We start from the raw sequence: 57,671 nt of genomic DNA, 5'->3' as shown, positions 1-57,671 counted from the left end.
CTCCAGATACAGCTGACCGTTTATTTTTACTTTTATGCTATGCTTCACAGAAGGCACCCCCATTCATTTCAGATAAGGCTTTTTTGATTAGCACAGCTACCATTTTCTTTTTGTATTCGGGCTCGGCTCTCAGGCTTCCCTTTCTCGGGTTTACGTCCTTTAATATTTCATTTATTGCTTCTTCAAGGAGCTCATCGGTCAACTTCTTGCCGGCTAATATCGCTTCTCCCTTTCTTCCTCTTGCAACTGTAGGCATCACCGCACCCAGAGCTATCCTTATATCGCTTTTGCCTTCTATGCCCGGGCTTTCGGTATATACTGCCACGCTTACTCCCGAAAGGTCCATACCTTTTACCCTTGTTCTTCTGAAGTATTTGCTCTTAGAGCCTTCCTTCGCTTTAGGAAGGATTACTCCCTTCAATATCTCGCCTTTTTTCAGATCCACCTTGCCCGGTCCCAAAAGGATGGATTCCAGGCTTGCTGTTCTTTCACCGGTCTTAGAGGCTATTATTACCTTAGCATCATAGAGCAGAAGTCCGGGCACCGAATCCGCACTGGGCGAGCCGTTGCAGATGTTGCCTCCTATTGTTGCCCTGTAGCGGATTTCCAGGCAGCCTATAGAGCCTCCTCCCTCTACCAATGCTGTATAAGGAGCTATCAGGGGATGCTCTACTGCTTTTTGAACAGGCTCCAAGGCACCGATCCAGATACCTTCAGGAATCTCCCTTATGCCCTTTAATTCTTTAAGACCTTTAAGATCCACCAGAAGCTGAGGGTGGAGCTTTTCCTCTCTGAGGTTTACAACCACATCCGTACCTCCGGCTAAGGCTACCGTTCCTTCCTTTCCCAACAGTGGGAAGGCTTCTTCCAAGGTTTTCGGTTTTATATATTCAACATTAGGTATCATATTATTCTCCCCCTTCCAATGCCTTGAGGATTTTTTCCGCAGTTACGGGAAGCTCATAGAAGTCCTTGCCTGTAGCATCATATACGGCATTTAAAATCGCCGGTGCTACCGATACAGTGCCATGTTCTCCGAGTCCCTTTGCTCCGTACGGGCCTGATTCCTCCGGGGTCTGAACAAAGTCTATCAATATTTCATCAGGCATATCTTCTATTCCCATTATCTTATAGTCTACCAGATTGTTATTTCTTATTTTCCCCTTGTCTTCGGAGAATACCAGACCTTCCGTCAGGCTTGAGCCCAATACCATGGTCATTGCACCCAGAACCTGATCTCGAGCCATTTGGGGATTGATTATTGTGCCTGCATCTATGGTATTCAGAAGCCTGTATAGATGGACCTCTCCCGTGGTTTTATCTATGCCCAGCTCAACTCCTACAGAGCCGAAGGTCCAGTCGGCGGCTGCATTTCCTTGTCCTGTCTCAGGATCCGGATTCTGTACGCCTTTTGCCACGAAGTGGCCCTCACCCATTACAGGGGTTGTAAGTGCAGAGCCGTCCGGATTCTTATAGCCCAGGGCTAAATCGCTCCATTTCAGGATCTTACCATTGTAAATAAGCTTATCTTCATCCAATGTGATGTTCTCAGCTTTTGTACCAAACACTGTTGCCGCCGATTCTTTCAGCTTTCTTTTTAGATCTTCTGCGGCAAGAAGTATGGCATTGCCTGTGCCCCAGGTGCCGTGGCTGGCAACTGTTTGCCATTCGTAGGGCGATATCAGAGTATCAACCTTATTTGTCACATTAACTTTTTCAAAAGGTATATTTAAAGCTTCAGCAGTGATTTGCGCTAAAGTAGTATAAGTTCCCTGTCCCATTTCTATTGCGCCTGTAGCAAGAGTTACAGTCCCGTCGGAATTGAGCTTTATGAGAACACTGGATTGCACGTTGCTTGGCATGCAGGGAGTTTTCATATAGGCTGTGAAGCCTCTTCCCACCAGTATATTCTCACCCTTATCCGGCTTAGGATTTTTATATAGCTCCTCAGCCACCTTTTGTGCGCAAAGAACAACATTGCCGTTGTGATGCTTCATCACCTGGCCTATTCCATTGACCTTGCCTTCTCCCAAAAGATTCTTGAGCCTGAATTCTACAGGATCCATACCTATCTTTTGAGCTGCCTTTTCAAGCAGTCTTTCTACAGCCAGATGCACTTCCGGATGTCCATAACCTCTTGAAGCTCCGATAGGAGGAACATTGGTATATACACCATATACATCCAGCTTGAGGTTCGGCACCTCGTAAGGCCCTGTTCCCGCAAGTCCCATGCCGGTGACCACGTTTACGGCATATTCTGCGTTTCCGCCGCTGCCGAGATAGCTTTCGCCTGTCATGCCCAGTATTTTTCCCTCTTTGGAAACTGCCACCTTATATTTGCAGTAGCCTCCTCTTCCCAGGTTAGTTCCTATAAACATTTCCTCTCTGGTGAGCAGCAATCTTACGAATCTCCCTGGCACAGCCTTTGCCAAACAAGAGACAAGAGCCTCAATGGTTATGTCTGATTTGCCTCCAAAGCCTCCGCCTATATAAGGAGCTATTACCTGGATCTTGCTCAGGGGAAGCTCATGAAGTTCTCTGATGCAGTTTTGAACTACGAAAGGAGCCTGGGTAGTCGAATACATTGTCATGGAGCCGTCTAAATTATACTGAGCTACTGCGCAGTGGGGCTCCAGCTGAACATGGTGGATATATGGAAACCATGTTTCTCCTTCTACTACTGCATCCGCATTTTTAAAGGCTTCTTCCACTTCTCCTTTTCTGATCTTAAAATGCTGGTATATGTTTTTGCCAACCGGGTTTACATAAGGTGCAACTCGATATTCCATGAGCTTTTCATGAATGATAGGCGCCCCTTCTGCTATCGCATCCTTGGGATATATCGCGAAGGGCAGGGGCTCATAATCGACTTTTACAAGCTTCAAGGCTTCATGGGCAACTCTCTCGCTGACAGCTACCGCCACAGCTACCGGTTCCCCGGCGAACCTAACCTTGCCTTTTGCAATGGGATATTGATCGGCGATAGCGCCTCCAAAAGGACCCGGTACATCCTCTCCTGTCAATACAGCAAATACCCCCGGTTGTTTTAATGCCTCACTTATGTCTATACCCTTGATGTTCGCGTGGGCATAAGGTGAACGAAGCACCTTGGCATGAAGCATCCCGGGGAATTTCATGTCTGCTACAAATATGGCCCTTCCTGTAGTTTTTTCTACTCCGTCGTTTCTGGTGCAATTTTTGCCTATAGACCTAAATGTCATTTCTTCACCTCCAAAATTTGTACAAAAGCACATCGCTTCAAATAAAATATGGGGACGGAAAACACTGATTAAATCCGTGTTTTCCGTTCCATTACTTTCATTTATCGCATTCTTTTTATATAGTTAATTCCCTTTTGTATTCATTTTTAGCTATAACTTTTCCGCCTTTGATCACATATAATCTTGACGGTTGAAGTCTTATTGCATCATTTATTGTCAGAGCATCAAGTATGACTATGTCTGCATCTTTGCCTTCTTCCAGGCCGTAGTTTTCCAGCCTCAATATCTTGGCTGCATCACAGGTTATCATGTCAAACACCTTCTCGATTTCATGAGGCAGAGTCATTTGGGCTGCGTGCGCCGTTACCAATGCAACCTGAAGCATGTCTGCGCTTCCGAAAGGATAGAAGGTATCCTTGACGCAATCCTGCCCAAAGCTTACTGTCACGCCTGCTGCCAGAAGTTCTTTCACTCTGGTGATACCGCGCCTTATGGGCTGCTTATCGTTCCTGCCCTGGAGAACCAAGTTTGTTACCGGGTTTGTGATCATGTTGATGCCTGCTTTTTTGACCTTTTCTATAACATAGCCGGCATAGTGATCGTCATAGGCTGCAAGAGCACAGGTATGGCCTGCTGTAACCCTTCCCTGCCAGCCTCTTTTTATCGTCTCATCTGCAAGGATTTCCAAAGTTCTGTAGAATGGATCATCGGTTTCATCAACGTGCATATCAACATCTGCATTGTATTTCTCTGCTATATCAAAGCATATCTCTACGTGTTTTCTGCTGTCGTCCGGCGTATTTTCATTGGCAGGCATACCGCCTACAATGTCCGCTCCCATCCCCATAGCTTCCCACATAAGCTTTTCGCAGCCCGGATCCTTGATTATTCCCTCCTGGGGGAAAGCTATAGTTTCGATATCCATTATGTCTTTAAACTTATTCTTGGCAGCTATTACGCCTTCTAATGGCTTTAGTCCGCCTATCGTGTCCACATCCACGTGGGTCCTCATCCTTGTGGTACCGTTTAAAACGCCTCTTCTAATAACATCTCCGGCTCTTTCCACAATATCCTCTATGGTGTATCTGGCTTTTTTGTCCCAGATGATCTCTATGGCTTCCTTCAAGGTGCCTGTAACATTAGGTCTTACTACCTCAACAATATTGACCTTATCCAGATGTATATGCGGATCAATAAATGATGGCACCGTAAGTTTTCCGTTTGCGTCTATTTCCTCTGCAGCCTTTGCTTCCAAATGGTTGGCTATGGCTTTGATCTTTCCTTTTTCTACACCTATATCCCATAAGCCTTCTTTATTTCTGAGCTTTGCATTTCGGATAATTAGATCCAATTTTTTAACCTCCATTTCATTATATGAAATTTATATATTACATCGCGAAATATTATTTTTTATATTCTATACCGATTAAAAAAAATCCTGCTTTAATCTATAAATATTTTATTAAAAAATCCCTTATCGGCAAAACCAATAAGGGATTTTTAACACTGAACTAACCCGCCCTAAGTCCCCCGCCTCTATAGGCGGCGGGTGCCAAAGGGCGGCTAAGTCCAGTATGGACTCGACTAACATTCAGTGGGGGTTGAATCCCCCACTGAATGAAGTCTCGTTCAATATCGCTTAGGAATACCCTAGCATTCCTGAGTTCTGAGTTCTGAATCCTGAGCCCTAATAGAATACTCCTTCCATTATTTCCGTAATTCTATTAGAAGCATTGATCAATGCTTTTGATATGAGATCAATTTTTTCTTTATCTATTCTCACACTGGGTGCAATTGTAGACAAGGCACATATGACTCTTCCGTTATGATCAATTACAGGGACTCCTATAGCAGTGATCATATCTTCAAATTCCTCAATCTCCAAAGTATAGCCTCTTACCCTTGAGTCTTCCAGTTCCTTTGAAAGCCTCTCCAGGTCCTTTGAGGTATTAGGAAGATATTTTTTAAGATCTTCGGGCCTCAAATTTACTAAAAAAGCTTTACCTGCAGCAGTGCTGGTAAGAGGAATCCTTCTTCCTATCTTAAGAAATGCCCTGAGAGTATATTTGGATTCACAACCCGTTATGCATACTGCTTCATTATCATCTCTGATAAACAGATTCGTCGTTTCCCCCGTTTCCTGCACACACTCCTCAAGTATAGGAGTCACCCTGGAGAAATAATTTTCCGGTTTTCTTCCTCCCAGCCATGCAAAAAATATCTCCGGACCGATATCGTATTTTCTGGTGATCTTATTTTGGCTTACAAAGCCTTCTTCCATCAAAGTCTTCAACAAATGATGAACGGTGCTTACATTATAGCCCAATGCTTTTTCTATGTCTGAAAGATTTACCTCATCATCTGCATCTATTATATATTTAAGTATCTTCAAGCTTTTTTGCACAGATTTTATCAACCCGCTGCCTCCGTTGCCAGCTTTGTTTGTCATCGATTTTTCTCCTCTCATCAACAATATTAAACGAAACTTCATTCGTTGTGCCGGCACATTTCTATTGCTAAAACTGCATAGCCCTCTGCAATGCAAATCAGCATAAGCGGTCACAACAAGCTTATCTGCACCATGCGTACCGATCTATCTGAGCGGTTGAATTCTTAGTCACGAATTACCATTTCACAGACTGAAAAGAATTACATCATTACTATACTATCATAAATATTCAATAAAAGTTAATCAATATATGCAGTAAAATATTATAAAAATTTTTCACAAAAAAAGAGGAAATTTTACGAAAATATAGAATATATAAATTAATTTCATATCCCACAAATATACTTTCATATTATGAAAACGAGGAGGTTTAATGATGGGTGAAAACAAAAATCAGAATCAAAACCATGATAAGGATTATCCATTAGATCATGTGCCTCAAAGCGCTAGAGTCGGCCTTCTTTCTCTCTCAGCCGTTTTGTTAGGACTAACCTTCTTCAGCCCTACAATGGTTGCAGGCGGGCAAGTAGCTGCCTCATTCGGTCTGAACAAATTCATGACTGCCATGATTCTGGGAAACTTGGTCCTTGGTCTCTATGTTGCAATTATGTCTGTTATCGGTACTAAAACAGGTTTGACTTCAGTTCTATTATCTCGTTATACTCTTGGAACTGGCGGTTCCAAATGGGCCAGCTTCTTGCTGGGCGGCACGCAGCTGGGCTGGTACGCCGTTTCTGCCGCATATGTTGCAGAAATTTTTGTAAAGGCTCTCAACATGCCCAACTCATATATATTCTGGGCCATATTCTGGTGCGTAGTAATGGGAATTACCGCTGTATACGGCTTCAAAGCTATGGAGATAGTATCTTATATAGCTATACCGCTGATACTGATACTTACCGTTTGGGTACCGGTATTAGGTGTCCAAAAAGCAGGTTCTTGGGCAGCTTTAGCTGCAATAGCACCTTCAGGAGAGCCAATGGCTATGACCACAGCTCTTACAATCATAGTGGGCACTTTTGCATCGGCAGGTACACAGGTCACCAACTGGTCCAGATTTGCCAAGAATGCAAAAGTCAGCTTCATAGCAGCTTTGCTGGCCTTCTTCTTCGGCAACGGCCTTATGGTATTTGCCGGCGGCATGGGAGCGATAGCTTTTCAGCAGCCCGACATGGTTGAAGTATTCATGCAGATGGGTATCGTTTTCTTTGCCATGATAATATTGACGATCAATATCTGGACTACCAACGATGCGGCGGCATACGCCTTCGGTGTGGCAGGCTCAGAATTTTTCAACAAGAGCGACAAGAAGCCTTTTATAATAGGGGGTGTTGCCATAGCAACAGTCCTTGCAATAACAGGAGCATATAACTTCCTTATACCCTTTTTGGTCGCACTCGGAATATTCATCCCTCCACTTGGCGGTACCATCATAGGCGATTATATCTTCACATGGAAGAGGAATATACCGAACATGAAAGATGTGGAGTTTAAAAGTGTCAGAATTTCCAACATAGTTGCTTATTTATTAGGAACTCTCGCCGCTTATTTAGGAAACAAATTCGGCATAGGCGTTCCTCCTCTCCAGGGCATCATTGTAGCAGCACTTATGGTCCCTGTTATGAATGCAGTAATAAAGAATGACAACCACAAGGTTAAGGGTAATAGCACGATTCAAGCATAATCAAGTTTCGATAAGCAATGGCAAATCAAACTGCCATTGCTTTTTTATTGCTCGTTGATCGAGGCTTCATAAGCAATAGCATCCATGTATAGTCACGTATAGTATATACATGGATGCTATTTTACTATAGCGGAATATATAAATGGTATGCATATCCGTGTACAGATATGCATACCATTCTACTTATAGCTGCTGTATCGGCAAATGCGGCTTCCATTAGAAGCCTTCCCAGAAACTTGAAAGTTTATCACTGAACTAACATTCAGTGGGGGTTGAATCCCCCTCTGAATGAAGTCTCGTTCAAATTGCAAGGCAAATTTATATTTTTTATGGGTTAAAAAAATGATAAAAATTTATGTTGGAAAAAAGGATATTTTAAAAAAATATAGAATATATATATCAATTTCATATTAATAAATCATAGTTTCATATGACGAAATTTAGGAGGTTTAATGATGGGACAAAACAAAAACCAAAACCAGGATCAAAACATCGACAAGGATTATCCATTAGACCACGTGCCTCAAAGCGCTAGAGTCGGCCTTCTTCCTCTCTCAGCCGTTTTGTTAGGACTAACCTTCTTTAGCCCTACAATGGTTGCAGGCGGGCAAGTAGCTGCCTCATTCGGTCTGAACAAATTCTTGCAGGCTATGGTTATAGGGAATCTGATTCTTGGTCTCTATGTAGCAATTATGTCTGTTATCGGTACAAAATCAGGTTTGACTTCGGTTCTTCTCTCTCGTTATACCCTTGGAACAGCAGGTTCTAAATGGGCCAGCTTTTTATTGGGAGGAACCCAGCTGGGCTGGTACGCTGTTTCTGCCGCATATGTTGCAGAGATATTTGTTAAAGCTCTCAATATGCCTAATTCCTTTATATTTTGGACATTGTTCTGGTGTATAGTCATGGGCATAACTGCAGTATACGGGTTTAAAGCTATGGAAATAGTATCCTATATTGCAATACCTCTCATACTCATACTTACTATATGGACACCCATCCTCGGTATTCAAAAAGCAGGTTCCTGGGCAGCCCTAGCTGCAATAGCACCCTCAGGAGAGCCAATGGCTATGACCACAGCCCTTACAATCATAGTGGGCACCTTTGCATCAGCCGGTACACAGGTAGCTAACTGGTCCAGATTTGCGAAGAGTGCAAAAGTCAGCTTCATAGCAGCATTGCTGGCCTTTTTCTTCGGCAACGGCCTTATGATATTTGCCGGCGGTATCGGTGCTATAGCTTTCCAGCTTCCTGATATAGTAGAAGTATTTATGCAGATGGGCATCGTTTTCTTTGCTTTAGTAATATTGACAATCAATATCTGGACTACCAACGATGCAGCAGCATATGCCTTTGGTGTGGCAGGATCAGAATTTTTCAACAAGAGCGACAAGAAGCCTTTTATAATAGGGGGTGTTGCCATAGCAACAGTCCTTGCAGTAACAGGAGTATACAACTTCTTCATACCCTTTTTGGTTGCGCTTGGAATATTTATTCCTCCGCTCGGCGGTACCATCATAGGCGATTACCTTTTCGTTTGGAAGGGAAATATTCCAAATATAAATAAGGTCGAGTTCAAGTCCGTTCGAGTGGCTAACCTTGCTGCTTACCTCATCGGAACACTTGTTGCTTATTTGACCAACAAGTTCGGTATAGGCATTCCTCCTCTCCAGGGCATTATTGCGGCAGCTCTTATGGTTCCGGTTATGAATGCAGTAATGAAGAATGATAATCACAAGGTTAATGCATAGATAAAAAAATTCAGTGGTCCTGCCACTGAATTTTTTTATTGCCTCTGGTTTTTGGCTATTAACTATTTGCCCATTTGCCCATAATACCTTATTATGCCTCTCTCAATAGCCCTTGCTGCTTTTCTCCTCATATCCGGGTCAGCAAGCTTCTTTTCATCCTCCGGATTTGTGATATACAGTATATTCAGCTGGAGGGTGCTGCATTTGACCTCTTTGAGGATATAAAGATCTGCCGTCCTCAAGCCCCTGTTTCTGCATTTCATCTCCGGGCTGATTTCTTCCAGGATCATACTGCCCAGCTTAGCAGCCTCTTTATCTTCTCTATAATGGTAAGCTTCAGTGCCTGAGGCACTTCCGTTGGGAAAAACGCTTTGACAGATAGATATGAAAAAGTCAGGCTTCATCCCGTTTGCAATCTCAGCCCGTTCTGAGAGATTAATATGCTTCTTCCCTGTTCTGGTGAGAAAAACCTTGGCTCCAGCCTCTTTCAGCAGCATTTCTAACTCCAGCACTATTTTCAGGTTTGCCTCACCCTCCCTGAGACCTCCGGGGCCTTTGCCTTCATAGCTGTCATCCTCTCCGGAAGCCGCATCCAATGCAATTGTCTTGCCCTTCAAGGGCTTATCTTCTTCCGGCATCTCCATCTCTTCAAGCTTTATGCCTGTATAATAATAGTACAAAATGTCTTCATAGCTCATTCCTCTTCTGGCCATTTCTTCGGCTCCGGTGATGCAAAGGCCCAGACCATGGCCGATCCCTATGCAGCTTATGAGGAATCGTACAGGCATATAGTTGAATCTGGTGGAGTTCAGGCCTAATCTTTCTACTATCTCAGTGCCTTTAAAAAACTTGCCTCCTATGTTCAAAGACTTTATTCTGCCTTGTTCATCTATATCCAGGTTCTCAAAAATACCCTTTATATCATAGTAGACATCTTTAGGCTTTTCGATCTTGATATTTAAAAGCCTCTCCAGCTCCTCAAGGGAGAAAAACTTATCCTTCCCTTCATCATCAACCGTGCGGCAGTATTCGCAGAAAACCTTCCTAAGGTAAGTGATACGGTTTCCTATCACATTTTCCGAATTTTCCGTAGCCCCGCCGCATCTGTAGTGGCAGTATGGCTTTATAGGCTTTCCGTCAAAGGTTATGATCAGGTTTCCTGTGTCCCTTACCGCCGCCCTTACCCTTTCACTGATGTTGATCTTAGGCAGACCCAATTCAAGGCAGTGGCCGGGCTCGGTGCAAAGCTCGCAGCCTTTGTGCTTTTCACAGCCGGACCCGCCATATATATGAAGCTTTCTCGCCAGCTCCGTCCTGGCAATGATCGCAAAGCATTTTGCAGCTTCCTGATGAGAGGTTTCCTTGATATTGAAAGCAGCCATCCTGCCTATCAATTCCCACATGGGGACGGAATACTCTGTAGAGCTTTCCCAATCAAATATATTACATTGCATTTCCGTCTCCCCCCTGCTTATATTTATAGCGGGGTTTTGGAGCACCGTCTCTATATTTGCCTCTGGTCTGAAGCCCTCCTATTCCGTTTATTCCCGATACGGTGATTTGGGAAATCTCCTCGGAGGATACTATCTTGTCTATAGGAGCTAAAGCCACCTTTGAACATGCTTTAACAGGATCCAATGCGTGTATCAATATCCTATCGGGAGAGCTGGCAAAGTTTGCTCCAGCCTCAAGGATCGCCTCATAATGAGATTGGCAGGCGCCGGCAATGATCACAAGCTCATCCAAAGAAGGCTGAAACATCCTAGCTTCCTTTACAGATTGTATAAAGCTGCTTGAATTTCTGTAGCTGTTAATATCCGATAAGTCCTTGCTATCCTTGAGTAAGCCGTCATGTCCCGTTACAACTAAAATATCCGGCTTCACTTCTTTTAACAGCTCTTTAATATGCTTCGGCTGTTCTTCTTCTCTCAACTCATATCCAAAGGCCTCTATGCCCATATTTTCATATTCATTCAAACAAAGCTTCAGATATTCACCATCACCATCCAAATGAAGAACCCGGCCAGGCTTCTTAAACACATTGGCTTCTTGTCTCTCTTGACTTCCCCTTTTTTTGTTTGTCTTGCTTTTGCCGGATTCACTGATCTTCCTTGCAAAAACTTCTCTATCTCTGTCTACATCTTCTTCGGACATGGGTATCAAATCTGCTTCCGGCGAATCTGCCAGGAGCCTTACGTTCACGCCCTTCAGTAGAACAGTTTTACCCTTATCCCTGTTTTCTACTATATTGCACACTTTGAAAACTACATCGCAGCCATAGGATTTTCTTCCCACAATATCACCAGGCTTAATCACCACTGCGCCATCACCCCTAAACTATTGGAAGTTATACTATATACTATGTAGTCCCTATATATGGGGTGACAGGAGTTTTTTTGACTCATGTTATTATATTTCTAAAATCATTTACAAAATCCATCATGAATGCTTTATCATCCACCGTCTCATAATATTTTTTGATGAACTTTTTCTTGGACCACTCTCTTTTCCCACTGTAGTACCTCTCCGTGATCCGCCAAAACCTCTGAGGGAATTCCGACAGGGATAATATCAACAGTAGTTCGTCATCAGTGATAGGCTTTACCATGTCATAATCTGTCAGCATATCCATGGCTATATCTATATCAAAGGAGAACCTGCGCATCACCCTCTGCATGACCGCAGCCACATCATAGCAGGACAGCTCGTGGCAGCTGTAGTCAAAGTCTATTATGTCCACTCTGCCCTGCTTCCCTATTATAATGTTGTGGTATGTATAATCATGATGGCATATGGGCTTTAACGCCTCCGCCGCTTTGCACAGCTCTTTGTATCTAGAGCTTTTCAATGTATCATAGGCTCTCCAGGCCATCTCTACGAAGAAATCAACATCTTCTAAAAACATTTTATCGAATTCATCCTTGTCCTTCTTTTGAATCACAGCTTTTTTCGAATCCAGCATATTGTTTATTCTCTTTGTATAGTTGTTCTCCCACTTTCCTATATCGTTTCTCTCTGCTGCACCTACCGGGGTTATGTATCCCTGCCCGTATATATGCAATTGAGCAAGGGTTCTCATGGCCGCAGAACGGTCATAAGGATTTGAGAAGCTGCATTCTCTTCCCGATATAAAATCCTCCATGATGAATATTCTTCCTTCATCAGCGACAAAAGGCAGCCCTTGATTGGAAATCAAAAATCTGTCCAGATTATGAAAGCCCCTCCTATATATATATTCTTTCATACCATGTATATATAGAAGCTTCTCTGGATCTTTTTTTGATTCTTTGATAATCTTGATCCCCTTGTCCGTATAAGCCATGTATACTCCTCTTAAGGGCTTTATCCCTTTAACCTTTATGTTAAATCTTGATGCAATAGCTTCAATATCCATATAAACCTCCTTAGAATAGAGCTCAGAATTCAGAGCTCAGGGTGAATGTATTCCTTTCAGGTCTTTTAAATAAAGTTTTGCATTAGAATCATCCTTTAATAATATGACTATATGCCCTCCATTATTAACAAATTACCTATAATTTCTAACAAGTTATGCACAGGCTATCCACATATTGTGAATAAGCCAAAAGCCCTAGAAGGAAATTCTTATGTATTGAGGCTCAATAGTTTGTCTTTGTTAACAAGCTGTGGATAATTTAAGCCAAATTTTTAAAATCATAGCAATAAAATCTAAAATATTCATATGATAAAGTAGTTATTCATTCACTAGAAGATTTAGGAGGTGACCAAACCTAAATGATAATAGGTATAGACGGCAGAGCTGCATTTTGGTACCGCGGAACGGGTATCGGCACTTATGTATACCAGCTCATCAACAAGCAAAGCCAATTAGACAGATATAATCATTATTATGTTTTAATACCCCAGGAATCTGAATACAGCTTTATTTGGGGAGATAATTTTCACAAAACACCTGTGGATAACCTCAGAAAGGATAAGTTCTGGGAAGAGCTTCAGATAACGGAGGTGCTCCTGGATAGAAGGGTGGACTTATATCATATACCTCAGAACGGCATAGGCATGCCCAAAAAGAAGATATGTCCCTTTGTTGTTACCCTTCATGACGTAATACCGATAACTATGCCTGAGACAGTCGGGCCCTATTATTGCAAGAAGTTTTTGGATAGCATCCCCGAAATATTGGAGAATAGTGATGCAATACTTACAGTATCCGAGTTTTCAAAGGCTGACATCTGCAGAGAGCTGGGCATACCAGGTGACAAGGTATTTGTAAGCAGATTAGCGGCAGAGGATATTTATACTCCAATAAATAAAAATGCGGCAAAGGCTTACATAAAGCAGAAATATGGCATTGAGGACGAATTCTTCCTGTATGTGGGTGGATTTAATCCCAGAAAAAACATACAATCCTTGCTTTTAGCCTATGCTCATATTAAAGAAAAGCTGAAAAAGAACTATAAGGTTGTGATTTTAGGCAAAGCCGGGCGTTCCTATGAGGATTTGGTCAAGCTTTGCGATGAGCTGAAGATCAGTGACTGCTGCATATTCACAGGCTTCATACCTGTGAATGATATGCCGTGGTTTTACAGTGCCGCTTCTGTTTTTGTTTACCCTTCATTGTACGAAGGCTTTGGCCTCCCTGTAGTAGAGTCGATGGCCTGCGGAACTCCCGTAATAACCTCAAACATAACTTCATTGCCCGAAGTAGCCGGAGAAGGGGCTATCACAGTCTCTCCAAAGGATTATGAAGCTATCGGTTCTAATCTGCTGCGCCTGATTGAGGACGAGGAGCTATATGCAGATATGAGCAGAAGAGCACTGGAGAGAGCGGCTATGTATTCCTGGGATAAAACAGTGAAGGAAACGTTGGAGGTATATAGGAGGGTTAGTCTGTAGATACTAGATTCCGGCCGCTGGCCTTGAGCATGACTCTGAAGCTATTAAGCGCAGAACTTAAATTCGGGGGAAAGCCGGATCTGACATCATACCGGAACCTCCCCCCGGTCAAGCAAAATTTTTTCTATATTTGCCAGGGGACATGCCTATCAATTCTTTGAAAGCAGCGGCAAATTTGCTTGGATTATTGTAGCCTACCCTGCCCGCAATGGTCGTAATATTATCCTTGGTCTTGCGCAGCATCAAAGCCGCAGCATGCATACGGTAGGAACGCATGTATGCATAGACGGAGGTCCCATAAATAGCTTTGAAAAGCAGCTTTGCATATGAAAATCATTGTACATCAAATCAATACCGGGAAACACCTTGTACAAGGTCAAGATACCTTCTCCTGCCAGATCTTTCATTCTATAAACGGTACAATCTTCTTCTCTCTTTATCATATTCACATTATTGCCATAAAATATATTCTCTTTCATGGAGCTTCGTAGTAATCAGTAACTATTAGTCTGCTGCCACTGAATTCCACCGTAATTGTAACGGGAATGTTCCAGCTTCCACCAACAAGTTCGTTGCTATCATCATAAATCTCATATGTATACCAGTAGGTTGCCTTGCCTCCAGTGATCCAATGGCACGCCAATGGAAAGAGCAGTCTGTTTATCTCTTTGACGGAAGTATTTCCCTGAGAAGAAATTAAATATCCGTTACGATAACACATTTTTCTATATATCTCATCAGAAACCATATCTGCATAGGTGTTGTCGCCGCCATATGTAGCATAGCTACCTTTTACCATTGCAAAAACTTTTGCCCCGATATATACGGACTCGCAAATATATAGGAGAAATAGGACTGCCAAGCATAGCAGAATCATTTTCTTGCCCTTTTTCAAAGCAAAACCTCCTTAATACTTTACATAAAAAATTTCAAATCTATCAGTGATAAAAAAATATGATATCTTAATTATATCCTAATACAGGCTTTATTCTATATCGATTTTATCAAGCTTATTGGATTTTTTTGAGTTTAAGGTATTCTTTTCATTCATAGCTTTGCAGCCTTCCTCAATTCCTTCCATAATAATTCTGCTGAAACTTCTGATTTCTTCGGCTGCTTTGGGAGGCATTGAATTCACTATCGCATTTGCCGCATTCAGCTTGTATTTTATAAGTTCTTTTATCAATGCTTCATTCATTCTTTTCACCTCCGAACCATATCTTAAGTTTCTCCTCCTCAAATTTTGCTTTTCTTATGCTGAGATCCAGCAAAGTCCTGGGGAGTGTTATGTTCCTTTTGATGCTTCCCGCTTTTATTATCAACTGGTCTCCCTTTTGATTGAGTGAAAGATCCTCTTTATCTATAAAAGGCATCTCAATCGTCATCACATAATCCTCTCCGTCCTTATCTACCCTCTGGGCCCTCCCATTGAATTTTATTGTAGTGGGGTCTTCGCCCTTAAATATTTCTCCGGCCATTCTATGAAGCATCTTTATCCCCAAAACTTCGGTTTCAAAGAGCGGCGCATAGTATATAGGTATTGGCTCGAAGCTTTGGATTATCTCATCCTTATACTTCCTCTGTATATCCTTCCATACCTTAAAGTAATCATCTTGAACGTTCTCTGGGATCACTCTGTTTACCACTATGGCGTCTACATTAAAATCATATATATTCAGATAAGTAAAGCTTCGCTGCGCCTCTTTTATAACCATCTTCTCCGGATTGACTACTATTCTGATGCTTGTAACGGCCCTGTCGGAAAAAATCTTCTTCATCTCGTCCAGCTGATAATACATGTTGTCGATCTCGTCCAATACCTGGCCGGAGGGCATGGGAATCTTCAACAGGGATTCTGCGACAGGCCCTGCAATCTTAATAGCCTTTTTCTTGATGGGGAAAAGCTTTTCCATCCACCATCTGAGCATTTCAGGGAAGCTTAGCAGTGCCAGCGTTTCCCCTGTTGGTGCACAATCGATGATGATCACATCAAACCTTTCTTCCTTATAATATTTCAGCACCCTGAGGAGGCTGAGCAAATCCTCCATACCGGGGAAAACAGTCAACTCCTCAGTTGTTATATCCTTAACAGCTTTGGAGGTGAAAAGCTCTGTGAAATATTTCTGTACCTTGCCCCAGCCTTCTTCTACCTCATGTATGGCGTCTATCTCCTGTGCCCAAAGCCTTTCATTGATTTTTACCGGCTCGCTGCCCAGTTTCACATCAAAGGAATCTCCCAGGCTGTGAGCGGGATCAGTGCTGACAACCAACGTCTTATTCCCCTGCTCTGCGCTTTTCACTGCTGTTGCTGCGGCTATACTGGTCTTTCCCACTCCGCCTTTTCCTGTATATAATATTATTCTCATAGGTTCAGCCTCCTTTTTTAATCAGCAATATTGAATAAGAATTCACCTGTATAGCTTGAGCTGCTTCCACAAACTATCAGCCATCAGATGATATAGTTATATATTCCTTTTTACGAATATTTCGAGATGCGAACTATTTGGTTTTTTAAAAGCCCATTTCCATGGGCAGCTATTCAATGCTTATTTTTTTGATATCATTCTTCTGCTCTGCAGAGTCATTGAAACTCAATCCCCTCTGCAGCTTGTTCATTATCTTCATCGCTATATGGGCCATAGATTGTTTCTCTTCCTCTGTAAGATCCTGCAGTATCATATTCAGGTATTTGCAGATCAAGTCTTTGAGATTCTTTACCAGGTTAGAGCCCTCCTCCGTGAGTTTGAGCACCACTATTCTTCTGTCGGCCTCGCTTCTTTCTCTCGCTATATATCCCTTCTTCACAAGCCTGTCGACTATTCCCGTGGCTGTGCTCATTGGAACATTAATGTACTCCACTAATTCCGTCATTGTTACCTCACTGCTTTTATATAGGAGCAGCATGGCAAAAATCTCGAATTTTGAAAATTTCAGATCCAGCTCAATCCATTCTTCAGGAAAGAATAGCTTTTTCAGATTTTCTATTAATAGATCAACTATATCCTCTAGATCAAACATTAATTCATCCTCCGAATACTTCGTATATCGAAATATATTGATTTAATGATAATCCTATAAAGCTATTTTGTCAATAGCAATATTCCCTTGAGCACAGCAGTTTGCTAAGCTGATATGTCAGCATTATGATTTCTGCTTTACTCTTCTCCCCGGCTTGAGTCCGCTTTCAGGGTCAACAACAACTTTTTCACCTTCATCGAGGCCGGAAAGTACTTCTATGAAATCATCATTCTCAATACCACATTCTATGGTTCTAAGCTCCAGCTTATTGTTTTGCACAATGAACACTGAGTCTTTTCCATCCAAATCAAAAACTGATTTATCAGGTATATATATGCTGTCTGCTTTTTGTTTAGTTATAATATCTACATCCAGCGTATATCCGGGTTTAAGCTTAAGAGCGGTATTGTCAAATCCTATCCTCACCTCAACTCTTTGCTGTTCCACTCCCAGGGTCGACAATCTGTTCTCTGCTTTAGGCGCTATAAAATATACCTCTCCCCGTATCTCTTTATCACCCAAAACATCGCCGGACATAATGGCTTCCTGTCCTTCTTTTATTTTGCTTATATCATCAACCAAAACGTCAACCTTAATATATGCGGAGCCATAGTCACCAATCTCGTACAGCAAGGTACCAGGCTGAACGGCCTGACCTTTTTTTACATATTTGCCGAATACGATGCCATTTATAGGAGAGTAAATACTTGCCTTACCCTTATTGTTCACAAGCTCATCCAGTTCAGCTTTAGCTGCAGCGGAATTTGATTCCAGAGCATGAATATCATCTTGGGACACTCCCTGATTCAATATATCCAGACTATACTGAGCTATATGCACAGCTTGTTCAGCCTTGATGAGCTCCCCTTCTGAAGCAGCCAGGATTGCTCCGGCGTCTTTTATATCCTTTTCTGCAGCACCTCCGTTATCGTACAATACTTTAAGCTTTTCACAGCTATCCTGCTTGTTTTTGTAATCCTGCAAGGCTGCTTCCATAACCGCCTGTGCTTGCTTTAATTCCGCCTCAGCCATCTTCACATGCTCAGGCTTTATACTGCTCCTGAGGCTTTGAAGCTGTGCATTGGAAGCATTGTACATGGCTTCCGCTTTTCTTATTGCATAATTTATATCCTCTGCAGAAAGCCTCAGAAGCACCGAACCCTCCTTAACCATATCTCCTTCTTCCGCATTGATTTCATCAATGAAGCCTTGCAGTTTGCCATATACTTCGGCGCTATTTTCCACCTCCACTTTACCTTGCAATTCTATAATCTCTTTCAAGTTCCCTTTCCGTACAGCTTCAATCCTTACCTCTGCTGCGTTCATGCCGATAACGGCAATCACTGCAATTATTCCTGCAGAAGAAATGAACAGCCATTTTAGAATATTTCTTTTATTAGTAATCTTATTCGGCATATATATACCCCCTAAAATAGCATTAGCTCAGCTTTCTCTATTTTTCAGCACTTCCACCATATCCAGGCCGGATACGTTATTCTTGTTGGCATTTAGTGCAAGAACTGTGAATACAAAAACACTCAGGCAGGTTATTGAATATGTTCTTGGACTGATTATAACTTCAAGTGCAAACAGCTCATTACTGAACAGTTGAGCCAGAAAATTGCACATGACTCTTCCAAACAGCATGCCGGGAATGAGCGATATGATACCTACCATCATGTTTTCTCTGAATATTATGCTTTCTATCTCTCTCTCCGTATACCCTAATACTTTGAGGGAAGCCAGCTCCCTTCTTCTTTCCATAATATTTATAACCGTTGTATTAAAAATAATAGAAAAGCCCATAATTGTGCCAAAGAAAATCATAAAGCCTACAAAAGTATACATTAGATCCAAGAACTCCGTAAAATCATTGTATCCGTCTACTCTTGAATCCACCGTTTCTACACCGGGCATATCAAAAAGCTCCTTTAAAATTGCTTCTTTGTCCCCGGCCTTTACACTCATAAGTGCACCTGTGGCAAATATTCCTTCTTCTGTAAGCCTTCCAAGCTCTTCTATATTCATATAGCAGTTAAACCCTGCATATTGCTTGACTACTCCTGCAACCTGAATGTCCTTCTCCTGTATACTTTTCAAGTGCAGCTTAACTTTTACAGTATCACCGGTCTTGATGTCCAGCTTTTCAGCTATGGAGTGCGCTACCAGCAAGCCGCTTTCCGGCACCTTTGCCGGTGCTTCTGTATCATCTATGAGATGACAGAAGCTGTTTTCTTTCATAATACCAACTGCAATGCTGTCTTCTTTCTTCCAGCCGTTATTTATGTCAATAGGTATCTCCAGAATCGGTTCCACCTTACGCACACCTTCTAAGTTCTGCAGTTCAAGAGCATCATAGTAAGAGGAAGGCCGGGAAAACATAACTTTATAATCTTGTTTTTGAAATACAAAAAAACTTTGATGCAGTATATACTTTATGCTGTCCATGGAGAAGAGGGATACCATGAAAAACATAATTGTTGCCATCATTCCGGCAACAGTGAATAACGTCCTTGTGCGGCTTCTGAATATATTTCTTATACTCATCTTCCATCCGAAATGCAGTCTTTTCCACATGAAGCTCACTTTCTCAAGCAAGATGCGCTTTCCAATTTTAGGAGCTTCCGACCTCATTGCCTCCGCAGGCTCTATGCTAAGCACCCGTTTGGCAGAGCCGTAGCCTGCCAGCAAACAGAAGCTTACACTTAAGAGCACCCCAATAATCAACAGATTCCAGTATATTTTTATCTCCATCACAGGAATACTAAATATCTGATTATAGATACGGGTCAATCTGGTGCCTATAAAAATACCGGTAAAAACACCGGGTATGGCTCCAACCAATGCAATCAATAGAGAGTACAGTATATAATGGAGGAGTATCCTTGAGTTTGTATATCCTATTGCTTTCATCACTCCTATGAGAGTCCTTTGATTGCTTATTATTCTTCTTTGCATTATATAAATAATTGTAGCCGCCACCGTGAGAAAGAGTGCCGGAAACATAAACGCAATTTTCTCCAGTTCGGACAACTCGTTGTCCACCATTGCACAACTCAGCTGATCCTTTCTTTTCATTCCGGCAATAAAGCCGTAAGGTTTAAGGGCATCCTCCAGCTTGTCTATGACCGGCTCTGCCTCTACCCCCTCTTTAAATACAACATGGACCTCATTATACATATTTCCCATGCCCAATATGCTTGCCGCTGCAGATTCCTTTATGTATACAACGCCGAATCTCTCCGGGGACGGAGATACCTCTGTGGAGGATTTCATTGCATATATAAATTCCGGACTATCTACAACACCATCAACGTTGAACTCATAGATTTTAAAATTGATTATTGCCTTTACTTTACTGCCCTTTCCCAATCTATAAAAATCTGCAAATTTTCTATTTACCAGGCAGGAGTTTTGATCATTTTTATTAAAATAGCCTCCCGACTTAAAAACCAATTTGTTTATGGAGGGCTGGGCCTCATCCGGCAGAGAAATGAGCCTTATAGTAACTCTTTTGTCATTTCCCATATCAGCTCCCACGTCTATAGAAATCCTTCCAATTGCATACCTTAATCCTTTTTCATCTTTTACTTGGCTTATCCCTGCCGAAGAAATGTTTTGTACCTTAGCATAATAGTCTAAAAAGCTATATTTCTCATAATATCCTTCAACAGAGTTCTTGAGATTCTGGTATGACATATAGGAGGCTGAAAACATGGCTATTCCTGCAAACACTACCGCTGCAGCAGCGATAAACTGTCCTTTTGATTTCATTATTTCCCTCAAGAGCATCCTATTAAGCTTTTTCATGAAATCACCACTCAATCAAATCAGCATCTGCAGGATTACTGTTTATGTAGTTTTCTACAATCTCGCCGCTTCTCATTTTTATGACCCGCCGTGCCATAGCTGCTATAGGCTGGTTATGGGTAATAATTATCACCGTCTTACCTGTGTTTTTATTTATGTCTTGCAGCAGCTTTAGCACAAGCTTGCCTGTGGTATAGTCAAGGGCTCCGGTTGGCTCATCACAAAGAAGCACATCCGGATTTTTGGCTACTGCCCTGGCTATTGCAACTCTCTGCTGTTCTCCTCCACTCATTTGAGACGGAAAGTGCTCCATTCTATCCCTTAATCCCACATTTTCAAGTACAGACTCAACATTTAAGGGATTTTCAGATATCTCAGCAGCCAGCTCCACATTCTCTCGAGCAGTAAGATTAGGCATAAGATTATAAAACTGAAAAATGAAGCCTATGCTCTTCCTCCGGAAAAAGGTAAGCTGATTTTCGTTATATCGGCTTATATCGGCTCCCTGGAAAAACATCTGTCCTGAGGTGGCAACATCCATGCCCCCCAAAATATTGAGGAGAGTACTTTTACCGGAACCGCTTGGCCCCAAAACCACTACCAATTCCCCGCACTTTATATCAAACACTGCTTCCTTTAGTGCTTTAACCTCAACCTCACCCATTTTATAGCTTTTCGATACATTTTCCAGATGGAATATTGCATCGTTAACCATGAGCATACCCCCAAAATAATTAATTCAGCAGACTTGTCAGCTTCGAAATAAACTTGCTTGTCAGGCATTCCATTATATTGCTATCTACACCCAACACCCTTTGAATGACAAATTGAACCCCGCGTACCCTTTTTAGATACTCTTCCTTATCCTCCAAATAGATATTTACGTCTCCCAGGTAATGAGAACCGGTCATCAGAAACTCAACAACCTCATCAGGGTATTCAAGGTCAAACAGCTTTTCTTGAATCCCTTGCTTGACAACATTTACAACCAGAGGAGATGCATACTCAACGAATTTTTTTTCGACTTTCTCGTGCAGGTCCATGTTGTCCTTTGTATGAAGGTAGGAAAGCACACCTTCATTGTTTTCAATCAATTCTAGGCCTTTTTCTAAAGCCAGCTCTATCTTTTCTCTTGTGCCTAGCTTTTCATCTCTCGCTATCTCAGCGATCCCAGCCATAGATTCTTCAAGAAATTCCTCGACAATTGCGTTAAATACATCATCTTTGGATTTGAAATAGTAATAAAAGGTGCCTTGTGCAACACCGATGCTCTTTACAATATCACTGACGGCTGTGTTGCTGAAGCCTTTCTCATTGAACAGCTTTTCAGCCGCTTTTATTATTTCGAGCCTTCTCTCTTCAGGATCCTTGCTTATTCTAGTCATTTGTTTTCTCCCCTGCTTAATTGTATTGACTGATATCAGTCAATACAATTATATACTACTGACTGGCATCAGTCAATGGAGAATATCAATGAGATATCAGGTTCGGGGGCATCCAAACTTAAAGGCCATGAAGTTTTAAGTCAATGGCTTCCATCATGGCCTTATTGATTAATATACATACCATCGAAGCATATGCCCCGCTCAAAGCCTCTTCTCAAATTCTTCGATGAATTGGCGCCGTGATATGGTATACTGAGATTTGGTATTCATTTTGTCTAAGTAGTCCCTATCTCCCCAATCTTTCTTTTCTACATAATACTGCTTGGATATCTGCCAGAAATCCTGAGGGAAGAGAAAAAAGGGCACCAAAACCTTTAGCTCATCATTGCTGACGGCACTTACTTCATTATAGCCCTCAATTATATACAGTGCTCTGTCTATGTCCCAGCCGGTCTTTTTCATATTCCTGATTATCAAGCTTCCCAAATCATGTATCCTCACATCAATGGCGCAGTAATCAAAATCCAGAACATACAGCTTTCCGTCAAAAGATTGTATAAGATTATGATGTGCGTAATCATGATGTATAAAGCCCTTTTCTTCCTCCGCTTTATCCACCAGAGCATCGTAGGGTGAATCGGAAAGAAGCTTTAGTGCCCTGTTCCCATCCTCCAGGCACATATCAACAAAGTCAAGAAATATCCTGTCAAAGCTTTCTCTGGCTCTTTTCAGCAATGCCTTGAACTTCATCTCTTTCATTTCCAATATCCGCTCTTTGAAATTCTTAGGCCACATCCCCAGCAAATTCCTTGAGATAGGTACAGCAGAGGTATCAAAGCCCTGCGAAGCTATATGCAGTTGAGCCAGCAGCTTTGCCGCAGCTTGCAGATCTATGGGATTGAGATAATCAAGCTCCCTGCCATCCACCCATTTAGTGAGGTAATATTTTTCCCTGTCATATTCATAAAAAAGGCTTCCGTCTTCCCGCGGCACATATTCCATGACATTCTGGAAGCCTTTTTGCTTCAGATGCTCCACTGCCGACATAATAAAATCTATCTCTGCCTTTTCGTATATTACCCTCTTAAGTGAGAACATGCCTTTTTGGGTGGTTATGCGGAAAACGTTTCTTACAGGAGCTATATCCTGCACATCAAGACCCATGATATTGAAAAGCTCAAGGTTCAGGTTGTAATCGGATAGGATATCTCTGTCCCTATACTTGTTTTCCATGGTAAAGGTATCAATGGTCATTCCATCACTTCCCCAAGCTTTTTTACTATTTCATATCTTCTTCCTTCTTTTCTTATGCTTCTTTCCAGCTTCTTCGTCAGCTCATATTCGTTATAATTCTTTCTCTTCCCATAATATACGTTTGCCACCTTATAGAACCTTCCGGGCTGAAGAAGCAGCGCCTTTATTATGTTCATCGAGTCAGTATCCAGTGGTCTTATGCAGGAATAGCCGGAAATAACGCTTTCCAGATAGGGCAGGCCTCTGCTTCCGATGCAGCTTTCAAAAAGGGATACTAAATCCGTCTCTATGATGTCATAGCTGCAGTTCTCCATGCCTGTCAGGAATATATCGCCATTATCAACCGTAAAAATGGAATGCTTTTTAAAGGTCTTATGACATAGCTGGTTTGTCTGCATAGATTTATAAACCTTTGCCATATAACCATTATTCCTTAATATTCTGTAAGCTTCCTCAGATTTTTGGCAATACTCATCTGCATGCTTCAAAAACATCTTGTCAAATCTGGTTTTAATGCTCTTGGCTTCTGCTATTTCCTTGAATTTATTGAGGCGCACGCATTGGACCTTAAGCTTATCTATCCACCTGCCCCAGTCTACCTTTGCCCTGCTTCCCGGAGCAGGTATGAAACGGTCTGCTGCCACATGAAACCTTGCCATTTCCTCTCCGATTTTTCTCCCGTCTTCCTCGGAATTTATAGAAAAATATTTTCCTCTCATGCTATCCTCGAGTATATACAGGTTTCCATCATATCTTGAGTAATATCTGTCATCCTTAGTTTTACACATGGCCGAAACATTTTCAAAGCCCCTATCCTTTACATGGTTATAGGCTGAAGCAATGAAAAGTATCTGAGACTCATCCTTTTTTATCTTCTTAAAGAATTTGTCCCCGCAATCCGTATACACTAAAACACCTTTGTCTCCCTCGTGCATGTTGTAAATCTTAAGGCCATATTCTCCTTGTATGAGCTCTCTGATATCGCGCCTTTTAAACTTCCCATGCTTTCCGGACACCGTATCACCTCTTTCTCCCCTTAGGGCGCCTATTCACTAATTTTTCTTTTTCTTTTAGAAGTTCTTCATATTTCTCTCTCTTCTTGATAAGCTTCTTCAACATTTTTATTTCATCTTCCAATTCATCTATCCTTTTCTTATAAAAGTCTACATTCTTGGAAGAAGGCTCCGAATAACATTTTTCTTCCTCCGACAGCGTTTTTTTGTAATAGTTACTGCCTTTACCCATATAAATCACCCCTTGCAATAGCTTTTATGAATGAGCTTGTTATAGCATAAGAAATTCCTCGAGAAACTTCTGTCTTAAGCTAAAGTCATCTCTTACCTTATTAAGCCTTGACATGAAGTTTTGCATATCCCAGGGCTGCTTTTCCACATAATATTGAAGTCCTACCTGCCAGAAATCCTGAGGGAATATGGCAAAATATTTTATGACTTCCATTTCTTCTTTGTTGATGGCCGAATATTTTGAATACTCGTTCAGGATGAAGTATGCTTTAGCTATATCCCATGTGCCGTGCTTCATATTTCTGATGACCAGGCTTGCTATATCATGTAGCCTGGTATCCATAATGCAATAGTCGAAATCAATGATCTTCATCTCCCGGTCAGCAGTGATGATGAAATTATGCTCCGCCATGTCATGATGACAAAACTCTCCCCTTTTTCCCGCTTTTTCGGAGATATCATAATAGCTGCTTTCTTTTAACAGGTCTATGGCTCCATTGCCCTGATCCGCAAAAAAATCTATAAGAGGATAATAAGCTTTATCAAACTCGTCTGTTATTTTTTTCTCCTCGATCATGGCTTTAAAGGCTTGAAGTTCTTTTAGCCTTTTCTCAAAATGCTCGGGCCATTTTCCATAGTAGACCCTGGGCTTTGAAGCTTCGGGGGGTATGAAGCCTGCCGATGCCTCATGCAGTTCTGCAGAAAGCTTTATGATCTCCGCCAGATCATCTTCTTTCTTAAATTTACACTGCCTGCTTTCAATCCAGGGTAGGGCATAATATATATATTCCCCATCTTCCATACATATGTCACCATCCAAGGTCATATCATAGGCTATAGCACGGGTAAATCCATTCTCTATGAGGTGTTTTACCGCAGCAAATACAAAAAGGAAGTAGCTTCGCCTGGTGTGGGCTCTTTTGAAGCATTTTGCTCCCTGGCTCGTATTCAATTTTGAGATCTTCCTTATTTTTTCTTCACTCATTATTTTAAAGCCGTATGCCTTCTCTATATCTTCCCATTTCATGCTTGTGCCCTCCTAAAGTTGATATATATCATTATATGTTCAGAACGCCGGCGCTGTTACATATATAAGAGCCCGGGGCTGGCTATTGTACCTTCGTGAAATATTTAGTAAACTGATATTATCAGAGGATGGATTTTAGTGGTCTTGGACATCGAATAAATATTATGGAGGGATTAATCATGTTGGTCGTAAAAAAGAATTGTTCATTGCAGGAATTTAATATCGAAAAAATTAGGACAAGCGTTAATAACTGCTTGTGCAGCGATGATTGTTATATGACTGAAGGAGACATCAACGCGCTTTCCACACAAGTCAATAAGATATTGACAGATGTTTCAAAAGGCAATGCCCATACTTCTACATATGAAATCAGGGGTATCGTATATCATGTTTTAATGGAAAACGGATTTAAAGAAGTCGCAAGGTCTTACATGAAACTATGCTAAGACAATAATAGGCGTGCATGGCACCTCAGCTGTCACAAAAATGATGAGTAATGATTATAATATATTATGTCTTGCTGTATATATAATTGAGGCCTAAGATTTAAAAACGAGGTGAGCACATGCACGCTTGTATAGATATAAGAGGGGCAAAGCTTTATGCCGGCACAGGCATAGGAACGTATACCATGAGACTGATGGAAAACATCCAAGCCATAGATAGTGACAATCATTACAGCTTTTTCTGGCCCAACGGGGGCTACGAAAGCTTTGCAACCAAGAAAAATATTCAAGTGATCCTTTTTGGCGAGAGAAACAAAAAGTTTTGGGATGAGTGTTATTTGCCCAAAAGATTAAAGCAATTGAAGCCTGATGTTTTTCATCTTCCTCAAAATGGTCTTGGTCTTCCTGTCAGGAAATATTCCAAATATGTGGTCACAGTACATGATCTCATACCATACACAATGCCTGAAACCTGCGGTAAAAGCTACTTGGATAAGTTCACCACAGAGATGCCGTTCATTTTGGATAAATCCGACCTTATTATAACTGTGTCTCAATACTCCAAGGATGATATCATAAAGTATTTCGATGTGCCTCAGGAAAAGATAAAGGTAACTTATCTGGCGGCAGACAGCATATTCAGGCATATGGATAAGGATACAGCCTGGGATTTGCTGAAGCACAAGTATAACTACTCCACAGATTATATACTGTACGTAGGAGGCTTTAGCCCAAGAAAGAATGTAGATGGATTGCTCCATGCTTATAAGGCTATTTATAAGGAATTGCCCGGACGTTATGATCTGATGATTCTGGGAGCCTCCAAGGATGATCATTATGAAATGAAAAAGAAGGTTTATGCACTGGGGATAGAAGATAGGGTCGTCTTCACCGGCTATATACCTTATGAGCATCTGCCATTGTTTTATAATTGTGCAAGCCTTTTCGTATACCCGTCTTTTTATGAGGGGTTCGGCCTTCCTCCCCTTGAAGCGATGACCTGCGGCACACCCGTTATCACATCAAATGTAACCTCGATCCCTGAAATCGTTGACGGAGGAGCCATCCTGGTGAATCCCTATGATCCGGATGAGCTGACAAATTCCATGTATGAGGTGCTGACAAATACAAGCTTGAGTCAAGAGCTTTCACTGAAAGGGATGAAGAGAGCATATCAATTTTCCTGGAGAAAAACAGCTCTGGAAACCGTTAAGGTTTATGAGGAAGCTATAGCCATGTATTGAATTTGTTTCAATCTGGCTATATTATTAATATATAAAAAATGTGCAACAAGCAAATGGGGAACGGGGAACACGAAAAGTCACTGAAACTGCACAGAGAATCACTAAAATTTTATAATATTAAAGTTGCATGAAATTATTAATTTAAACTCTAGCGGAATACTCAAATGATAGAATCAGTAGTAAAAGCTAGAGATTAGCGATTAATAAATAAAAAATCCTTCTGTGTTTTTTCGTGAAAAATTCCGTGTCTTTCAGTGGTTTCCGTCTCCTCTTTTGTCGCATTTGCTTCATATTAAGAATTTAAATATTAATATTTATAGGTGGACAAATGAAGAAAATATTATTGCTTATGCTTGCTTTGGCATCCGTCTTTCTGTTTGGATGCCGCTTTAAATCTGATAACGTAACCGTATATGAATTGCCGGAAGGGGCTGAAGTACAAAAGACCCTCGATACTCTGGCAGGTTCTGTCCTGTCTATGGATATAGAGGGTTATATGTCTTGCTTTTCTCCCGACTGCGCTTTCTTGAATAAAATAAATGAGAATATCCTCTCAGTAAAGGCTCAGAACATAAAATTCAAAAACTTTTCCATCAGTATTCAAGGCTTGAAAAGATATGGAGAGGGTTTGGAGGCAATAGTAAATACTCAGTGGGAAATGTCGCTGAACGGCAAGAAGAAGTCCGGCGAACAGACCAGAAGCATCTATTTTTCCAAAGAAGATGACGCCTGGAAGATCAAAGATTACTATTTTCATGCTTACAGCCGGCCCTCTGTGGTAGTGGGAAACAGCAGCCTTCTCTTTGCCAATGCCCAAGGCATGGCAAAAGCTTTGAATTCTAAGCTTTTTTTAGATATCGATCATCTCCAGAACTCGGGTGATATAATACTGCTGGGCACCGCCTACGATAATGCATCCATATTGGAGATGGAGAAGCAAAATTCAACTTATATAAAGGTAACAGAGAATTATCCCGGGAGCGATCTGGGCATAGTTCAGGTAATACCCAACGCAGAAAACTACAGACATGCCATAGTTATTCAAAGCAGTTCTCTGCAAGGGGCCAAAGCCGCTATAAGCTTTATGGCCCAGTATCTGACCGAGAACAGCTATATGGAGCCCGGGGTCTATCTCATACAGGATAACGAAATACGTAAAGCCGAGCTTCTAGAATTGACGACCCTCACAACTCTTGATCACAATAAGGCTGAAGAAACCTTAGCCAGGGCACAGGATGTGGTTGAGTATAATATAAAGCTGATATCCGATGAGATTGCTTTGGAAAAAGATAATATACATTTGATAGAAAAAAACATATCAAATAATGACAGGAAAGACTATAAGGAAGCCTTTTCTATTGATCCTGCCGCTAAAAAACAATCTCAGGCCATTCGTATGGGAATCATATCCTCATATTTCATGAACAAGGATGTCTGCACAAAAGCTTTTCAACTGCCTCCCAGTGCAGATGCAGGGGTTCTGGACTCCGCTTTAATGCTTGCTAAGGATATGGACATCCCATCCGTAACAGCACTCTTGCGCTTAGCGGGTTTTCATGGAGATGAGGTTTTCAGCCTTGAGGGAGAAGATGCTTCTGTCATATTTGCAAATATAGATGACGGATATGCTCTTGATCCTAATATGCTCTTCATACATGGAGTAAACCGGCAGTATGCCTTAGAGGAGCTGAAATCCATTGAAAATGACGGATACTACTTGAATCTCAAGGATAATTCCACGAATATGCCTAAGGAAGATATAATAAACAGCATAAATGCTATAAATAAAGTCCTAAGCTTAAAAAAAGAGCTGCTGCCAAGCAGGATCGTAAGAAAAAGCTTCGCTCAAAACGAGGAATTAGCAACTAATTTCCTGCCCTTTAACACGCTTGATATATATGAAAAGCTTCAAAATAACACTTCATACTTTCAATATACTAATTCCATGTCTTCCCTGAGCGAGGCAAAGGATGCCTTGAGAATGGCCATGGGAGAGCTGCTGTCCCTAAAGTGCAGAAAGTATATCCTAAATCTTGCAGGTAAATATCCGGGGAGCCAATATGATTACAGCCGCTACAGCGGAGGCCTGGCCTTCGTGGAAAAACCGGAAGCCTATGCCGAAGCGGCCCGGGAGTCGGCGGCAGTGAAGGTAAAGGCTTCTGAAATAGGTTCCTCCAATAGGGAAAGAGAAGACAAGATAGAAGGGATTTTGAGCGTGTTGTCAACAATAAAAATTGAAGAAAAGGCCGTGGATTTTTTTCTTCATCCTGAAGCATGCCTTAAATCTAAAAAAGGAGGGGCCATGGATAAAGCCTTGCTGGCTTACGGGCTTTATACCGGCTTGTTCGGCAAGTCGGATGAAACATGGGTTGCAATAAGCGAGAACTCTTCTTATGTGGTCATAAGGGATGAGTATGGCTATAAATACATAGATTGCAAATACAATGCCTTAAGCAGGATGCCCGATCCAACCATATATCTTTGCTTTAATGAAAAATATGCATACAATACCCGCCTCGGCATAGGGGAGAAGCCGGAGTTTATGAGATAGGATTCAGGGTTCAGAACTCAGAGCTCAGAGCTCAGGATGAGGGTATTCCTTACTGGCCAGCTGCTAGCCGCTGGCTACTGGCTTCTGGCATTAAGGTATTCCTATTGGGTCTAAAGGGTGGCGAACACGGAAAAGCACGGAATTTTACACGGAATAACACGGCAAGATAAGAATTTATAATGGTTCCCTTTTAGTAAAATTTAATTAACCACTCTGCAGTGCAAGTGCAGGGTGGTTATCTTTTAGCTACTTTTTCTTTTCGTGAAAACTTAGCAAAGCTATAACTAACATCCCGAACATAAGCATCAAGCTTATAGTCTGATATGTATTCATCATAGCCTCACCTCAAATCATTATTTTCATTAAATTCTCTTCGTGTTTTTTGTGGCCTTTAGTGTCTTTTAGTGGTTTCCGTTCTCATATTATCCCATCTCTCAGTGAAAATCCGTAACCCTCCGTGTTAATCCGTGTTCCCCGTCCCCCAGAACCCCAAAGGAATACCCAAAGCCAGCGGCCAGAAGCCAGTGGCCAGCGGCTGATCCCTATATATAATCCTTCAATTCCACGTTTTCACCCAGCTTGCTCAGCAGCTCCTTTATGTCCTGATCTCTCTCCCGCCTGCATATCAGCAGCACGTCATCCGTATCCACTATTATCAGATCATTTACTCCTATAGCGGCTATAAGCCTCTTCTCTCCGCAAACTATGCAGTCTCGCGAATCCATTTGGAAGAATATCCCTTTAGTCTGATTGCCCCATTCATCTCTTTCCATATACCTCTCCATAGCTGTCCAATTTCCTATATCATCCCAGCCGAAATTGCATTCAATAACATATACATCTTTAGATTTTTCCATGATGCCGTAATCTATAGATATGCCTTCAATCTTTTCATATTCTTCTTCAAGGATGGAAAACTCATTATCAGTGCCCAAGCCGTCCCTTATCGCTTTCAGAGATTCGTAAATTTCAGGCAAATGTTTCTTGTATTGTTTTAACAGAGAAGAGGCCTTCCATATAAACATGCCGCTGTTCCAAAGATATCTGCCGTCTTCAATGAATTCCGCCGCCTTCTCCTTATTGGGCTTTTCAGTAAACCTTCTCACTTTATAAGTATCAATAGGCCATTCTTCGTCTATCTTTTTTCCGATCTGGATATATCCATAAGCGGTTTCCGGCCGCGTCGGTTTTACCCCGATGGTAATTAGATGCTTGCTGTTTTCCGCTATGAGCATGCCTTGCTGCAAGGTGGTGATAAAAGCATTTTCATTTTCTATGTGGTGATCTGACGGCAGCACAACCATCACCGCTTCGGAATCTTTTTTCATCAGTCTTACTGCAGAATGTCCTATGCAGGTAGCAGTCTCCTTTTGCATTGGCTCAACGATGAGATTATCCTCTCCCAACTCCGGAAGCTGCTCACGTATTATGTCCACATAATTTTTATTTGTTACTACATATATATTTTCAATGGGTATAAGATTTCTTATGCGTGAAAACGTGGACTGCAGCATGGTGTCAGGACCCAAGGGATTCAAAAACTGCTTTGGATAAGCTTTCCTGCTCTTTGGCCAAAACCGGCTTCCCGAACCACCGCACATTATCAATGCATAGTTCATAAAAGCACCTGCCTTTCTTCATATTATTCATAGTATGAAGATAAGAGGTGCTTTGTGAATGTGATACATGAGATCAATATAGGTTTTTTATTATTTGATGCTCTTAAAGTCATTATCGTCTATCTTAAAATGAGATATTTTACTAGTTTAATCCGAAAATCTACTCCACATTATACTTGCTTCTTTTTCAACCTTGTTAAGTAACATATATAAAACTTCCATTTCTTCTTTTGTAAGACAATTTGTTATGGAATATAAATATCTAAGATAATCAATAATGTCCTGATAATCATTTAACAGCTCATCAGATACATATAATTGCCATACTCTTTTATCATCACGGGGTTTTTTTCTGATAACTGCTCCTTGGTCTTCTAGTTTTTTTATGGCTTTTGAAATAGTAGTTCTATCTATTTTTAACAATACAGAAAGTTCTTCCTGTGATATTCCAGGATTATCATGAATTCTAGTAATAAAAGGCAATTGATTACCTTGGTATTTTTCGTTTTGCAGTCTAACTTTATTTATATATGTTATTGCCCTATATATAGATGTTATTTTAGCAATAATTTCTTTTGATAGATTATAGTTCATAATTAGCCCCCTAAAAAATTTATTTTACTTGACATGGATAACATAATTTTATAAAACTGCTAGGTATTTAATATTATTAAGCAAACATATTTTTTATTAATATACTTGAAAAATCAAGTATATTCTTTTAGGTATTTTCCTACTTTCTTAAATAGAGCATTATAGAATTTACACAATATATTTGATACTTAATTTCAAAAATAAAATCACAAGGAGGAAAATTGTATGATATATCATGGATTCAAATGGATTGAAGAAAATAAAGACTTAATTATTGAGGCAAATGACATAATATGGCAGTACTCAGGAATTAGTTTAGAAGAGTATAAAACATCAGCATATTTAGCAAACATCCTTACGGAAAATGGATTTAAAGTAGAAAAACCTGTCGCTGGAATCGACACTGCTTTTGTAGCAAAATTTGGGGTTGGAAAGCCTGAGATAGGAGTTTTGGCAGAATACGATGCATTACCTGGCCTTTCCCAAAAAGTAAAAACATATAAGGAGCCGATAACAAAGGGTGGACCAGGTCATGGCTGTGGACATAATTCTATTGCGGCAGGAGTTCTTGGTGGAGTTATAGGACTAAAGGAAGAAATGATAAAAAAGAATATACCAGGGACTATAGTATTTTATGGCTGTCCTGCCGAAGAAGGACCTTTTGCAAAACAAAATATGGCATCAGCAGGAGTTTTCAATAATAGCGATGTTATTTTGACTTGGCATTCTGGAGATATTAATTGTGTTGTATCGTACAGTACGAATTCCTTCCTAGGACTTAAATTTAAATTTCATGGGAAATCTTCTCACGCTGCTATAGCACCTTATGATGGAAGGAGTGCTTTAGATGCTGTGGAGTTAATGAACGTAGGAGCTAATTATCTTAGGGAGCATATGATTAGTGACGCAAAAATTCATTACATAATTACTAAAGGCGGCGATGCAGTTAGTATTATTCCAGAATTTGCTGAAGTGCAATATGCAATTCGTTCACCTAAGAAGCATCAAGTTACAGAATTGTATGAAAGACTATTAAACATTGCAAAAGGGGCTGCTCTTATGACTGAAACAACTTTTGATGTAGAATTAATAAGTGCTTGCCGCGAAATATTGCCCAATACAGTTTTAGAAGAAGTTCTTCTCGAGGCTATGTTAGAGATAGGAGCTCCGGCTTGGGATGAAGAGGATAGACAATTTGCTAAAGGGATGATGAAAAATATATCAGATAGCTCTATAGATATAATATCTCAAAAGTATGGGATTAGAAGAGAGAATTTTGAAATTGGCCTGCATGATTTTGTATACAATGGCTTTCCTGAAAGAGGGCTTGTAATGGCAGGATCATCAGATGTCGGGGATGTAAGCCAAATAGCACCATTAGCACAGTTCAGATATGCCACATCTGTTATGGGGACTCAGGCACACACTTGGGTAAAAACAGCATGCAGTGGATCAAGTCTTGCTCATAAAGGTGTACTTGCAGCAGCTAAAACCTTTGCACTAACTGGGTACAAGCTATTAATAAACCCTAGTATATTAGAAAAAGCAAAAAAAGAATTTAATTTGAAAACAGAAGGTAAGCGTTATGAATCTGCTATACCAGAAGATCTGAGATAAAAGCTAAATAATCTTAAGTATTAACTATAATATATCTATTGAAAGAACTGAAAGGGGGGAGTTTGTATTCTTCCAGCAGATATATTATAAAATAAATAATAGAAAGGATAGGATAAATATGGAGAAAAACTTAAGACAAAAAAGAGCATTTCCGAATATGTTAGTAATTGTATTTATAGTTATTATCGTTGCTGCTCTTATGACATGGATTATCCCAGCAGGTCAATACGACAAAGTAGTAGATAAAGCTACAGGAAGAACTTTAGTAGATCCAGATTCTTTCAAGTATATCGCTAAAACCCCAGTTGGCCCTTTTTCAATGTTATTAGCAATACCTAAAGGACTTACAGGCGGAGCAGGAATTACTTTCTTAGTATTTATTACATTTGGTGCAATAGCCATTATAGAAAAAACAGGAAGCATTGATGCTGCCATGGCTGCATCAATTCGTAAAATGGGCAAAAGTGAAAAATCAGTATATTTTGTTATGGCGCTTATTATGATATTCTTTGCAGCTTGGTCATCCACTGGAACTTTTTCTCACTCACAAGTATTTCCTTTCATACCCATGTTTGTTCTATTATGTAATAGTATGGGTTTTGATGCCTTAGTTGCAATAGGTATGACTTTTACTATTATAGGTACAGGATATGCCTCTGGAACAATTAATCCTTATAGTATTGGTGTTGCTCATTCAGTTACTGGTTTGCCAATGTTTTCAGGATTAGGATATAGAATTGTTGTTTTAGTTGTTATGTCGGCAGTAACAATTGCTTATGTTTTATGGTACGCAAGAAAAATTAAAAAAGATCCGTCTAAGAGTTTATTAGCCGATATAAAATTTGACTCTTTCAGTGTTGATGAAGAACGTCTCAATACGGAAATGACAAGTCCGCGTAAAGTTTCTTTGTTTATATTCTTATTAGGTATTTTACTATTAGTATACGGCCTTACAAAGCTCAAATGGGGACTTGATCAAATTTCTGCAATATTCTTAGCTCTAGGTATCATAATCGGATTGATCAATCGTCTACCTTTAAATACCATTTCAAACTCTTTTGTAGAAGGCCTTCAAAGAGGTGCATTGCCTGCCATTATAGTTGGTTTTGGCAGAGCAAGCGTAGTTATTTTTGAAAACGGTCATATTATTGATACTATTATTCATAGCGTAACATCTGTACTTGGTAAATTTAACTTGTATATTAGCAGTGTTATCATGCTAATTTTTCAGACTTTGCTTAACTTCTTTATTCCATCTGCCAGCGGACAAGCAGCAGTTACTATGCCCATACTCGCTCCTATATCTGATTTAATAGGGATGAATAGACAGATTACCACCTTGATATTTCATTTTGGTGATGGGTACTCAAATAACTTATGGCCGATGTTAGTTCTTATAGCATGTGCTATAGCTAAAGTCCCTCTGGAAAAATACTACAAATGGTATGTTCCTCTGTTTGGTATACTATTCGTATTTCAAATAATTTTTGTTTGGATAGCTATTGCAATTAATTATGGACCGTTTTAAAAATCATTCAGCAAAATAAGTATTAGCCATTCATTATACTTAGTGAAATTAAAAAGATAAAAGGGTGATATATAATACAATGGAAAAAATTTGGACAAAAAGAGAACGACTAGAAGCTGTACTACGAGGTGAACTTCCTGATAGACCACCAATTTCATCATGGAGGCATTTTGTTGAAAAAGAGCATAATACAAAGGATTTAGCAGAAGCAATGCTGGATTTTCAAAACAAATATGATTGGGACTTTATAAAAAAAGACAAGGAAGCGGTACACAAAGCTCTTGAAGCAATCGCTTTAACAATTGGAGATTATGCAGCTAAAGTAATTGAGTCTGGTGCTGATGGATTGTTTTATGCGATAATAGGCTTTGCTAGAGAAGGATATCTTACTATGGATGAGTGGAAAGAATTTGTTGAACCCTATGATATTATGGTACTTAAGAATGTTAATGATCATATGGTTCTCCTTCATACTTGCGGCATATTCAGCAATCCGCAACGTTTTGTAGATTATCCTATTAGTTCTATTCATTGGGCTCCCAGTGCTCCAGGCAATCCACAAATAGATGATTGCAAAAAGTGGATTAAAGACAAGACTCCCATGGGCGGATTAGATGAAAGACTATTTGGAACAGGTGCAACTGAAACTATATATATAAAATCCAGAGAAACTTTAGAGAAAAACAAATCAATCCCATTTATATTTACACCAGATTGCTCTCTTTCCATAAGAACTCATGATGAAGAACTTAAGGTTTTTAGAAAAACTGTAGAAGATTTTTCATTTTAACTGGAATTTCGGCTTCACTCCGTACTGGGCGGGTGGGTCACATAGCAGCCGTTTTCAATAGCAAAGGCGCGTCCTCCCGATATCTCCTCGGCGTGACCAACGCTGTCAGTGCCACATAGTTCATGCTTTCCGGCACTACTGACTTATTAGACGCTTTATAAATAATAAGGACTACCATTAGGTAGTCCTTAATTCTTATATAGTCTTAGTAATACTTTGTAAATCTAAACTTTGCTAAATTACTTTTTAAATATAGTAAAAATAAATGTTTTATAGTATGTGATATTAGTATATCTAATTTCAATAAGTAAGTCAACACGGTTTTATATTTTTAACCAATCGACATCAGGTCTTACAATTCTTCGAGAATTTACATAAGCCCATTCTAATGTTAAAATCGTCTTTCCTATATATGAATATTCAGCTTTATCAACTACTAAAGCTAAATCTGCAATGTCTTTGCTTTGCAAAAAAAGAGGAAGAAGTAATTGTATTTCCTTTCTTCTCTTAAGTTCGTTAGATGTGTGGTATTAATCACGCATCTTCACCGCAATACCCACATACCCCCATCCTAGGAGAATTTACCACAGGAAGCATCATATCCTCCCCGCATTCATGTTCTGCGCCGCATTCATCACAATAAAATGCTTCTTCTTCGTAAATACAACAACCGCATAATTGTGTTGCCTGTTTCCCGCATTCCACGCAAGCAAAGACAGGCGGCAGATTCCGAGCCATTAATATTACTTTTTCTTTTCGTTTAGCTCCTGTATGAATAGCCAGTACCTTTAACTTTAATACAGTTGTAGAACCAAAATCATATTCGTGTACAAATTCAAGTCCTTCAGAGAGGCATTGGCGGATATGTCCAAATACATGCAATATTCTTTCTGATAATAACTCTAAACTTGTATCCAAAAGTACTTCTCTTCTCCCGGTTTCTTCTTTTCTTCCCTAACCTTACATTTCTCCAAATGCCTCTTAATGGCGACTTTGCCGAAAACATCGCCGCAATAATAGCACTTGATTCTTTTATTTTCCCTATTCATAGTTACCTCCTTCTCATTTTCATATGTTCATATGCTTTACTTTTGAATTTACGAAGCATTAATTGTGCCTCAAGATCCTCTGAACCCATGATTGCCTCAGCGGCAAAATAACCTCCATATATTTCAACGAAGTTATCCGTCAAATCTTTAGGATCTTCTTTCATAACCCTGCTTATGAGTCCTTTATCTATCACTCATTTGTTCAAAATGTTCCTTATCTAACACATTAGGTTACCAATAAAAGCTCCTTTCTGTTGCCAGAAAGGAGCTTTTCACTAACTCATGGAATTATTCACATTAGCTGCAATTTCTTAGACTTGTATCCACATCCTATATGTCTGATGCAGTTATTGCATATTGCTTCACATTCTACAAGAGAATCTTTTATACCTCCGACTTCTATATCCCTTGATTTAACTTCCTTTAATATTTTAACTATCTTTTCATATTCCTCATTTGTTGGAGCTAAGATTTCCAGCGTAGAACTTCCGTGTGCCTCCCCTAGCCCACCAGCACCTATTGGAAAACAATCAACATTCGCTAATATTTTGATAGCTTCTATTTCAGTAAATAATTCTCCTTTTAATGGCATCAAACCTACTGACATCCCCCAAGATAGAGATTTCCCATTTCTGCCGGTTCTTTTTATGATCTCGTTTAAATCGCCTGGAATTATTTTTTCTATGCCTACAGGGATTATTACTTTTGCACCTTCTGTATACCAAGAACTCAAAGATTGTCCAACAGCCCCTCCGCCTGGGCTGCCAGCCATGATTGCTGCATTCCCATTATTATCAAATGCATTTGCCCCACATATTATAAGGTCTTTATCAGTAAACTTTAAAACCTCACCTACTATTGTTTCATCTATATTAGTCCACTGTCCTTTATAATAAATGATGGAGTGAGGCCCTTTAATTATATCCTTAGTAGACACTGTCCCTCGTGAAGTTATCCTGCCGCTTATCCTTAGCGGCACTCCTAACAACTTTTCAGTAATTTTAGAGACAGTAGTTCCACCTTTAAATAGCATCTTCCCGTTTTTCATTGTATTAATTAATACCGGATGGTTTAACATGCCTAAAGCAATTATTTCTTTGCCTTCTTCTACAGTTAGTGTAATTTGTATCTTCTTCATTAAACCACTCCTGAATTATATTAATACCTTTCCTTTATCTAACACAAGTTGATCATCTAAATATAAGGTTGGATTGATTATAATCCCATCAAGGTGGCAATTCGCTTTGTTGATTCCGCCAAAGGATATATTAGTGCCAAAAGCTATATGGACAGTTCCATATATTTTTTCATCTTCCAGTATTACCCCTGTAAGCCTAGCTGCAGAATTTGTACCAATTCCCAGCTCACCTATGGTAGCATTATTATCATTATCAAAGAGTATTTGAAGCTTATGGGCATCTTCACCTTCAAGTTCCACAAGTTTCCCATCCTTGACCTTTATGTGTAACGGAGAACTCAGCTTCCCAACTCCCACCATACTGCCGTCAATTATCATACTGCCATTTGCAGAATCTTCAACAGGTGCTATATATGCTTCTCCGGAAGGAAGATTTCCTGCTTCACCAGGGTTTTTATATATTCCTGTACTAGGAACTCCTTTTCTATTTTCTAATGACATTTGAAGAATGTGACCTTCTTTTATAATCTTAGCCGTTTTTGCTTTAGATAGAAGTTCAGTAAACTTTATTGTAAGTGCTTCTACCTCATTATAATCAGCAGTAATCGCACCTGCTTCAAACATCTCGTTTGTTATTCCAGGCATACTTGCCAATCTAGCTCCTGCTTTAACTGCATTGATTTTTGCATTTGTATGTGTAATTGACGTAGAAGTTGGGCATATGATCACATCAAACTTTCTCATGGCCTCAGCAACAACCTCTGGCGGCTCTTCACCGCTGACATTTCTAGGCTTCATTACCATTAGTACGGCTTCTTTGGCAAATCCTTTTGCTTCCTCATACAATGCACTGCCAATTGCAAGCTTCTTATCATCTGTCAATATTAATACTGTTTCATCTTTTTTGACATCCATGCAATCCTCGATCACAATTCTATAACCAGATTTTTTGCTCATAATCATCACCTCATTATTGATTAAGCATTTCTCCCAGCACCCTTGCTATCATAGTTCTAGCAAGAACAACCGGCTTTCCGGTTCCCATAGATACTTTGCTTTTCATATCTTGATTATAGCCTATACAATCCATCACTATAATGTCAATACTATTATATTTATTTAATTCCTCAATAGCTACAGATAACTCATCTTCCTCAGCATAGGGCGAACCTTTTACCACAATTACTTCAACTCCAGCTTCACTCCATTTCTTTTGGCTCTGAATTATCTGATCTTGATCAGGAGTAATCACTGCCAGCTTTCCCTTATCAACCAGTCTGGGAACAACTCCATGCAGTATTTTCTGCGGGTACAAAACAGGCTTTGAAGATTTAAATATATCAGGGAATACACCGGTACAAATAAACAAAATCACATCTGCGCCCTCAGCCTCTAGCTTATTAATACAATTTTGCAGCCTTGGCAATATATATCTTTCAGCAAATCTTACGCTTCTTCCATCTCTTAACTTTGATACCAATACATAATCATTCTCTTCAGGTTCAAATTGCAGTATTTCCTCATATGTCAGACCATCCAAAGCTCCAGCCTGAATTACCTCAACATCTTCCCCCAAGTATGGCAGCATCTCTGGTATAACATCGATTCTTGGTGATTGACCAATAGTAATAGCACCTAATTTTTTTTTCATATTATACCTCCGCTTTTCCCAGGGTTTGAATATGATGCATACTGCCATACAGTTTAGTTAATTTCGCAAACTCCGCCTCGTCAAAAAAGTTACAGTTACCTCTTCCATATGCCTTAGCAACCTCAACTGTAAATCTGGCAGCTTGCTCCAAATCAAATGGATGACTTGCACCTGTAGCACAACCCGGTACAGCAACCTCAGCAGTTATTGCAATTCCTACAACAGGTGCAGTAGTTGCAGTAGATGGCTGTAGGATACTGTTTATATGATAAACATCATTACCATAAGGAGTAATATCTTGAGTAGTAATTGGGAATACAACTGGTAATTTTCCCGTTGTAGTTTGCATGATATCTAGCAAGTCATTGCTTGTTTTTAATATATATCCTTCCTTTACAGTAGGAGAAATGGCAAATCCTCTGTGATTAATAACATTGTTGCCCTTAGTTGTATCGATTGATAATATGGCATCCAGTTCTCCATTCACTTCTTCCCTGTTAACTGTAGCCATATCAACAGGAGAACCCATAAAAGGCACTGGTTTATGTGGTTGAGTCGGAGCATCAGGACAAATATGCGTAGATATTATTACATCTCCATCGAGGAAATCACCCTTGTTTTGCATATCAAGCAGCTTCGCTGCAACAGCCAAAGCAACCACAGCACCATCGGCATCTGATACCATTCCGATCATTTCGGGTCTTGCTCCAATTCCTCCCAATCTGCCAAGCACTCCAAGAGTGGGAGCATCCATTCCCTTAGACTTACCCTTTAGTCCGGGAATTCTAATTCTAATAAAATCAGTCTTTCCTTTATCTCCATTGATAATCTTGACCTCAACATCTTTTGCACCAAGTGATTCCATATACTTTTTCATCATTTGCCCATTAGCTGTTGCAGTATCAATATATTCATATACATCTAAAATTTGTTTTAATAACATAATATTCCTCCAATTAAAGATATTTTATAACTTCTTTATCAACTATAGGTTCTATTTCCTTAAGCAAGTTTAAATCATGCATACCAGCACCAAGCTTTATATTTTCTTTCTTTGTTCCTATAATTGCAATGTTCATGCCTTTTTTAATTTCTGCAGTAGTAATAGGCATTCCGGAAGCCTTATCAAATGACATAATAAGATCTGGGAAAGTATATAATCTCTTATTTCCATGTTCTAGTGTCATATACTCATTCCAAAATGTCATCTCGATACCATCTATGTTAATTTTACCAACATCAAATCCACCCTTTGTAACAAGCTCAAATCCATAAACTACCCCCTCAGCAACTATTTCTCCATTTAAAAACTCTGCAACAGCTTCTATAGCATCACGTGGAGAGGTCTCCAATCCTTTATAAAACCTTTTGCCTGTTTCAATAGCATGGCTAATACCTTTTATGGCTCCGTTTTCTTTAACATACTTGGCATCTACTATATTTCTAGCAACAGCAACTAATCCGCCAGCCTGAACAGCAGCTTGTCTAACCATTGTGGAAGCTTTGAATATATCCCCACTAATAAAGCCTTCTACCCTATTTCCTAAATTAGGGTTTCCACCAGCATATGCCTGATAGGATATAAATCCTGAAACATTATTAAGTCCCATGCTACCCATTGTTCCAGTAGGATGTGCTCTTCCATTACACGGAGCATCTATTAGTGGAATATTTAGTATAGCTGCTTGTATCCATCCATTAATTGTTGCTGCTCCTCCGTTTTCGTTAGTGATAATGCCCCCAATTTTAAAACCAGTATTTTCCTGTAAGACCTCCATGGTTCTCACATAGTCTCTAGGTTTTACATACTTATCAACTGCAGCAGGTGCACCTACGGCTGAAGTAGTAACGATCAAAGTGTCATCTGGAACTTCAGAAATATCAGTTAGGTTTAAATCTCCATAATCTAATGCAATACTCCCAGAAGCCTCCCCTAGTTCCTTAGAACCACCTCCGCCTCCACCAAGAATGGTGCCACCTACTAGGGCATACTTTAGCATCTCCTTATTAAGTTTCATCCCATCACCTCATTCTTTTACTTTTTTATACATTCATAATAAGTGATTAAACCTTCAGCAATAACAGGGTCAATAACAGGAATGCCACAGGCATCTTCAATGTCTTTAGCAACACCTATGGTTGCCATTCCGGTGCATGCAAGCGAAATTACCTCAGCACCCATGGACTTAAGTTCAAGTGCCTTATTAATTACCTTTTCTTTTCCTGTTTTAGCCATTAAGTCTATGGTTGATACAATACCTGGTACATCACAAGTCCCGACTATATTGTTGCCCAAGATTCTAGTATAAGCATTTGGAATCTCTTTAGTAATGCCTAAAACACCAAATACCTGTCCATATCGCAGAGCTAACAGGGCAGTGCTCTCACCTGCACCTATTACCGGTATATCTAATATTTGTCTCAGTTCCTTAACAGCAGGATCTCCAGCGCAGCTAATTACTAGAGCATCAATATCCTTCCATCCCTTTGCAAGCTCAATTATTTTAGGAACTGCAAGTAATTCAGTCTCTTCGTCGTGTATTCCATAAGGTTGATCCGGTATACATCTTGAAGTTACTTTAAGCATAGGATAATATCTTTCTATTATTTTGCCATGAAGGTTTAGCAAATCTCCCTGTGGGAATGTGACTACTCTAATAAGCCCAATATTATAACTATCTTTCATTTCCTCATCTCCCGAAATTCTATATTAATGCTTTAAGCAAAGCACTAAAGAATCCATACAAGCCATCTCCTGCTATTAAACCAGCATCTCTGATTTCCATAAATTTGGTACCAAAGATTAGACGTACTATTACTGCGATCAAAACACCTATACCGTATATTGGATTCTTTATAAGCAAACCAGTAGCAAATAAGACTCCTACCATTCTTGAAGGACCAAAAGCAAGCTGTAATAGAAATCCCGGAACAGCCCATATTAATAATGTTTTTAATAGTGAGGTATCCGCACCAGCTGAAACAGTAGTAGCAAATACCCTACTTACCGGTGGTATTAAATCAGCTTCAAAATACAGATTCATGGTTAGTAATACAACGATTATTCCAATAACACCACCAATTAGCTCTATGATAACTTGTTGCTTTCTTCCATATAATTCATATTCTTTGTCTTCTCCCTTGCCCCTTAAAATCCAACCTGTTTTAAGGTCATATCCCATATCAGCAAAACATGGTCCAACGGAGCTTACATATCCAGTTAGTAATGCAAGTGGAACAATTGGAAAACCAAAGAATATACCAATTGTCATAAATATAGTAGTTATTGCAAAAGCAGGAAACCATCCTGAGTGCATTGCTGCCATTCCAACTAAAAGCATAGCAGCAGTAGCTGAAAATGTAGCCCAGATTAACCAAAGTATAAGTTTAGCACCACCAAGTTGAGATGTAATACCCGAAGCAATAGCTAATACTAAAGCCCCCGTTAAGAACAAAACTATTCCCATAACTAAGTTCTTCTTAGTTGCTTCATCAGATTGTGTATAGTTTACTGGTGCACCTTTGTCTTTATTCTTACCTTTTAGAATAACTTTCATTGACTGAATAAGAGCCATAACACCTGCACCAATCATAATGCCATGAGGAATATATGTTTTTCCTAAGTCAAGACCACTAAAGAAAACTCCAGAATAACCTCTAATAAGTAATCCAATACCCAAAGCTGCCATTGAAAAGATATTAGCAATAAATACAATACCAATACCTGCAGCAGGTAATTTAAAATAACTAGCGACTGCACCTAAAATAACACCCTGTAATAATCTCTTTCCTTTCTCGCCACCCTCATCGCCAGCTTCAATAGCTTGTGCAGTTGCTACTCCAGGAGGCCATGATCCTTCTGCTGGAAATATACTGCTATCAAATATCTTCCCTACAACAAATATTGAGGTAACTACACCAATTAATGAACCAATAGCCATTGGAACTATAAAATTAGTCTCTCCCATTACAAAGAAAATTGCCAGGGTAAGAAAGCCACAGTTTGCAGCAGAAAATCCTGCAGCAGAAACCGTAGTTTGTATCAAGTTTTGCCTCTCCAAGGATCTAAATCTTAAAAACGATTTAATTGGCATTCTAGCAATTACCATTGCTACGATTGCACCTATAAGAGAGGTGTTTGGAGTAACCCCAACCTTGCCAATAATTTGCATGCAAATTATTGCTGATAAAACAGACAATACAACTCCCAAGATGAAAGTAGGGGCTTCAAAAGCACTGATTCTTTCCTTTTCACCCTTTACATAAGTTGTTTTTTTGAGGTCTTTTGCTAACATGTTAATCCTCCTTTATTAATCGCGGTATTGCATAAAAGCGATACCGCTTATTTACTGAATATTGTAATGATTTAATCATTACTTAACAATCAGACAAAAACATAAAAATAAGGTCTATTTGTTTATGAGAAGTCATAAATAAATAGACCTTATTTTTAATTTACTTTTATTAATCTTTTAAGCTTAATCCCCAGCTGCAAGGCAAATAAACCTTCACTGTCATCTAAAGAATAACCTGTTATCTCTTCTATTCTGTTGAGCCTATACCTCAACGTCTCAACATGAATATATAGTTTTCTGGAAACAGTTGTCTTTTTTAGATTGTATTTTAAATATACCTCTATGGTTTCCAATAGATTGGTTCCGTGTTCCTCATCATACTTCTCAAGTTTCTTTATAGTTCTGTTGTAATATTCTTGAATTTTCTTGTCCTCCTTCAAAGGATAAAGCAGCTTAATTGTATCAAGAGTATTATAATAAATGATATCGCAATTGCTGAAAAGTATTGCTAAATAGGCTTCATCATATAGTCTTTTTATGCTTCTAATATCTTTATATGGTTTAGAAACACCTATGGAATAAGTAAATATATCTTCATAAATTTTGATGCGCTCTACCAGGCTAGAAATAAAATCTTCTAAATAGCATCCTGAATTAATCTTAATAAAAAGAAAGATTTCAGTGTTTTTGTCAGTGGATAAATAATTGTTTTTCTCAATTATATTATTTAAACAATTGTATATAATGAACTTGCAATCCTCAATATTATTATCTTCTTTAACATAAAGTTTGATACATAACCCAAAAATAAAACCTTCGTAATTCCAGTTTAGATTCAATTCCGCATTTTGGTAGAATCCATCAGGAAGCTTATTGTTATTTAACATAATCTCAAGCAATGTTTTGTTTATTCGTGTTTTAGCAATACTTGTAGTCTGATCTAGTTCCAGTTTCATAGCTATAATAGAAATCCCATACTCTATAGAGCTTTGTGCAAGCTTGTCTAATTTAAAATCATTAATGATATATACATACGCAACATTTTTATTTCTGATTAATATTGGATACATGCTGACAAATGAGCCATAAAGCTCTTCATTTAACGTATAATCCTTAATATGCCTTATTAACTCAATACCCCTTTTATTAAATGGGCTAATGGCAGACAGCCTATCAAAACTGCTGGCATTGATAATATTATAGCACATTAGATTTAAAGAACCATCAAATAGAAATACATTGGAATTAGATAGATTTGACAAAGAATATATAATACCGTCAATATCCTTGTTTTCAAAAGATAAATTCAACAGCTTCTCATAAATATCATTCAGCTTTAGGATATATTCATTTTTTCTATAAAAAAGCATGTTATAAAAACTAGCTATTGCGCTAGTATAAATAACATCATAAGGAATTTGTATAAGGGGTATTTCAAATTTATTAGCTTGCTCAATCAATTCTTGACTAATCTCGCCAAAATATCTATTTTCTTTTATTGCAATAGCTGATACGCCTCTGCAATTCGCATCAATCAGCATTGCTTTTTTAAAATGTTCATTATTTGTAAAGGCATATCCCGCGGTAATTAAGAACTCTTCCCCTTGTAACCAGCTAATACCCTCAGGCGTTTCAAGTATAGTCATATTTTTGCATCTTTTTTGAAGGCCTGTACCTCCTGCCAGTAACTTATAGCCATTAAGTGTTGGAAGATTAAGCACTTCTTCAACAGATAAGCTTTCTTGAGCATAATCTGTTTTAACTTTTTTCATATCTACTATTATATTTTTTATATCATCATTCATTCATATTCACCTCTTTGAATATGTGCTACATAGATTCTTTCATAATCCTGCTTATGAGTCCTTTATCTATCAATCATTTGTTCAAAATGTTCCTTACCTAACACATTAGGTTACCGATAAAAGCCCCTTATCATCTGTCAATACTAATACCATTTCATCTTTTTTGACATCCATGCAATTCTCGATCACAATTCTATAACCAGATTTTTTGCTCATAATCATCACCTCATTATTGATTAAGCATTTCTCCCAGCACCCTTGCTATCATAGTTCTAGCAAGAACAACCGGCTTTCCGGTTCCCATAGATACTTTGCTTTTCATATCTTGATTATAGCCTATACAATCCATCATTATAACGTCAATGTCATTATATTTATTTAATTTCTCAATAGCCATAGATAACTCATCAATTACTTCAACTCCTGCTTCGATCACTGAACTAACCCGCTCTAAGACCCCCGCCTCTATAGGCGGCGGGTACCAAGAGCGGCTAAGTCCAGTATGGACTCGACTAACATTCAGTGGGGGTTGAATCCCCCTCTGAATGAAGTCTCGTTCAAAGCTTGAGCACTTGCTGCTCCCGAAGGCCATGAAGCTTCAGCAGGAAATATGCTGCTATCGAATAAATACATTAATACCAATATTGTTTTAATGCATAAAAAGAATTAGAATATTTATGTGATCATATTTTGGTGAGTGGGAGGAGAATTGATATGGAAAACTTAGAAAGAAAGTCCCAATTAGCCTGGGACAAATATGATGATGAGGGCTTAAACAAGGTTTTTCGGTTTGCTGATGACTACCGGGAATTTATGTCCAAGGCTAAAACCGAAAGGAAATGCGCCGCAGAGATCATCCGCCTTGCGAAAATTTCGGGCTTCCGCAATTTGGACGAGATAATCAAAAGCAACGGCAGGCTGAAAGCAGGGGATAAGGTTTATTCAAACAACAGGGATAAAGCCATAGTGCTGTATGTGATCGGCGAAGAGGATATTGAAAATGGATTGGCTATCCTCGGCGCTCATATAGACTCTCCCAGGTTAGACTTAAAGCAAAACCCCCTATATGAGGATTCAGATCTGGCCTTGCTCAAGACTCATTATTACGGAGGAATAAAGAAATATCAGTGGGTTTCAATTCCTTTAGCCATGCATGGCGTAATAATATTGGAAAATGGGCAGAAGATAGAAGTCTCTATAGGTGAAGATGATAACGACCCTGTGATCGGTATTTCTGACCTGCTGCCTCATCTTGCCAAGGATCAGATGAAGAAAACAATGGATGAGGGAATTGAAGGTGAGGATTTAAATATTCTAGCTGGAAGCATTCCGGTTAAAGACAAGGATGCCAAAGAAAGGGTCAAGAAAAACATATTAAAGCTTTTAAATGAAAAATATAATATCTGTGAAGAGGATCTTGTTTCCGCAGAGCTGGAAATAGTACCGGCAGGAAAGGCCAGAGATTATGGATTGGATAGAAGCATGATAATGGCATATGGACATGATGACAGGGTCTGCTCCTATACATCCTTCAGAGCCATTGCAGAGCTTGACAACAGCAAAAAAACCTTAGCATGCATTCTGGTGGATAAAGAAGAAATAGGAAGCGTCGGAGCCAGTGGTATGCATTCCAAGTTCTTTGAAAATACATTGGCCGAAATCATTTCCCTAAAGGAAGGCTATAGCGATATAAAGCTCAGAAGATGCTTGACCGGCTCAAAGATGCTGAGCAGTGATGTATCTGCAGCCCATGACCCGAATTATCCCAGTGTATCGGATAAAATGAATACGGCATATTTAGGCAAAGGAATCGCTTTCAACAAGTATACAGGTTCAAGAGGTAAAGGCGGCTGCAATGATGCAAATCCGGAATTCATCGCAGAGATAAGAAGGATAATGAACAAGAACGGCGTCACCTGGCAAACCGCTGAGCTGGGCAAGGTGGATCAAGGCGGCGGAGGCACAATAGCCTATATAATGGCGAATTATAATATGGATGTAATCGATTGCGGGGTTGCCGTACAAAATATGCATGCTCCTTGGGAAGTTATAAGCAAGGCTGATCTATATGAAACTTATAGAGCATATAACTGCTTCTTGAGAGAGATATAGAATATATGTTATGCATGAAATCAGTTGGTATTAACAGTTAAAAAGGTGTATGCCGCCATTCTGAAGGAGCCTATGACTGAAGAATCTCAAATTAGATCCTTCGGGCATAGCCCTCAGGATGACAAGGCTGCTGGGTTTTTATAACAATGACAGAAAGAGGACTTCGGATAAGTAACGGAAACCACTAAAAAAGCACCAGTGGTTTCCGTTACTCCGTCTCCTCTTTATTTAATTACTCGGTTTTACCGGTAAAATGGAAGTTCTCTATCTTAAGTGCAGGCACATAGACCACTCCAAAAAATCCGGGCACCTTTACCCTTTCCTTGGATATTTCCGCAACATTGTTAAAAGCCTTGAGCATGCTCTCCGTAAATCTCATATTTTTTACAGCATGGCTTATCCGCCCGTTCTTTATCATGTACAAGCCGTCCCTTGTCAGGGCGGTGAGAACTGCCTGTCTTGGATCTACTATATTCATATAATGGAACCTAGTAACAAGAATGGCATTGTCGGCTTCTTTAATGATGTCTTCTATGCTCTTATCCCCATTTTCCATTACAAGATTTACCGGGAATCCTCCCAGAGACGAGTCTCCTATGCTGTGTCCTGTGGTCTCTACGCCCTCTCTTAAGGCGCTCTTCGTGTCATAGGCCAGGTCTTTTGCTATGCCCTTATCGATTATGTTCAGCCTCTTCCTCTCATAGCCCTCGAAGTCAAAAGGAATTCTGAATGTGTTCTCATCATCCTTATCGTCATAAATGCTTATGTTATCCCCGAAAACCTTCTGTCCTTTCTTGCCCGTAAGATAGCTCATGCCTGTGTATACGGATTTGGCCGAAAAGCCGCAGTAATTCATATAGTTCAACAGCTCTCCCACCGCTAAAGGCTCCAGGATCACAGTATAGCTGCCGGGCTCTATGGAGGTGGGGTTTAGGGCTGCCTTTGCCTTAAGATATGCTATTTTGAATAGCTGCATGACATCCATATTGCCGGCCTTATTCGTCGAATACTCAGTACAGCCCGAAGCTCCGCTTTCATGAGTCACCACGGTATTGAAGTTTACCGAATCGAGCCTTGCATATCTTCTTATGCCCTTGGTATTGCCAATGGCTATAGCCGTTTTAGTCAGGGATAATGCGCCGGAGCCTGTAAAGCCGCTGTCCAAGGTATTGATGCTCGCTTTAATAAGGGCCGCCCTATTGGTTATGCCAAACTTTCCTTCCAGCTCCTCATCGTATTCCTCACATGCAATTTCAAGGGGAGAAGCAACTTCCGGCATCTCAAACTCCCCTTCAGGCATGTATCTTAAATTTTCTTCTGCTGTCCTCACCATTTCCCTTAAGGATTCATCATCCAATATATTTGTTGAGATCTTTGATTGCCTTTTCCCCTCATATACGATTATCTCAACCGAATTATCAGCCTTGAAAACATTTTGGTGTATCTCGGAATTAGCAAACCTGGTAAGCCCCTCCTCCTGGGAATTTACAGTCACCATAGTATAATGGCTGCAATAGGTCAATACCTTATCGATCAAATCATAGGCTTCTTTTTTATTCAACATCCCTGACACCTACCTTAATATTTCTAAATCTTGCGGGTGCAGCTCCATGGCCTACATGGGCTACCTGCATGGGCTGGCCTTTACCGCAATTGGGAGTTCCGTATAAAACCCAGTGTTTTTCATTGCAAACACCGTCGCAGCTTCCCCAAAACTTTGGAGTTATGCCTGTATATATGGGGTTCTTGTATATTTTGCCCGTCAGCCTTCCGTCCTTTATCTCATGAGCTATCTCACAGGCAAATTGGAAATTAAGCCTTTTATCATCAATGCTCCAGCTTTTATTGGTGCAAAAGTAGAAGCCGTTATCTATCCCCTTTATGAGCTCATCAAGCTCATAGTTTCCGGGCAAAAGGCTTATGTTTGTCATTCTCACGATGGGGATATTTGACCACCCGTCCGCCCTATTGGTTCCATTTGACTTCAATCCGATTTTCGCTGCAGTATCCCTGGATGTGATATAATTCTTCAATATTCCCTTATCTATGATCACGGTCCTCTGGCCCTTGATGCCGTCATCATCATAGCCAAAGCTTCCCAACCCCCTTGGCACGGTGGCATCAGCCACTACGGTCACATGATCCGAGCCATACCTGAAGTTTTCATTCATGGTATCGGGTGTCAAAAAGCTCATGCCTGCAAAAGCTGCTTCAGAGCCGAAGATCCTATCCAGCTCAACAGCATGGCCTATGCTCTCATGTATTTGCAATGCGAGCTGGGAGCCGTCAATGACTATATCATAATAACCGGACGGGCATTCCTCAGCATCGATAAGCTTCCTTGCCCCAACGGCAATATCTGCTGCATTCTCTACCAGATTCAAGGACAATACATATTCATAGCCTGCCGTGGCATGATTTCCTCTGAAGGAATTTGGATAGGTCCTTGTCTGAGAATCCTCATCCGACTTTACGATGGCCTCTATACCGGCCCCTGATTCATATAATTTTTGGACTATATAGCTTCCTTCAGTGTCCGCATATATCTTATCCTGTCTTTGGAAATCCATGGATGCTTTGGTCCTGCTCAATTCTGCTGCTCCCCTCATAGCCCTTTCTGCATTAAGGAGCAGTTGGATCTTATCAGCCTTGGATACAGTAAAAGAATCTATTTCGATAGGGGTGGAATATTCATCCACCACTGCTTCTTTTTTAGATAAAGCTATCTTTTCTTTCTGAAGTATCCTGCCGGCTTTTGCAATTTCAATCGCGCTATTTGCAGTATCCATGAGCTTGTCTAGATCCTGGGTGCATGCAAAGCCCGAGGAGCCATCCAGGATGACCCTTATTCCTGCACCGCGGCTTCTCGAATTGTCGATGCTTTCTACCTTCATGTCCTCGGTAGAAATAGATTCCCTGACGGTGTCAACTACCCTGATGTCTCCGTAATCTACCCCTTTCTCCTTCAGCATGCCCAGCACCTTTTCAATCTCTTTTCTCAAATTAACCCCTCCTCACTAACGATATATATATGTATATATATATATTACCACTAAAGGGAAAATGTACATATATATATATTTAAAAAGCCGGTAACGATGATCAAGGTTCATCATTACCGGCTTTGATTTCTTCTCCTTATTCGATTACTCTTATTGTCTTTGCCTCAGCCTGGGGCGGATAAATCATTATCATAGGACCGTCAACAAAGTCCACTTCAACCTGCATTCCCTCTTTCAGGTCAGTAGGCTTAAGTTCTACGTCTGAATAGCCCTTATATATTTTAGTGTTCTCTCCTATCAGCACAGTAGCTTTATCGTAGGTGCCAACTTGAGGTTTATCGGCTTCTACAAATATGCTCTTGAGCTTTTTGCCTTCATAAGTCAACTTTGTGATTTTGCCCTTTACGTCAACACCTTCAATAGCAGAAACCAGCCAGGTCCCGTCAAACTCCTTCACAGTGACATATACTTTTTGTGTAAATTTTGAGTTTGTCGAATCTGTATAGGTGAATTCCACTTCATATCTGTATGCTTCATTGGATTTATACTGCTCTTTTATTTCGTAGCTTTCAATCCAGGGACTTGATGCTCCTGTTACCCAGTTGAATGATACAAAACCTTCATAATTCTCTTTCTTAAGCTCCGGTGACATAATGGCGTACTGCCATGCCCCGTTTCTCATCTTTACAGCCTCTGCATATGAATTGATGGCATCGAGCTGGGTTTTAGGTTCCAGAGCCTGCTCCAAAAGATTTATGCGCATTTTCTGTGCTTCCAATGCGCTTGAATCTATGATGACGGAATTGGTCTTAGCATCCCAATCTATATTTGCTCCAAGGGCTTCGGATATAACTCTCATAGGCACCATTACCCTGTTATCGGCAGGCATCGGTGCAACATCGGTTTTCAATTCCTGTCCGTTTAAGACCAATTTTATGACCGGGTCTGCAAAAGTCAGGCTGGCAAGGCTTAATACGGCTGCTGTTGCTATAATCATGATAATTTTTCTATTTTTCACATAAACACCTCCTAAGGTTAATCTATAATCGCATTGACCACTAAACTAACTCGTTATGCTAGCTGATAACGATTGCAAATGCTCCAGAGTTAAGACTTTGTAAGCTTGTATAGGGTTGCGTCAAAACTAACAAACTCTAAGCTCCTTCACAATGCACTCTTTTATCAGTAGCACAACAGATTAAACTAACATTCAGCGGTGGACTTTTATCCCTCACTGAATGAAATCTCGTTTAATTAGACGCCTCCCTATTTTAAAAGTTCCATGCAAAAATAATATGCCCTTTTTATCCGCATTAATGTTTATAGATATAACGCATTAAATGCATTTGTAGTTTTAAAAAGGCATATGCCGTCATTCTGAGCGTATGCGAAGAATCTTAGCCAGATTCTTCACTCCACTTTGTTCCGTTCAGAATGACAGTTTTGTAAAATATTTAGTGCGATTTATCTAGATTTTTCACAAAGAAACTTTTTTTAATTTGATGTTATAATGTAAGCGAGAGGAAAATATGCTATTATTAACGTCTAAATATACACAAGCGTATCTCCTGCTGATGCGAACTGCCCTGTGTGCGAACTGTTCTTGAAAATCGAATAAATTGCTTGATAAAGGAGGTCAACATTGTGAAACTGCCAAAATGGGCAGCAGCAGTGCTCATAGCATCATTGCTGCTCAATGCTAAGACGGCTTTGGATTTAATGGCAATGAAAAATCAAATCCAAAGCTTGCAAAATAACGTAAACTCTATCAGTCATTCCGTACAAAACACCGTATCCAGCAGCATGTATAGAATAGACGAGATGCTGAAAAAAGAGGCCAGCCTGGTAAATGAATTTAAATATGAATATATGGACCATAAGGACAAAAAGGCTGATTATATGCTTAGTGTAAAGCCCAAAGTTTATAATCAAGATGAAAAGCTTTTCTTCCTTTTAAAGGCCGGTAAAGACAGCCCTCAGCTCATCCCTGCGGAAACAGCGGACGGTGTAACTTTTACTGCAAAGGTGAATGTGTCAATATTTGATACAGCAGATCTGGACTTGGTGATCGATGATGGTAAGAGCAAAAAAACAGAAAAGCTGGAAAGCATCTATCCGATTGCTGAGAAGTTTGCCGCTCAGATAGAAGCTCGTCCTCTGGGGGGATCTATGAGATTTGGCAGTGAAGGGATTGTCATGAGCCATGGTTTCGAATTGGTCCAACACTTCAAGAGCGAAGGCAACGCACCTGTGTTAAAAGAAGCAGTTCTCAACATAGAGCTGAACGGCAATCTTATTGACACAATACCAATGGAGTGGAAGGATAGTCCTGAATACGGCAGATATCATATAATGTTTTCAAATTACAAGATTCCATGCAAGGTTGGCGACAGCATAGTCATCTATGCCACAGCCAAAGATGACGGAGGCTTCAATTACAAGTGCCATATGGATGGATGGACTGTAGAGGAAGGCGGACGCATAGGCCGTGCTCCGGATAATTTTGAATATGGGAGAGTAGAAATATATTAGTCTTAGAAATGTATTGACATATATCGATAATCTATATATAGTATATATAGATTATCGATATATTATTTTTTAGGATGTGATTTTTATGAAAGCTTCCAAAAGCCTTGTATCGGGCAATACAACCATGTTGATACTTGGTTTGCTCCAGAACGAGGATATGTACGGATATCAAATGATTGAGGAATTGGATAAGCGCTCCCAGAATATCTTTGCACTGAAGGCAGGCACCTTGTATCCTATACTCCATGCTTTAGAGCAGCAGGGTATTATAGAGTCCTACGATACTGAGACAGATACTGCAAGGCCCAGAAAATACTACCACCTTACGGTGTCAGGACATAAGTTGCTTCAAGAGAAAAAAGCTGAGTGGGAAGCTTATGCTTCGGCAGTGAATAAGGTTTTAGGAGGGCTGAACTATGCAACCATATGACAGAAGCATGGAAGATTTTTTAGATGCGGTTTGCGGTCAGGTTCGCTTCAAAACTGTACACAGCAGCATAAAAGATGAGCTTTCAGATCATATAGCCTGCTTAAAGGATGAGTATATTTCTGAAGGTATGGATGCTGAAAATGCTTCGCTAAAAGCGTTGCAGCAAATGGGAGATCCGGTATTGATAGGCCGGCAGCTGAATCAGGCACATAGCCCGAAAATCGAATGGTCAATACTCGCATTAGTACTGGTGCTGACCGGAATCGGAGGATTTGTACAGTTTTTCTTATCGGCCGTTTCCCCGAATAATGCCCAAGCATTTTCAAATTTTCTTATATACGCCCCCTTGGGCATAGCAGCTTTTGTTTTTACATACTTTTTTGATTATATGCTTATCGGACGCTATTCAAAGCTTGTATATTTCTCTCTTATGGCTGCTGCAATTTTAGGCTTCTTTATTCTTGCCAGGATTCATGGAGCATACAGGCATATTTACTACTATGCCCTGCTTTTTATGCCTGCTTTTTCGGGAGTGATATATGGCCTCAGAAATAAAGGATATTTCGGAATTATCATTTCAGGCATTTTTTATACAGGCGGTGCAATCATGTGCCTTCTGGCTCCGACCTTTTCCGGTCTTTTATTTCTCACTATCGGCTGCCTGGTCATCTTAACTTCGGCAATAAACAGGGGTTATTTTGGCGGTAGCAAAAGAGCGGGCCTTGCTATTGTGTATATTCCAACCTTAGCGGTCACTGTTGCATGTATATCAGCACTATATGGCCCTCTTGCAAGGAGATTCAGCTTTATGATGCATCCTGAGGCTGATCCCAATGGCTATGGTTATCAGCATCTCATGGTAAAAAGGTTGATCTCTTCTTCCCGACCTTTAGGCAAGGCTGTGCTGGATGGAGATATGGCCGGAATGGATATCCATAGGCTGCTGCCGGGCTGGCAAACAGATTTCACTCTTACTTATGTTTTCTCAAGCTTAGGCTATATAGCAGGATTAGCCATAATTGCAGTGATGCTCCTCCTGATCATACGCATGTTTGGTGTAGCAGCCAAGCAGAAAAATGCATTTGGATTTTTGCTTTCCCTTTCCTGTTGTATAGCTATTACAGGACAAATTGTCTTTTATGTACTCTCCAATACCGGTGTCATAGTCATGGATGGCATCCTTCCTTTCGTTTCCTATGGGGGCACAGGTTTTACAGTAAATATGATGCTCACGGGGCTATTGCTGTCCGCATATAGGAGAACGAACCTGGTCAAGGATGTGTTAAAAAGCGGTGCATGCAGCAGCCAAATATTCACCTTGGCAGACGGAAAGCTTATAATCGATTTAGGGATCAAGAAGCAAAAATAAAAGGATTAGTTATTGATTTCGGGCAAATAATATGCTTGAGGTGATTTGATTTGAGAATACCTGAGCATATAGGCATAATACCCGATGGAAACAGAAGATGGGCGGAATCAAAGGGAATGTCCAAGGAAAAGGGATATATGATAGGAACCGGTCCGGGACTGGAGCTTTTTAAGCTGTGTCAGCAGTCAGGCGTAAAGGAATTGACCTATTACGGCTTTACTGTGGATAATACCAAAAGGCCGGCAGAGCAGCGGAAAGCCTTTAGCGGTGCATGCATACATGCTGTAGAGATGCTCTCAAAAGAGGATGCAGATTTGCTGGTTATCGGCAATAGCGACTCTCCCATGTTTCCCGAAGAATTGCTTCCCTATACTATAAGAAAAACCTTCGGCACCGGCGGAATGAAAGTCAATTTCCTGGTGAACTACGGCTGGGAATGGGATTTGAACTACCTGAAGATGGCCAAGAACACTAAAAAAAATATAAATGATTATATAAAATCCAAAGATATATCAAGGGTAGATTTGATCATACGCTGGGGAGGAAGGCGTAGGCTCAGCGGATTCTTGCCTGTCCAGTCCATTTACTCGGATTTTTATGTCATCGATGATTATTGGCCGGATTTTAAGCCCGAGCATTTCTGGAACGCATTAGAGTGGTATGATCATCAGGATATAACCCTTGGAGGATAATATAAAACTCAGGATTCAGAACTCAGAGCTCAGGAGCCAGGGATTTCCGCTGGGGTCATGGGGTTATGGAGTACCCCAATGCTAGAAGCCAGAAGCTAGTGGCTAGTGGCTAGTGGCTAGTGGCTAAAATAAAAGTGGCAAAGCCACTTTTATTTTATATATTCATCTCCTGCCAATATATCCTTTATCGCTTCGGTGGGTATTACAAATTCTATGACACCCATGTATCCCGGAGCCACCTCATACTTGTCAAAGGAAATCACCAGCTTGCTGTCATCATTTATATAAAAGCTTTGCTCATTAGAAATCCTTTCAAAGGGCTCTATAGGATTTTCCATACCTGCATCGGATACCCAATAGGTCTTTCCTTCGTCTTCTTTCATCTGCTCCCTCATCTGGATTTTAATGTTTTCACTGATGATATCCACATAGCTTTCATCCTTAAACAGGGACGGCAATGTGATAAGTATCTGATTTTTCTTATCTATAGTGTCATATTTGAAGACGGTGGATGAAGACCCTACCGTGTTTACCACATATCTTCCTATGGCAAGAATCCTTTCGTTATCGGTCTTTATCTGGTAACCGGAGTCTACTCCCATATGGCCTCCTCCGTTTTTCTTTAGTTCTTCTATTTCTGCTGTAAAATCTTCATATAGCTTCTTATTCTCTTCCAGATACTTTTCATTAAGGCTGCTCTGCAGCTTTTCATCCTCCAGGCCTTCTATAGCGGGGACTTTTATATCCGCGTTGTAGGTATCCTCCTGAAGCTTGTATTCTCTGAAGGTGAGAACCTTAACTATATTGCCGACAACAGGGACTCCGGATAATGCATTGGCAAAGGCAGGGCTTGCATTCAGGCTTGCAGTAAATATAACCGCTGAAGCTGCAGCGCCAGCCATCCATTTATATCTATTTTTTTTGTAATTCTTTTTTAATCCATCCTTTATTGCCTTTTTCACCATAAAATCCAACTCCTTTGGTATTTCAATATTCATGTATTCCTCTTTCAGCCTTTCCATATCAGATTTAGACATATAATCCCTCCTAGATGTTTTCTTCCATTTGAACTCTTAAAAGCTTGAGAGCCCTGTATAATCGAGTTTTTATCGTGTTTACATTTTCACCTAATATTTCTGCTACTTCTTCAATCTTTAAATCCTCAAAATATCTGAGGATTATTATGCTTTTATAATCCGGCTTAAGTGTTTCTATAGCCCTATGTAAATCTATGTCCTCATATAAATCCTCTTCAGCCTTTATATGGCTTTCTAGAATATCTGAATCTACTGCAACAGCTTTTTTGTTTTTACGCAGAAAATCTATGGAGGTATTGACTACGATCCTATAAAACCAGGTCTTGATGTATTCAGGGTTTTGAATTTTGCCAATACCGGTGAAAGCCTTGTATATAGACTCCTGCAAAATATCCAAGGCATCATCGGCGTTTTTAACATAGCTAAAGGCCAGCCTGTAGTATTTTTCTTTG

At 40.1% G+C, this 57,671-nt stretch carries 56 protein-coding genes and 1 pseudogene (2 of these 57 running past the window's edge); 14 read left to right on the top strand and 43 right to left on the bottom strand.

From position 1 onward, the window contains the following. The 5 genes from LJD61_RS05775 to LJD61_RS05755 form a co-directional block, all read right to left on the bottom strand. A protein-coding gene (locus LJD61_RS05775) for a (2Fe-2S)-binding protein (RefSeq protein WP_255226569.1) crosses the window boundary here: on the bottom strand, positions 1-48 show its 5' end (the start). It extends 420 nt beyond the left edge of the window; only the first 48 of its 468 coding nucleotides appear in the window; the start codon lies at positions 46-48; the stop codon falls past the left edge of the window. Next, complete coding sequence (locus LJD61_RS05770; RefSeq protein WP_255226568.1) at positions 38-907, bottom strand: FAD binding domain-containing protein; 870 nt, start codon at positions 905-907, stop codon at positions 38-40. The genes LJD61_RS05775 and LJD61_RS05770 overlap by 11 nt, the downstream gene beginning before the upstream one ends. Position 908: 1 nt before the next feature. Beyond that, complete coding sequence (locus tag LJD61_RS05765) at positions 909-3,221, bottom strand: xanthine dehydrogenase family protein molybdopterin-binding subunit (RefSeq protein ID WP_255226567.1); 2,313 nt, start codon at positions 3,219-3,221, stop codon at positions 909-911. Between the two features lie 115 nt (positions 3,222-3,336). After that, the gene (locus LJD61_RS05760) at positions 3,337-4,572 is read right to left on the bottom strand and encodes an amidohydrolase family protein (RefSeq protein ID WP_255226566.1); all 1,236 of its coding nucleotides are present in this window, start codon (positions 4,570-4,572) and stop codon (positions 3,337-3,339) included. A gap of 336 nt (positions 4,573-4,908) precedes the next feature. Beyond that, positions 4,909-5,670, bottom strand: coding sequence for an IclR family transcriptional regulator (locus tag LJD61_RS05755; RefSeq protein WP_255226565.1), 762 nt, complete (start codon positions 5,668-5,670; stop codon positions 4,909-4,911). A 376-nt stretch (positions 5,671-6,046) separates the two neighbouring features. On the opposite strand from LJD61_RS05755, the gene codB (LJD61_RS05750) reads away from it, so the two are divergent. Both codB (LJD61_RS05750) and codB (LJD61_RS05745) read left to right on the top strand, forming a co-directional pair. Next, on the top strand, positions 6,047-7,354 hold the full coding sequence (gene codB, locus LJD61_RS05750; protein ID WP_255226564.1) for a cytosine permease: 1,308 nt from the start codon (positions 6,047-6,049) through the stop codon (positions 7,352-7,354). A gap of 455 nt (positions 7,355-7,809) precedes the next feature. Further along, positions 7,810-9,105, top strand: a complete 1,296-nt coding sequence (gene codB, locus LJD61_RS05745; protein WP_255226563.1) for a cytosine permease — start codon at positions 7,810-7,812, stop codon at positions 9,103-9,105. Positions 9,106-9,167: 62 nt separating this feature from the next. Here codB (LJD61_RS05745) and LJD61_RS05740 read toward each other — a convergent pair whose 3' ends face one another. From LJD61_RS05740 to LJD61_RS05730, 3 genes are all read right to left on the bottom strand, one after another. Further along, positions 9,168-10,559, bottom strand: a complete 1,392-nt coding sequence (locus tag LJD61_RS05740; protein WP_255226562.1) for an N-acetylmuramoyl-L-alanine amidase — start codon at positions 10,557-10,559, stop codon at positions 9,168-9,170. Further along, positions 10,549-11,418: a sporulation peptidase YabG gene (gene yabG / locus LJD61_RS05735; protein WP_255226691.1), complete on the bottom strand. Its 870-nt coding sequence runs from the start codon at positions 11,416-11,418 to the stop codon at positions 10,549-10,551. Before yabG ends, LJD61_RS05740 begins: the two co-directional genes overlap by 11 nt. A gap of 88 nt (positions 11,419-11,506) precedes the next feature. Next, a complete protein-coding gene (locus tag LJD61_RS05730; RefSeq protein WP_255226561.1) occupies positions 11,507-12,499 on the bottom strand; it encodes a CotS family spore coat protein in 993 nt (330 codons plus the stop codon). A gap of 359 nt (positions 12,500-12,858) precedes the next feature. On the opposite strand from LJD61_RS05730, the gene LJD61_RS05725 reads away from it, so the two are divergent. Continuing rightward, positions 12,859-13,980, top strand: a complete 1,122-nt coding sequence (locus tag LJD61_RS05725) for a glycosyltransferase family 4 protein (protein WP_255226560.1) — start codon at positions 12,859-12,861, stop codon at positions 13,978-13,980. 108 nt (positions 13,981-14,088) lie between these two features. Here LJD61_RS05725 and LJD61_RS05720 read toward each other — a convergent pair. The 14 genes and pseudogenes from LJD61_RS05720 to LJD61_RS05655 all read right to left on the bottom strand — a co-directional run. After that, positions 14,089-14,301: pseudogene (locus LJD61_RS05720) on the bottom strand (helix-turn-helix transcriptional regulator); the annotation flags it as partial. After that, positions 14,223-14,459, bottom strand: coding sequence for a hypothetical protein (locus LJD61_RS05715; RefSeq protein ID WP_255226559.1), 237 nt, complete (start codon positions 14,457-14,459; stop codon positions 14,223-14,225). The gene LJD61_RS05715 and the pseudogene LJD61_RS05720, both read right to left, overlap by 79 nt. After that, positions 14,456-14,875, bottom strand: coding sequence for a hypothetical protein (locus tag LJD61_RS05710; protein ID WP_255226558.1), 420 nt, complete (start codon positions 14,873-14,875; stop codon positions 14,456-14,458). Before LJD61_RS05710 ends, LJD61_RS05715 begins: the two co-directional genes overlap by 4 nt. Positions 14,876-14,965: 90 nt before the next feature. Further along, on the bottom strand, positions 14,966-15,178 hold the full coding sequence (locus LJD61_RS05705) for a hypothetical protein (RefSeq protein WP_255226557.1): 213 nt from the start codon (positions 15,176-15,178) through the stop codon (positions 14,966-14,968). After that, positions 15,171-16,346 (bottom strand): ArsA family ATPase, encoded by a 1,176-nt coding sequence (locus tag LJD61_RS05700; RefSeq protein ID WP_255226556.1) that lies wholly within the window; start codon positions 16,344-16,346, stop codon positions 15,171-15,173. The genes LJD61_RS05705 and LJD61_RS05700 overlap by 8 nt, the downstream gene beginning before the upstream one ends. A 169-nt stretch (positions 16,347-16,515) precedes the next feature. Further along, positions 16,516-16,998, bottom strand: coding sequence for a MarR family winged helix-turn-helix transcriptional regulator (locus LJD61_RS05695; protein WP_255226555.1), 483 nt, complete (start codon positions 16,996-16,998; stop codon positions 16,516-16,518). A 123-nt stretch (positions 16,999-17,121) separates the two neighbouring features. Next, positions 17,122-18,414, bottom strand: coding sequence for an efflux RND transporter periplasmic adaptor subunit (locus tag LJD61_RS05690; protein WP_255226554.1), 1,293 nt, complete (start codon positions 18,412-18,414; stop codon positions 17,122-17,124). A 27-nt stretch (positions 18,415-18,441) separates the two neighbouring features. Then, positions 18,442-20,808, bottom strand: coding sequence for an ABC transporter permease (locus LJD61_RS05685; protein WP_255226553.1), 2,367 nt, complete (start codon positions 20,806-20,808; stop codon positions 18,442-18,444). Between the two features lie 4 nt (positions 20,809-20,812). Beyond that, positions 20,813-21,523 carry an ABC transporter ATP-binding protein gene (locus LJD61_RS05680; protein WP_255226552.1) on the bottom strand — a complete coding sequence of 237 codons (711 nt, stop codon included), beginning with the start codon at positions 21,521-21,523 and terminating at the stop codon, positions 20,813-20,815. A 19-nt stretch (positions 21,524-21,542) separates the two neighbouring features. After that, complete coding sequence (locus LJD61_RS05675; protein WP_255226551.1) at positions 21,543-22,193, bottom strand: TetR/AcrR family transcriptional regulator; 651 nt, start codon at positions 22,191-22,193, stop codon at positions 21,543-21,545. Between the two features lie 201 nt (positions 22,194-22,394). Next, the gene (locus LJD61_RS05670) at positions 22,395-23,447 is read right to left on the bottom strand and encodes a CotS family spore coat protein (protein ID WP_255226550.1); all 1,053 of its coding nucleotides are present in this window, start codon (positions 23,445-23,447) and stop codon (positions 22,395-22,397) included. Further along, positions 23,444-24,463 carry a CotS family spore coat protein gene (locus LJD61_RS05665; RefSeq protein WP_255226549.1) on the bottom strand — a complete coding sequence of 340 codons (1,020 nt, stop codon included), beginning with the start codon at positions 24,461-24,463 and terminating at the stop codon, positions 23,444-23,446. The genes LJD61_RS05670 and LJD61_RS05665 overlap by 4 nt, the downstream gene beginning before the upstream one ends. 4 nt (positions 24,464-24,467) lie before the next feature. Next, positions 24,468-24,692, bottom strand: coding sequence for a hypothetical protein (locus tag LJD61_RS05660; protein WP_255226548.1), 225 nt, complete (start codon positions 24,690-24,692; stop codon positions 24,468-24,470). Positions 24,693-24,731: 39 nt separating this feature from the next. After that, positions 24,732-25,718 (bottom strand): CotS family spore coat protein, encoded by a 987-nt coding sequence (locus LJD61_RS05655; RefSeq protein WP_255226547.1) that lies wholly within the window; start codon positions 25,716-25,718, stop codon positions 24,732-24,734. Positions 25,719-25,897: 179 nt separating this feature from the next. On the opposite strand from LJD61_RS05655, the gene LJD61_RS05650 reads away from it, so the two are divergent. The 3 genes from LJD61_RS05650 (at position 25,898) to LJD61_RS05640 (ending at position 29,959) form a co-directional block, all read left to right on the top strand. Then, positions 25,898-26,164 (top strand): ATP cone domain-containing protein, encoded by a 267-nt coding sequence (locus LJD61_RS05650; RefSeq protein ID WP_255226546.1) that lies wholly within the window; start codon positions 25,898-25,900, stop codon positions 26,162-26,164. Positions 26,165-26,283: 119 nt separating this feature from the next. Beyond that, positions 26,284-27,408, top strand: coding sequence for a glycosyltransferase family 4 protein (locus LJD61_RS05645; protein WP_255226545.1), 1,125 nt, complete (start codon positions 26,284-26,286; stop codon positions 27,406-27,408). A gap of 328 nt (positions 27,409-27,736) precedes the next feature. Then, complete coding sequence (locus tag LJD61_RS05640; protein WP_255226544.1) at positions 27,737-29,959, top strand: hypothetical protein; 2,223 nt, start codon at positions 27,737-27,739, stop codon at positions 29,957-29,959. 246 nt (positions 29,960-30,205) lie between these two features. Here LJD61_RS05640 and LJD61_RS20690 read toward each other — a convergent pair whose 3' ends face one another. The 3 genes from LJD61_RS20690 to LJD61_RS05630 all read right to left on the bottom strand — a co-directional run bounded on the left by LJD61_RS20690 (position 30,206) and on the right by LJD61_RS05630 (position 32,172). Further along, positions 30,206-30,292 (bottom strand): putative holin-like toxin, encoded by an 87-nt coding sequence (locus LJD61_RS20690; RefSeq protein ID WP_408614927.1) that lies wholly within the window; start codon positions 30,290-30,292, stop codon positions 30,206-30,208. 209 nt (positions 30,293-30,501) lie between these two features. Next, positions 30,502-31,578, bottom strand: coding sequence for a mannose-1-phosphate guanylyltransferase (locus tag LJD61_RS05635; protein ID WP_255226543.1), 1,077 nt, complete (start codon positions 31,576-31,578; stop codon positions 30,502-30,504). Positions 31,579-31,725: 147 nt separating this feature from the next. Then, positions 31,726-32,172 carry a MarR family winged helix-turn-helix transcriptional regulator gene (locus tag LJD61_RS05630; RefSeq protein WP_255226542.1) on the bottom strand — a complete coding sequence of 149 codons (447 nt, stop codon included), beginning with the start codon at positions 32,170-32,172 and terminating at the stop codon, positions 31,726-31,728. 225 nt (positions 32,173-32,397) lie between these two features. Here LJD61_RS05630 and LJD61_RS05625 point away from each other — a divergent pair, with 225 nt between their 5' ends. The 3 genes from LJD61_RS05625 to LJD61_RS05615 all read left to right on the top strand — a co-directional run bounded on the left by LJD61_RS05625 (position 32,398) and on the right by LJD61_RS05615 (position 36,107). After that, entirely contained in the window at positions 32,398-33,789 is a 1,392-nt protein-coding gene (locus LJD61_RS05625) for an amidohydrolase (RefSeq protein ID WP_255226541.1), read from the top strand. Between the two features lie 118 nt (positions 33,790-33,907). Then, positions 33,908-35,317: a YfcC family protein gene (locus LJD61_RS05620; RefSeq protein ID WP_255226540.1), complete on the top strand. Its 1,410-nt coding sequence runs from the start codon at positions 33,908-33,910 to the stop codon at positions 35,315-35,317. A gap of 79 nt (positions 35,318-35,396) precedes the next feature. Further along, a complete protein-coding gene (locus LJD61_RS05615) occupies positions 35,397-36,107 on the top strand; it encodes a uroporphyrinogen decarboxylase family protein (protein ID WP_255226539.1) in 711 nt (236 codons plus the stop codon). Positions 36,108-36,430: 323 nt separating this feature from the next. Here the strand turns inward: LJD61_RS05615 and LJD61_RS20685 are convergent, their stop codons facing one another. From LJD61_RS20685 to LJD61_RS20470, 13 genes are all read right to left on the bottom strand, one after another. After that, positions 36,431-36,601, bottom strand: a complete 171-nt coding sequence (locus LJD61_RS20685) for a DUF3825 domain-containing protein (RefSeq protein WP_408614925.1) — start codon at positions 36,599-36,601, stop codon at positions 36,431-36,433. 40 nt (positions 36,602-36,641) lie between these two features. Continuing rightward, positions 36,642-37,025, bottom strand: a complete 384-nt coding sequence (locus LJD61_RS05610) for a hypothetical protein (protein ID WP_255226538.1) — start codon at positions 37,023-37,025, stop codon at positions 36,642-36,644. Beyond that, positions 37,010-37,156 (bottom strand): hypothetical protein, encoded by a 147-nt coding sequence (locus LJD61_RS05605; RefSeq protein ID WP_255226537.1) that lies wholly within the window; start codon positions 37,154-37,156, stop codon positions 37,010-37,012. Before LJD61_RS05605 ends, LJD61_RS05610 begins: the two co-directional genes overlap by 16 nt. 2 nt (positions 37,157-37,158) lie before the next feature. Then, complete coding sequence (locus LJD61_RS05600; protein ID WP_255226536.1) at positions 37,159-37,320, bottom strand: hypothetical protein; 162 nt, start codon at positions 37,318-37,320, stop codon at positions 37,159-37,161. A 128-nt stretch (positions 37,321-37,448) separates the two neighbouring features. After that, positions 37,449-38,294 carry a hypothetical protein gene (locus LJD61_RS05595; RefSeq protein ID WP_255226535.1) on the bottom strand — a complete coding sequence of 282 codons (846 nt, stop codon included), beginning with the start codon at positions 38,292-38,294 and terminating at the stop codon, positions 37,449-37,451. A 15-nt stretch (positions 38,295-38,309) separates the two neighbouring features. Further along, a complete protein-coding gene (locus LJD61_RS05590; protein WP_255226534.1) occupies positions 38,310-39,209 on the bottom strand; it encodes an aminopeptidase in 900 nt (299 codons plus the stop codon). A 55-nt stretch (positions 39,210-39,264) separates the two neighbouring features. Further along, positions 39,265-39,945 (bottom strand): AroM family protein, encoded by a 681-nt coding sequence (locus tag LJD61_RS05585; RefSeq protein WP_255226533.1) that lies wholly within the window; start codon positions 39,943-39,945, stop codon positions 39,265-39,267. A 1-nt stretch (position 39,946) separates the two neighbouring features. Continuing rightward, a complete protein-coding gene (locus LJD61_RS05580) occupies positions 39,947-40,888 on the bottom strand; it encodes a DUF1177 domain-containing protein (RefSeq protein WP_255226532.1) in 942 nt (313 codons plus the stop codon). Between the two features lie 13 nt (positions 40,889-40,901). Further along, the gene (locus LJD61_RS05575; RefSeq protein ID WP_255226531.1) at positions 40,902-41,963 is read right to left on the bottom strand and encodes a DUF917 domain-containing protein; all 1,062 of its coding nucleotides are present in this window, start codon (positions 41,961-41,963) and stop codon (positions 40,902-40,904) included. A 17-nt stretch (positions 41,964-41,980) separates the two neighbouring features. Further along, positions 41,981-42,631 (bottom strand): aspartate/glutamate racemase family protein, encoded by a 651-nt coding sequence (locus tag LJD61_RS05570; RefSeq protein ID WP_255226530.1) that lies wholly within the window; start codon positions 42,629-42,631, stop codon positions 41,981-41,983. A 19-nt stretch (positions 42,632-42,650) separates the two neighbouring features. Continuing rightward, entirely contained in the window at positions 42,651-44,240 is a 1,590-nt protein-coding gene (locus tag LJD61_RS05565; protein ID WP_255226529.1) for an OPT/YSL family transporter, read from the bottom strand. Positions 44,241-44,395: 155 nt separating this feature from the next. Then, on the bottom strand, positions 44,396-46,045 hold the full coding sequence (locus tag LJD61_RS05560; RefSeq protein ID WP_255226528.1) for a PucR family transcriptional regulator: 1,650 nt from the start codon (positions 46,043-46,045) through the stop codon (positions 44,396-44,398). 229 nt (positions 46,046-46,274) lie between these two features. Further along, a complete protein-coding gene (locus tag LJD61_RS20470) occupies positions 46,275-46,481 on the bottom strand; it encodes an AroM family protein (protein WP_255226527.1) in 207 nt (68 codons plus the stop codon). Between the two features lie 278 nt (positions 46,482-46,759). Between LJD61_RS20470 and LJD61_RS05550 the strand changes: the two genes are divergently transcribed. Further along, entirely contained in the window at positions 46,760-48,157 is a 1,398-nt protein-coding gene (locus LJD61_RS05550; protein WP_255226526.1) for an aminopeptidase, read from the top strand. A gap of 232 nt (positions 48,158-48,389) precedes the next feature. Here LJD61_RS05550 and LJD61_RS05545 read toward each other — a convergent pair whose 3' ends face one another. The 3 genes from LJD61_RS05545 to LJD61_RS05535 all read right to left on the bottom strand — a co-directional run bounded on the left by LJD61_RS05545 (position 48,390) and on the right by LJD61_RS05535 (position 52,177). Then, the gene (locus LJD61_RS05545; RefSeq protein WP_255226525.1) at positions 48,390-49,721 is read right to left on the bottom strand and encodes a TldD/PmbA family protein; all 1,332 of its coding nucleotides are present in this window, start codon (positions 49,719-49,721) and stop codon (positions 48,390-48,392) included. After that, on the bottom strand, positions 49,711-51,159 hold the full coding sequence (locus LJD61_RS05540) for a TldD/PmbA family protein (RefSeq protein ID WP_255226524.1): 1,449 nt from the start codon (positions 51,157-51,159) through the stop codon (positions 49,711-49,713). Before LJD61_RS05540 ends, LJD61_RS05545 begins: the two co-directional genes overlap by 11 nt. Before the next feature lie 136 nt (positions 51,160-51,295). Next, entirely contained in the window at positions 51,296-52,177 is an 882-nt protein-coding gene (locus LJD61_RS05535) for a copper amine oxidase N-terminal domain-containing protein (protein WP_255226523.1), read from the bottom strand. 626 nt (positions 52,178-52,803) lie between these two features. Here LJD61_RS05535 and LJD61_RS05530 point away from each other — a divergent pair. From LJD61_RS05530 to LJD61_RS05515, 4 genes are all read left to right on the top strand, one after another. Continuing rightward, positions 52,804-53,691, top strand: coding sequence for a hypothetical protein (locus LJD61_RS05530; protein ID WP_255226522.1), 888 nt, complete (start codon positions 52,804-52,806; stop codon positions 53,689-53,691). A gap of 85 nt (positions 53,692-53,776) precedes the next feature. Next, a complete protein-coding gene (locus LJD61_RS05525) occupies positions 53,777-54,121 on the top strand; it encodes a PadR family transcriptional regulator (RefSeq protein WP_255226521.1) in 345 nt (114 codons plus the stop codon). Further along, on the top strand, positions 54,108-55,490 hold the full coding sequence (locus LJD61_RS05520) for an FtsW/RodA/SpoVE family cell cycle protein (protein WP_255226520.1): 1,383 nt from the start codon (positions 54,108-54,110) through the stop codon (positions 55,488-55,490). The genes LJD61_RS05525 and LJD61_RS05520 overlap by 14 nt, the downstream gene beginning before the upstream one ends. 50 nt (positions 55,491-55,540) lie before the next feature. Continuing rightward, the gene (locus LJD61_RS05515; RefSeq protein WP_255226519.1) at positions 55,541-56,182 is read left to right on the top strand and encodes an undecaprenyl diphosphate synthase family protein; all 642 of its coding nucleotides are present in this window, start codon (positions 55,541-55,543) and stop codon (positions 56,180-56,182) included. A gap of 149 nt (positions 56,183-56,331) precedes the next feature. Here LJD61_RS05515 and LJD61_RS05510 read toward each other — a convergent pair whose 3' ends face one another. Together LJD61_RS05510 and LJD61_RS05505 are read right to left on the bottom strand one after the other, a co-directional pair. Further along, entirely contained in the window at positions 56,332-57,219 is an 888-nt protein-coding gene (locus tag LJD61_RS05510; protein ID WP_255226518.1) for an RsiV family protein, read from the bottom strand. Between the two features lie 10 nt (positions 57,220-57,229). After that, positions 57,230-57,671: the 3' portion of a sigma-70 family RNA polymerase sigma factor gene (locus LJD61_RS05505; RefSeq protein WP_255226517.1), read on the bottom strand. It continues 50 nt past the right edge of the window; the window shows 442 of its 492 coding nt (coding positions 51-492); its start codon lies off the right edge, out of view — the gene reads right to left on this strand; its stop codon occupies positions 57,230-57,232.

The organism is Lutispora saccharofermentans (genome assembly GCF_024363565.1).
Lineage (GTDB): Bacteria > Bacillota > Clostridia > Lutisporales > Lutisporaceae > Lutispora > Lutispora saccharofermentans.
The sequence above is the reverse complement of the archived record's forward strand: the minus strand, read 5'-3'. Positions and strand labels throughout refer to the sequence as shown.

Excerpts from the sequence above, each read along its gene's own strand:
- LJD61_RS05605 (WP_255226537.1), bottom strand. The coding sequence starts at position 37,156 with ATGAATAGGGAAAATAAAAGAATCAAGTGCTATTATTGCGGCGATGTT.
- LJD61_RS05565 (WP_255226529.1), bottom strand. The coding sequence starts at position 44,240 with ATGTTAGCAAAAGACCTCAAAAAAACAACTTATGTAAAGGGTGAAAAG.
- LJD61_RS05680 (WP_255226552.1), bottom strand. The coding sequence starts at position 21,523 with ATGGTTAACGATGCAATATTCCATCTGGAAAATGTATCGAAAAGCTAT.
- LJD61_RS05675 (WP_255226551.1), bottom strand. The coding sequence starts at position 22,193 with ATGACTAGAATAAGCAAGGATCCTGAAGAGAGAAGGCTCGAAATAATA.
- LJD61_RS05625 (WP_255226541.1), top strand. The coding sequence starts at position 32,398 with ATGATATATCATGGATTCAAATGGATTGAAGAAAATAAAGACTTAATT.
- LJD61_RS05755 (WP_255226565.1), bottom strand. The coding sequence starts at position 5,670 with ATGACAAACAAAGCTGGCAACGGAGGCAGCGGGTTGATAAAATCTGTG.
- LJD61_RS05600 (WP_255226536.1), bottom strand. The coding sequence starts at position 37,320 with ATGAAAGAAGATCCTAAAGATTTGACGGATAACTTCGTTGAAATATAT.
- LJD61_RS05655 (WP_255226547.1), bottom strand. The coding sequence starts at position 25,718 with ATGAAATGGGAAGATATAGAGAAGGCATACGGCTTTAAAATAATGAGT.
- codB (WP_255226563.1), top strand. The coding sequence starts at position 7,810 with ATGGGACAAAACAAAAACCAAAACCAGGATCAAAACATCGACAAGGAT.
- LJD61_RS05525 (WP_255226521.1), top strand. The coding sequence starts at position 53,777 with ATGAAAGCTTCCAAAAGCCTTGTATCGGGCAATACAACCATGTTGATA.
- LJD61_RS05575 (WP_255226531.1), bottom strand. The coding sequence starts at position 41,963 with ATGAAACTTAATAAGGAGATGCTAAAGTATGCCCTAGTAGGTGGCACC.
- LJD61_RS05740 (WP_255226562.1), bottom strand. The coding sequence starts at position 10,559 with ATGCAATGTAATATATTTGATTGGGAAAGCTCTACAGAGTATTCCGTC.
- LJD61_RS05520 (WP_255226520.1), top strand. The coding sequence starts at position 54,108 with ATGCAACCATATGACAGAAGCATGGAAGATTTTTTAGATGCGGTTTGC.
- LJD61_RS05585 (WP_255226533.1), bottom strand. The coding sequence starts at position 39,945 with ATGAAAAAAAAATTAGGTGCTATTACTATTGGTCAATCACCAAGAATC.
- LJD61_RS05670 (WP_255226550.1), bottom strand. The coding sequence starts at position 23,447 with ATGACCATTGATACCTTTACCATGGAAAACAAGTATAGGGACAGAGAT.
- LJD61_RS05725 (WP_255226560.1), top strand. The coding sequence starts at position 12,859 with ATGATAATAGGTATAGACGGCAGAGCTGCATTTTGGTACCGCGGAACG.
- LJD61_RS05650 (WP_255226546.1), top strand. The coding sequence starts at position 25,898 with ATGTTGGTCGTAAAAAAGAATTGTTCATTGCAGGAATTTAATATCGAA.
- LJD61_RS05560 (WP_255226528.1), bottom strand. The coding sequence starts at position 46,045 with ATGAATGATGATATAAAAAATATAATAGTAGATATGAAAAAAGTTAAA.
- LJD61_RS05635 (WP_255226543.1), bottom strand. The coding sequence starts at position 31,578 with ATGAACTATGCATTGATAATGTGCGGTGGTTCGGGAAGCCGGTTTTGG.
- LJD61_RS20690 (WP_408614927.1), bottom strand. The coding sequence starts at position 30,292 with ATGAATACATATCAGACTATAAGCTTGATGCTTATGTTCGGGATGTTA.
- LJD61_RS05690 (WP_255226554.1), bottom strand. The coding sequence starts at position 18,414 with ATGCCGAATAAGATTACTAATAAAAGAAATATTCTAAAATGGCTGTTC.
- LJD61_RS05705 (WP_255226557.1), bottom strand. The coding sequence starts at position 15,178 with ATGAATGAAGCATTGATAAAAGAACTTATAAAATACAAGCTGAATGCG.
- LJD61_RS05620 (WP_255226540.1), top strand. The coding sequence starts at position 33,908 with ATGGAGAAAAACTTAAGACAAAAAAGAGCATTTCCGAATATGTTAGTA.
- LJD61_RS05715 (WP_255226559.1), bottom strand. The coding sequence starts at position 14,459 with ATGAAAGAGAATATATTTTATGGCAATAATGTGAATATGATAAAGAGA.
- LJD61_RS05700 (WP_255226556.1), bottom strand. The coding sequence starts at position 16,346 with ATGAGAATAATATTATATACAGGAAAAGGCGGAGTGGGAAAGACCAGT.
- LJD61_RS05685 (WP_255226553.1), bottom strand. The coding sequence starts at position 20,808 with ATGAAAAAGCTTAATAGGATGCTCTTGAGGGAAATAATGAAATCAAAA.
- LJD61_RS05645 (WP_255226545.1), top strand. The coding sequence starts at position 26,284 with ATGCACGCTTGTATAGATATAAGAGGGGCAAAGCTTTATGCCGGCACA.
- LJD61_RS05595 (WP_255226535.1), bottom strand. The coding sequence starts at position 38,294 with ATGAAGAAGATACAAATTACACTAACTGTAGAAGAAGGCAAAGAAATA.
- LJD61_RS05640 (WP_255226544.1), top strand. The coding sequence starts at position 27,737 with ATGAAGAAAATATTATTGCTTATGCTTGCTTTGGCATCCGTCTTTCTG.
- LJD61_RS05510 (WP_255226518.1), bottom strand. The coding sequence starts at position 57,219 with ATGTCTAAATCTGATATGGAAAGGCTGAAAGAGGAATACATGAATATT.
- LJD61_RS05590 (WP_255226534.1), bottom strand. The coding sequence starts at position 39,209 with ATGGATGTCAAAAAAGATGAAACAGTATTAATATTGACAGATGATAAG.
- LJD61_RS05545 (WP_255226525.1), bottom strand. The coding sequence starts at position 49,721 with ATGTTGAATAAAAAAGAAGCCTATGATTTGATCGATAAGGTATTGACC.
- codB (WP_255226564.1), top strand. The coding sequence starts at position 6,047 with ATGGGTGAAAACAAAAATCAGAATCAAAACCATGATAAGGATTATCCA.
- LJD61_RS05615 (WP_255226539.1), top strand. The coding sequence starts at position 35,397 with ATGGAAAAAATTTGGACAAAAAGAGAACGACTAGAAGCTGTACTACGA.
- LJD61_RS05695 (WP_255226555.1), bottom strand. The coding sequence starts at position 16,998 with ATGTTTGATCTAGAGGATATAGTTGATCTATTAATAGAAAATCTGAAA.
- LJD61_RS05765 (WP_255226567.1), bottom strand. The coding sequence starts at position 3,221 with ATGACATTTAGGTCTATAGGCAAAAATTGCACCAGAAACGACGGAGTA.
- LJD61_RS05730 (WP_255226561.1), bottom strand. The coding sequence starts at position 12,499 with ATGGATATTGAAGCTATTGCATCAAGATTTAACATAAAGGTTAAAGGG.
- LJD61_RS05550 (WP_255226526.1), top strand. The coding sequence starts at position 46,760 with ATGGAAAACTTAGAAAGAAAGTCCCAATTAGCCTGGGACAAATATGAT.
- LJD61_RS05580 (WP_255226532.1), bottom strand. The coding sequence starts at position 40,888 with ATGTTATTAAAACAAATTTTAGATGTATATGAATATATTGATACTGCA.
- LJD61_RS05770 (WP_255226568.1), bottom strand. The coding sequence starts at position 907 with ATGATACCTAATGTTGAATATATAAAACCGAAAACCTTGGAAGAAGCC.
- LJD61_RS05570 (WP_255226530.1), bottom strand. The coding sequence starts at position 42,631 with ATGAAAGATAGTTATAATATTGGGCTTATTAGAGTAGTCACATTCCCA.
- LJD61_RS05660 (WP_255226548.1), bottom strand. The coding sequence starts at position 24,692 with ATGGGTAAAGGCAGTAACTATTACAAAAAAACGCTGTCGGAGGAAGAA.
- LJD61_RS05630 (WP_255226542.1), bottom strand. The coding sequence starts at position 32,172 with ATGAACTATAATCTATCAAAAGAAATTATTGCTAAAATAACATCTATA.